This window comes from Nannocystis sp., assembly GCF_016714285.1.
In the GTDB taxonomy this organism is placed as follows: Bacteria; Myxococcota_A; Polyangia; order Nannocystales; family Nannocystaceae; genus Nannocystis.
The window spans coordinates 113276-169513 of the sequence record NZ_JADJNN010000020.1 but is presented as its reverse complement, the minus strand read 5'-3'; the positions used below and the strand labels follow the sequence as shown (position 1 = coordinate 169513).

Annotated in this window: 50 protein-coding genes and 5 pseudogenes (1 of these 55 running past the window's edge); 20 read left to right on the top strand and 35 right to left on the bottom strand. The window is 71.3% G+C overall.

Annotated elements, in window-relative coordinates; genetic code table 11:
• Positions 1-79 precede the first annotated feature (79 nt).
• Both IPJ59_RS27825 and IPJ59_RS27820 read left to right on the top strand, forming a co-directional pair.
• On the top strand, positions 80-214 hold the full coding sequence (locus tag IPJ59_RS27825) for a hypothetical protein (protein ID WP_293274046.1): 135 nt from the start codon (positions 80-82) through the stop codon (positions 212-214).
• Positions 215-893: 679 nt separating this feature from the next.
• Complete coding sequence (locus IPJ59_RS27820) at positions 894-1022, top strand: hypothetical protein (RefSeq protein ID WP_293274045.1); 129 nt, start codon at positions 894-896, stop codon at positions 1020-1022.
• An 879-nt stretch (positions 1023-1901) separates the two neighbouring features.
• Here the strand turns inward: IPJ59_RS27820 and IPJ59_RS38210 are convergent.
• A pseudogene (locus IPJ59_RS38210) lies at positions 1902-3048 on the bottom strand (thiolase family protein); the annotation flags it as partial.
• Positions 3049-3080: 32 nt separating this feature from the next.
• The gene (locus IPJ59_RS27805; RefSeq protein ID WP_293274042.1) at positions 3081-4304 is read right to left on the bottom strand and encodes an enoyl-CoA hydratase/isomerase family protein; all 1224 of its coding nucleotides are present in this window, start codon (positions 4302-4304) and stop codon (positions 3081-3083) included.
• 403 nt (positions 4305-4707) lie between these two features.
• On the opposite strand from IPJ59_RS27805, the gene IPJ59_RS27800 reads away from it, so the two are divergent.
• Positions 4708-4932 carry a hypothetical protein gene (locus IPJ59_RS27800; RefSeq protein WP_293274041.1) on the top strand — a complete coding sequence of 75 codons (225 nt, stop codon included), beginning with the start codon at positions 4708-4710 and terminating at the stop codon, positions 4930-4932.
• A gap of 173 nt (positions 4933-5105) precedes the next feature.
• Here the strand turns inward: IPJ59_RS27800 and IPJ59_RS38205 are convergent.
• A pseudogene (locus tag IPJ59_RS38205) lies at positions 5106-5228 on the bottom strand (3-hydroxyacyl-CoA dehydrogenase NAD-binding domain-containing protein); the annotation flags it as partial.
• Between the two features lie 491 nt (positions 5229-5719).
• On the opposite strand from IPJ59_RS38205, the gene IPJ59_RS27795 reads away from it, so the two are divergent.
• The 7 genes and pseudogenes from IPJ59_RS27795 to IPJ59_RS27765 all read left to right on the top strand — a co-directional run bounded on the left by IPJ59_RS27795 (position 5720) and on the right by IPJ59_RS27765 (position 10624).
• Complete coding sequence (locus tag IPJ59_RS27795) at positions 5720-6697, top strand: tetratricopeptide repeat protein (RefSeq protein WP_293274040.1); 978 nt, start codon at positions 5720-5722, stop codon at positions 6695-6697.
• A gap of 274 nt (positions 6698-6971) precedes the next feature.
• The gene (locus IPJ59_RS27790) at positions 6972-7754 is read left to right on the top strand and encodes a lytic transglycosylase domain-containing protein (protein ID WP_366524704.1); all 783 of its coding nucleotides are present in this window, start codon (positions 6972-6974) and stop codon (positions 7752-7754) included.
• A 142-nt stretch (positions 7755-7896) separates the two neighbouring features.
• Positions 7897-8406: a hypothetical protein gene (locus tag IPJ59_RS27785; RefSeq protein ID WP_293274038.1), complete on the top strand. Its 510-nt coding sequence runs from the start codon at positions 7897-7899 to the stop codon at positions 8404-8406.
• A gap of 64 nt (positions 8407-8470) precedes the next feature.
• Positions 8471-8857 (top strand): annotated as a pseudogene (locus IPJ59_RS38200) (class I tRNA ligase family protein); the annotation flags it as partial.
• Positions 8858-8942: 85 nt separating this feature from the next.
• The gene (locus IPJ59_RS27775; RefSeq protein ID WP_366524703.1) at positions 8943-10019 is read left to right on the top strand and encodes a class I tRNA ligase family protein; all 1077 of its coding nucleotides are present in this window, start codon (positions 8943-8945) and stop codon (positions 10017-10019) included.
• Positions 10016-10228, top strand: a complete 213-nt coding sequence (locus IPJ59_RS27770; RefSeq protein ID WP_293274036.1) for a hypothetical protein — start codon at positions 10016-10018, stop codon at positions 10226-10228. Before IPJ59_RS27775 ends, IPJ59_RS27770 begins: the two co-directional genes overlap by 4 nt.
• A gap of 111 nt (positions 10229-10339) precedes the next feature.
• Positions 10340-10624, top strand: a complete 285-nt coding sequence (locus IPJ59_RS27765; protein ID WP_293274035.1) for a hypothetical protein — start codon at positions 10340-10342, stop codon at positions 10622-10624.
• 88 nt (positions 10625-10712) lie between these two features.
• Here the strand turns inward: IPJ59_RS27765 and IPJ59_RS27760 are convergent, their stop codons facing one another.
• Positions 10713-10889, bottom strand: coding sequence for a helix-turn-helix domain-containing protein (locus IPJ59_RS27760; protein WP_293274034.1), 177 nt, complete (start codon positions 10887-10889; stop codon positions 10713-10715).
• A 938-nt stretch (positions 10890-11827) separates the two neighbouring features.
• Here IPJ59_RS27760 and IPJ59_RS27755 point away from each other — a divergent pair.
• Positions 11828-12172 carry an ABC transporter substrate-binding protein gene (locus IPJ59_RS27755; RefSeq protein ID WP_293274033.1) on the top strand — a complete coding sequence of 115 codons (345 nt, stop codon included), beginning with the start codon at positions 11828-11830 and terminating at the stop codon, positions 12170-12172.
• 364 nt (positions 12173-12536) lie between these two features.
• On the opposite strand, the pseudogene IPJ59_RS38195 reads toward IPJ59_RS27755, so the two are convergent.
• The 5 genes and pseudogenes from IPJ59_RS38195 to IPJ59_RS38185 form a co-directional block, all read right to left on the bottom strand.
• Positions 12537-12617, bottom strand: a pseudogene (locus tag IPJ59_RS38195) (hypothetical protein); the annotation flags it as partial.
• A gap of 126 nt (positions 12618-12743) precedes the next feature.
• Positions 12744-13988, bottom strand: coding sequence for a hypothetical protein (locus IPJ59_RS27750; RefSeq protein WP_293274032.1), 1245 nt, complete (start codon positions 13986-13988; stop codon positions 12744-12746).
• 53 nt (positions 13989-14041) lie between these two features.
• The gene (locus tag IPJ59_RS27745) at positions 14042-15172 is read right to left on the bottom strand and encodes a hypothetical protein (RefSeq protein ID WP_463673376.1); all 1131 of its coding nucleotides are present in this window, start codon (positions 15170-15172) and stop codon (positions 14042-14044) included.
• A 385-nt stretch (positions 15173-15557) separates the two neighbouring features.
• Positions 15558-15878 (bottom strand): annotated as a pseudogene (locus IPJ59_RS38190) (ATP-binding protein); the annotation flags it as partial.
• A gap of 248 nt (positions 15879-16126) precedes the next feature.
• Complete coding sequence (locus IPJ59_RS38185) at positions 16127-17032, bottom strand: hypothetical protein (RefSeq protein WP_366524702.1); 906 nt, start codon at positions 17030-17032, stop codon at positions 16127-16129.
• A 190-nt stretch (positions 17033-17222) separates the two neighbouring features.
• Here IPJ59_RS38185 and IPJ59_RS27735 point away from each other — a divergent pair, with 190 nt between their 5' ends.
• Together IPJ59_RS27735 and IPJ59_RS27730 are read left to right on the top strand one after the other, a co-directional pair.
• Positions 17223-18509 (top strand): PQQ-binding-like beta-propeller repeat protein, encoded by a 1287-nt coding sequence (locus IPJ59_RS27735; protein WP_293274030.1) that lies wholly within the window; start codon positions 17223-17225, stop codon positions 18507-18509.
• 54 nt (positions 18510-18563) lie between these two features.
• A complete protein-coding gene (locus IPJ59_RS27730) occupies positions 18564-20564 on the top strand; it encodes a ribonuclease R family protein (RefSeq protein ID WP_293274029.1) in 2001 nt (666 codons plus the stop codon).
• A 13-nt stretch (positions 20565-20577) separates the two neighbouring features.
• Here the strand turns inward: IPJ59_RS27730 and IPJ59_RS27725 are convergent, their stop codons facing one another.
• The 4 genes from IPJ59_RS27725 to IPJ59_RS27710 form a co-directional block, all read right to left on the bottom strand.
• Positions 20578-21660, bottom strand: a complete 1083-nt coding sequence (locus IPJ59_RS27725; RefSeq protein WP_293258720.1) for an MXAN_2562 family outer membrane beta-barrel protein — start codon at positions 21658-21660, stop codon at positions 20578-20580.
• Positions 21657-23339 (bottom strand): hypothetical protein, encoded by a 1683-nt coding sequence (locus tag IPJ59_RS27720; protein ID WP_293274028.1) that lies wholly within the window; start codon positions 23337-23339, stop codon positions 21657-21659. The genes IPJ59_RS27725 and IPJ59_RS27720 overlap by 4 nt, the downstream gene beginning before the upstream one ends.
• Before the next feature lie 105 nt (positions 23340-23444).
• Positions 23445-24698: a DUF790 family protein gene (locus IPJ59_RS27715; RefSeq protein ID WP_293258716.1), complete on the bottom strand. Its 1254-nt coding sequence runs from the start codon at positions 24696-24698 to the stop codon at positions 23445-23447.
• A gap of 57 nt (positions 24699-24755) precedes the next feature.
• The gene (locus IPJ59_RS27710) at positions 24756-26213 is read right to left on the bottom strand and encodes a DEAD/DEAH box helicase (RefSeq protein ID WP_293274027.1); all 1458 of its coding nucleotides are present in this window, start codon (positions 26211-26213) and stop codon (positions 24756-24758) included.
• 170 nt (positions 26214-26383) lie between these two features.
• Here IPJ59_RS27710 and IPJ59_RS27705 point away from each other — a divergent pair, with 170 nt between their 5' ends.
• Entirely contained in the window at positions 26384-28108 is a 1725-nt protein-coding gene (locus tag IPJ59_RS27705) for a vWA domain-containing protein (RefSeq protein WP_293258712.1), read from the top strand.
• A gap of 35 nt (positions 28109-28143) precedes the next feature.
• On the opposite strand, the gene IPJ59_RS27700 is transcribed toward IPJ59_RS27705, so the two are convergent.
• The 7 genes from IPJ59_RS27700 to IPJ59_RS27670 all read right to left on the bottom strand — a co-directional run bounded on the left by IPJ59_RS27700 (position 28144) and on the right by IPJ59_RS27670 (position 36590).
• Positions 28144-29100, bottom strand: a complete 957-nt coding sequence (locus tag IPJ59_RS27700) for a hypothetical protein (RefSeq protein ID WP_293258710.1) — start codon at positions 29098-29100, stop codon at positions 28144-28146.
• A gap of 30 nt (positions 29101-29130) precedes the next feature.
• Positions 29131-29781, bottom strand: a complete 651-nt coding sequence (locus IPJ59_RS27695; RefSeq protein WP_293274026.1) for an O-methyltransferase — start codon at positions 29779-29781, stop codon at positions 29131-29133.
• The gene (locus IPJ59_RS27690; RefSeq protein WP_293274025.1) at positions 29769-30962 is read right to left on the bottom strand and encodes a pyridoxal phosphate-dependent aminotransferase; all 1194 of its coding nucleotides are present in this window, start codon (positions 30960-30962) and stop codon (positions 29769-29771) included. Before IPJ59_RS27690 ends, IPJ59_RS27695 begins: the two co-directional genes overlap by 13 nt.
• Positions 30963-30980: 18 nt before the next feature.
• Positions 30981-33107, bottom strand: a complete 2127-nt coding sequence (locus IPJ59_RS27685) for a sensor histidine kinase (protein ID WP_293274024.1) — start codon at positions 33105-33107, stop codon at positions 30981-30983.
• Positions 33104-34714, bottom strand: coding sequence for a sensor histidine kinase (locus tag IPJ59_RS27680; protein ID WP_293274023.1), 1611 nt, complete (start codon positions 34712-34714; stop codon positions 33104-33106). The genes IPJ59_RS27685 and IPJ59_RS27680 overlap by 4 nt, the downstream gene beginning before the upstream one ends.
• A gap of 86 nt (positions 34715-34800) precedes the next feature.
• The gene (locus IPJ59_RS27675) at positions 34801-35775 is read right to left on the bottom strand and encodes an electron transfer flavoprotein subunit alpha/FixB family protein (protein WP_293274022.1); all 975 of its coding nucleotides are present in this window, start codon (positions 35773-35775) and stop codon (positions 34801-34803) included.
• Positions 35772-36590 carry an electron transfer flavoprotein subunit beta/FixA family protein gene (locus IPJ59_RS27670; protein WP_293274021.1) on the bottom strand — a complete coding sequence of 273 codons (819 nt, stop codon included), beginning with the start codon at positions 36588-36590 and terminating at the stop codon, positions 35772-35774. The genes IPJ59_RS27675 and IPJ59_RS27670 overlap by 4 nt, the downstream gene beginning before the upstream one ends.
• Positions 36591-36848: 258 nt before the next feature.
• On the opposite strand from IPJ59_RS27670, the gene IPJ59_RS27665 reads away from it, so the two are divergent.
• Positions 36849-37838: a DsbA family protein gene (locus tag IPJ59_RS27665; protein WP_293274020.1), complete on the top strand. Its 990-nt coding sequence runs from the start codon at positions 36849-36851 to the stop codon at positions 37836-37838.
• Here IPJ59_RS27665 and IPJ59_RS27660 read toward each other — a convergent pair.
• Positions 37804-38160 (bottom strand): hypothetical protein, encoded by a 357-nt coding sequence (locus IPJ59_RS27660; RefSeq protein ID WP_293274019.1) that lies wholly within the window; start codon positions 38158-38160, stop codon positions 37804-37806. The two genes, IPJ59_RS27665 and IPJ59_RS27660, sit on opposite strands and share 35 nt — an antisense overlap.
• Positions 38161-38315: 155 nt before the next feature.
• Here IPJ59_RS27660 and IPJ59_RS27655 point away from each other — a divergent pair, with 155 nt between their 5' ends.
• A complete protein-coding gene (locus IPJ59_RS27655; RefSeq protein ID WP_293274018.1) occupies positions 38316-39266 on the top strand; it encodes a homoserine kinase in 951 nt (316 codons plus the stop codon).
• A 10-nt stretch (positions 39267-39276) separates the two neighbouring features.
• On the opposite strand, the gene IPJ59_RS27650 is transcribed toward IPJ59_RS27655, so the two are convergent.
• Genes IPJ59_RS27650 through IPJ59_RS27640 form a run of 3 tightly spaced genes read right to left on the bottom strand, consistent with a single transcriptional unit; the run spans position 39277 to position 42045 of the window.
• On the bottom strand, positions 39277-39576 hold the full coding sequence (locus IPJ59_RS27650; RefSeq protein WP_293258691.1) for a hypothetical protein: 300 nt from the start codon (positions 39574-39576) through the stop codon (positions 39277-39279).
• A gap of 34 nt (positions 39577-39610) precedes the next feature.
• Complete coding sequence (locus IPJ59_RS27645; protein WP_293274017.1) at positions 39611-40231, bottom strand: hypothetical protein; 621 nt, start codon at positions 40229-40231, stop codon at positions 39611-39613.
• A 14-nt stretch (positions 40232-40245) separates the two neighbouring features.
• On the bottom strand, positions 40246-42045 hold the full coding sequence (locus tag IPJ59_RS27640; RefSeq protein WP_293274016.1) for a CFI-box-CTERM domain-containing protein: 1800 nt from the start codon (positions 42043-42045) through the stop codon (positions 40246-40248).
• Positions 42046-42155: 110 nt separating this feature from the next.
• Here IPJ59_RS27640 and IPJ59_RS27635 point away from each other — a divergent pair, with 110 nt between their 5' ends.
• Positions 42156-43664 (top strand): hypothetical protein, encoded by a 1509-nt coding sequence (locus IPJ59_RS27635; RefSeq protein ID WP_293274015.1) that lies wholly within the window; start codon positions 42156-42158, stop codon positions 43662-43664.
• 52 nt (positions 43665-43716) lie between these two features.
• Here IPJ59_RS27635 and IPJ59_RS27630 read toward each other — a convergent pair whose 3' ends face one another.
• From IPJ59_RS27630 to IPJ59_RS27590, 9 genes are all read right to left on the bottom strand, one after another.
• The gene (locus IPJ59_RS27630) at positions 43717-44307 is read right to left on the bottom strand and encodes a GTP-binding protein (protein ID WP_293258682.1); all 591 of its coding nucleotides are present in this window, start codon (positions 44305-44307) and stop codon (positions 43717-43719) included.
• 76 nt (positions 44308-44383) lie between these two features.
• On the bottom strand, positions 44384-45019 hold the full coding sequence (locus IPJ59_RS27625) for a TetR/AcrR family transcriptional regulator (protein ID WP_293274014.1): 636 nt from the start codon (positions 45017-45019) through the stop codon (positions 44384-44386).
• 99 nt (positions 45020-45118) lie between these two features.
• Positions 45119-45952 carry a hypothetical protein gene (locus IPJ59_RS27620; RefSeq protein ID WP_293274013.1) on the bottom strand — a complete coding sequence of 278 codons (834 nt, stop codon included), beginning with the start codon at positions 45950-45952 and terminating at the stop codon, positions 45119-45121.
• A 106-nt stretch (positions 45953-46058) separates the two neighbouring features.
• The gene (locus IPJ59_RS27615) at positions 46059-46925 is read right to left on the bottom strand and encodes a hypothetical protein (RefSeq protein ID WP_293274012.1); all 867 of its coding nucleotides are present in this window, start codon (positions 46923-46925) and stop codon (positions 46059-46061) included.
• A 14-nt stretch (positions 46926-46939) separates the two neighbouring features.
• Positions 46940-47728, bottom strand: coding sequence for a GNAT family N-acetyltransferase (locus tag IPJ59_RS27610; RefSeq protein ID WP_293274058.1), 789 nt, complete (start codon positions 47726-47728; stop codon positions 46940-46942).
• A gap of 169 nt (positions 47729-47897) precedes the next feature.
• Positions 47898-48908, bottom strand: coding sequence for a tryptophan--tRNA ligase (gene trpS, locus IPJ59_RS27605; RefSeq protein ID WP_293274011.1), 1011 nt, complete (start codon positions 48906-48908; stop codon positions 47898-47900).
• 4 nt (positions 48909-48912) lie between these two features.
• Positions 48913-49968, bottom strand: a complete 1056-nt coding sequence (locus IPJ59_RS27600) for a D-alanine--D-alanine ligase family protein (protein ID WP_293258670.1) — start codon at positions 49966-49968, stop codon at positions 48913-48915.
• Positions 49969-50011: 43 nt separating this feature from the next.
• A complete protein-coding gene (gene dacB / locus IPJ59_RS27595) occupies positions 50012-51703 on the bottom strand; it encodes a D-alanyl-D-alanine carboxypeptidase/D-alanyl-D-alanine endopeptidase (protein ID WP_293274010.1) in 1692 nt (563 codons plus the stop codon).
• Positions 51704-51965: 262 nt separating this feature from the next.
• Positions 51966-52187, bottom strand: a complete 222-nt coding sequence (locus tag IPJ59_RS27590; protein WP_293258666.1) for a hypothetical protein — start codon at positions 52185-52187, stop codon at positions 51966-51968.
• Between the two features lie 116 nt (positions 52188-52303).
• Between IPJ59_RS27590 and serS the strand changes: the two genes are divergently transcribed.
• Genes serS through IPJ59_RS27575 form a run of 3 tightly spaced genes read left to right on the top strand, consistent with a single transcriptional unit; the run spans position 52304 to position 55509 of the window.
• A complete protein-coding gene (gene serS, locus IPJ59_RS27585) occupies positions 52304-53665 on the top strand; it encodes a serine--tRNA ligase (protein WP_293274009.1) in 1362 nt (453 codons plus the stop codon).
• Positions 53666-53701: 36 nt separating this feature from the next.
• A complete protein-coding gene (locus IPJ59_RS27580; RefSeq protein WP_293274008.1) occupies positions 53702-54358 on the top strand; it encodes a glycerophosphodiester phosphodiesterase in 657 nt (218 codons plus the stop codon).
• A gap of 44 nt (positions 54359-54402) precedes the next feature.
• The gene (locus tag IPJ59_RS27575) at positions 54403-55509 is read left to right on the top strand and encodes a hypothetical protein (protein WP_293258660.1); all 1107 of its coding nucleotides are present in this window, start codon (positions 54403-54405) and stop codon (positions 55507-55509) included.
• Here IPJ59_RS27575 and IPJ59_RS27570 read toward each other — a convergent pair whose 3' ends face one another.
• On the bottom strand, positions 55510-56151 hold the full coding sequence (locus IPJ59_RS27570) for a hypothetical protein (RefSeq protein WP_293274007.1): 642 nt from the start codon (positions 56149-56151) through the stop codon (positions 55510-55512).
• Positions 56152-56176: 25 nt separating this feature from the next.
• A protein-coding gene (locus IPJ59_RS27565; RefSeq protein WP_293274006.1) for an OmpP1/FadL family transporter crosses the window boundary here: on the bottom strand, positions 56177-56238 show its end. It continues 1486 nt past the right edge of the window; only the last 62 of its 1548 coding nucleotides appear in the window; its start codon lies off the right edge, out of view — the gene reads right to left on this strand; the stop codon is at positions 56177-56179.

The window sequence follows — 56238 nt, the reverse complement described above, 5'->3', positions numbered from 1 at the left end:
GCGACGGTGCAATTACGGGTATGAAGTAATGTGAACCGTTTCTGGACGGGTCGCAGACGGGTGTACGGACGGCGACGGGGTGTACGCCGGCAGCTTCTCGCGCGACGCGGACATCGTGGTCCACGAGCTGACCCACGCGGTGACGCAGTACGAGGCGAACCTTGTCTATCAAAACCAGTCGGGGGCGCTCAACGAGGCGTACTGGACACCATGAGTTGGCGCGGCGACGCTTACGGCGCCGGCGGGCGGGCGGCGACCTGGAACCTGGCGGAGACGATCTGACCCCGGGACGCCGGGCGACGCGCTGCGCCATATGAACAACCTGACCGCGACGGGCAGTCCTATGATTATTACCCGGAGCGTTACACTGGGGGTGACGATAACGGCGGGGTACCTCAACTCGGGGATCGCCAACCCAACTGCGGCGTTTCCATCTGCTGACGGCGGGTGGCAGACATCCGCGCGGCAACACTCAACACCGAGGTGCCGGCGCCTGGGATCGATGTCGGCGGCGATCTTCTATCGCGCGCTGACGGAGTATCCGGGCAGCAACGCGACCTTCCAGGACGCTCGTAAGCGACCGCGAAGGCGGCGGCGGAGCTGTGGCCAGCGCGGCTGGGGAGACGGCGACGGCATGCGGCCTCGACGGCGGTGGTGTGCCGAAGCGGCGCGCCCAATGGCGGCGGCGGCGGCGGCGGCGGCGGCGGCGGCGGCGGCGGCGGTGGCGTGTACGGGCACGCCGCGCGGGCAGCCTGGGCGGTAACGGGGCGACGAAGTGGGCAGCCGGAACAGCTACTACTGGTCGGGGGGGCGAAGGCAACAATGGGTGCCTGACCGGCCGGTCCCGGCGGACTTGACCCCGAGCTGTTCTAGTGGGTTGGTAGTGGCTGCAGGTGGCGAAGTCGGACGGGCCGACGAACCAGGAGGCCGTGAGCTACAGCGGGAGCGCGGGTTATTACACCTGGCGGGTGTCGTCGGCCGGCGGGTCGGGCGCGTACACGATGACGCTGCAGCTGCAGTGAGGCGGATCTTCGGCCCCGGCCCAGCCGGGACACGGTCGGCCAGCCAGATGCAGGTGTGATGGCCCCGGTAGGGGAGTCCAAGTGAGGACATGCTCCTGGGGCCAGACCGCGTGTTGGGCCGCCTGGCGCGCCGAAGGCGGATCGCGGGCGCTAAAAAAGCGGGCACGGTTCCTCTTCCGTGCCCGCTCTGCAGTCACGGTTCCTCTTACCGTGTCCGCCTTGCGCCTCAACAACGATTGGAACCTTCGGTCGGGACCCTCCTGTTGTTGTTGCCCCCACTGAGGGGGAACGATGAAACCGTGGCAAACCCGCGCAGCGCTTGCGTGAGGTGTCAGCGGTTCGGGCTCGGGGGGAGCCGTCACGATGCTGACGATGCGATATCAGTGTATGCGGCGATTGGCGATGGATGTCAAACCAAATTGTCGCGCGGCGTTTGTGCCAGCGAACGTATGTAGACGAACCCGGTGGTTTGGGGGCGGCGAGGCGCTGGGTATCGCCGCGCGGGGCGAAGGAGGCGGTTTGGTGGTCGATCGCGCGGCGCCGGGGCGCGCGGCGCGGGTGAACGCAGGGCATGTCCGCGTGCCGGCGCTCGTCGCAATGTGCTGGCGAAGCGGCGCGAGGATCGTGAATTCGCGGAAATTCAGGCGCCTGGAGGCGAACTGACCGCTGTCTCTTCATGCTTTGGGACATGTCTTGAAGGTCAGCTCGGTGCGCGATGACTGTCACTTTCGCTGTCGATGCCGCGCAAGAGCACCGGGCGGCTTGGCCGTCCGGCGGGGCACGGTGAAAGCGCGGGCGGCGGGGCCCTTTCGGTCCTGCGCCCGCGCGATTGCCACGTCCGAACGGACAGGTGCCTGATCTCGAGGAAAGATCGAGCTGCTCGAAGAGCCCGGCGGCGCCCATGCCGCCGCCCACGCACATGCTGACCACACCCCAGCGCCCGCCCGTGCGCTCGAGCTCGTGCAGCAGCTTGGCCGTGAGGTTGGTGCCGGTGGCGCCGAGGGGGTGGCCGAGCGCGATCGCCCCGCCGTTCGGGTTGACGCGCTCGGGCGGGAGCGCCAGCTCGCGCACGCAGTAGCAGGCCTGGGCGGCGAAGGCCTCGTTGAGCTCGAAGACGTCGATGTCGCCGATGCGCAGCCCGGCGCCGGCGAGCAGCTTGCGAATCGCCGGCACGGGGCCGATGCCCATCAGCTCGGGCGCGACGCCGACGGCGACGAAGCGGCGAAAAATCGCGAGCGGTCGCAGGCCCAGCTTGTCGGCCGCGCGGCGCTCGATCAGCACTGCGGCGCCCGCGCCATCGCTAAGCGGTGAGGCGTTCCCAGCGGTGACGGACCCCTCGTTGGCGAAGGCGGGCTTGAGCTTGGCCAGCGCCTCCAGGGTGGTGTCGCCGCGCACGGTCTCATCGTGGCGCAGGGTCACCGGTGCCTCGGTCGGTGGTGACGGTGGTCGTCCGGCCAGCTGCGCGTCGAAGCGGCCGGCGGTCATGCGGCGGCCGGCGGGTCGCTGCGTGGCCTGGTGTAGGCGAAACTGGTCTGCTCGCGGCTGACGCCGAAGCGGCGGGCGACGTTCTCCGCGGTGATCCCCATGCTGGTGTAGGCCTCGGGATAGCGCTCGAAGAGCTCCGGATGGGTCGAGGGCTTATTGCCCCCCATCGGCACCATGCTCATCGACTCGACCCCACCGGCGATGATCGCGTCGTTGCCGCCGAGCGCGATGCTGCCGGCGCCGATCGCCAGCGCTTGCAGCCCGGAGGAGCAGAAGCGGTTGATCGTCAGCGCCGGAACCTCCGCCGGCAGCCCGGCGAGGAAGCCGGCGATGCGCGCGACGTTCATGCCCTGCTCGCCCTCCGGCATCGCGCAACCGAGGATCACGTCACCGATGCGGCGGGGATCGAGGCCCGGGCAGCGCCGAAAGGCCTCGGCGATCGCCAGGCCGGCCAACGTGTCGGGGCGCGTGTCGCGCAGCGCGCCCTTGTGGGCGCGACCGCAGGGCGTGCGGGCGATGAAACGATGGCTACTTCGCGCATCGGCTGTCTCCTCCGTCGGCGCTGCAGGGCCGTCAGTTGCGTAGCGGCTTGCCGCCGAGCGTGCTGATGCGCGTTGCGGCGTTCGGGTCCGGCGACCAGGATACGGAAAGCCTCGCGCCTGAGCTCGAGGGATCCGTTGGGCTGGTCGACCGGGCAGCGCAGCGGAGGTGTCGCCGCCGAGAGCACGTCGGCGATCCTTGCCCGCGATCTTCTGGTCGTGCGCCGTGACGCGCTGGCCCCGCCGCAGGATATCGTCGACGGACCAGCGGAAGTTCGCCGCGGCCGGTGGAGATGAGCGAGATGGCGGCGTTGCGGTCGGGCGGGACGTAACCGGCCTCGGCGAGGCCGACGGCGCGGCGCTTGGCCTCGGCGACGACGCGGGCGCGGTGGAACACGACGGTGTCGCCCGGGTGAGGGAAGCCGAGGGTGCGGTTCGGCGCCTGTCGAGACCTTGCCGGCGGCGGCGCTCGAAGGCGCGGCGGATGAAGGGGTAGGGGTCGCCCCTCAGGCCTCGGGGCGGCCGCACGAGCCGCGGGTAATCTCTTGAGGCCGCCGCCGGCCGGGAGCAGGCCGACGCCGATCTCGACAAGGCCCATGTAGATCCTGTTGGCGACGATGGCGTCGCCGTGGAGGGTGACCTCGACGCCGCCGCCGAGGGTGAGGCCGTGGGGGGCGACGACGACCGGGAGCTCGCCGTGGCGCAGGTCCATGAGGGCGGTTTGCAGGGCCGCGACGGCGCGCTCGAGGGCGACGAAGTTCCTGGCCTCGGCGGCGGCGAGGACGGTGCGCAGGTCGGCGCCGGCGCAGAAGTTGTCGCCCTGGTTGCCGATGACGAGGCCACGCCGCCGCCGATGCGGGCGAGGGTCGGGCGGGCCTCGGCGAGCATGGTCACGGCGCCGCCGTCGAGGACGTCGATCTTGCCGCGGAACCCCGAGGCAGGCGATGCCGTCGCCGATGTCGATGAGGCTGGCGGTCTTGTTGCTGTGGAGCTCGCCGCGGGCGTCCTTGGCGGCGGCGAGGCTGATCATGCCCGCGGGGGTGGGGATGGCCCGTGCACCCGCGCCGGGGACAAAGATCGTGGGGGCGCTGGGGCGGCCGGCGTACCAGCGGGCGGCGTCGCCCTGGGCGGCGACCAGCTCGCGCAGGGCCGGGGCGGGCTCGAGGCCCATGGCGCTGAGCTGCGCGGCGCACCAGGCGACGCCGGCGGCGTCCATGAGGGCGAAGGGGCCCTGCTGCCAGCCGTAGCCCCAGCACATGGCGTCGTCGATCTCTTTGGGGTGTGCCGTGCAGATGACGCCGACGCGGGCGGCGCTGTAGTTGAAGAGCGGGAGGTAGACTCTTGCGTAGTAACAGATCCGCCGGCGCGGCTGGGGGCGTAGGGCCGGTGGGTACGCGCTTGCCGAGGTCGCGGGATCGTGGCGACCTCAGCGAGCTCGGGGAACGGCGCGTGCTGGTTGTCGCGGTACTCCTGAGGGTGGGGACGAGGGTCTGGATGGCCTGCCGGCCTTGCGGACAGTAAGCGACTTGGTCCTTGTCGCCGAGCAGCGGCGCCCGATCATGCCGGTGGACCACCGGCGGGACGACCGGCGAGGCCGTGGAGCCCGTCGAAGTCTGGCGAGGCCGGTCGCCGCTGAGGACGGCGGCGAGGTTGTGGATGACGTGGCCGACGACGTCGATGCCGACGAGGTCGCCGGGGCGGGAAAGCTGGCGGTGCGCGGGCGGCCCATGAGCGGCCCGTTCAGGAGGCCGACCTCCTCGACGTGGAAGTCGCCGGCGGCGGTGGTGGTGAAGGTCAGCAGCATTTCGGCGGTGCCGACCCGATTGCCGCTGACAGCGGGGGGAGTCGTGGCACAGGACGACGCCTGTCGAGCACGCGGTCGCTGAAGGTGGCGAGCTCGTCGACGATCGCCGGGTCGCCGTGGCGCGAGGGCACGACCTCGGAGCAGGCTGTAGCGCGGCGGGTTGAAGAAGTGGAGGCCGACGAGTAAGTGCGCGGGCGGCCCGGCAGGCCTCGGCGATGGGCGCCGATGCCGAGGCCAGAGGTGTTGGAGGTGAGATCACGTGCGGCCGGCGGCGGCGGCGACCCGGGTGAAGAGGGCCTGCTTGATGTCGAGGCGCTCGACCACGGCCTCGATCACGAGGTCACTGGCTGCGCAGGCGCGCTCGAGGTCGTCCTCGAGGTTGCCGGGGTGAGCGGGCCGCGGTCTCGGTTTGGGTAGGCGGCGGGTTTGGCCTTGAGCATTGCTGCAGGGGCGCCGAGGGCGCCAGGGTTAGCTGAGAGCCGCGCGGCCGACGCGGCATCCGCGGCACCATGTCGGAGGAGGAAGGTGCGGATGCCCGCATTGGCGAGGTGGGCGGCGATCTGCGCCCCCACGTGCCAGCGCCGAGCACCGTGGCCGTGATGGACGGGCGGACGACGGCGACACTCACGGGGCGGCAGGGTAGACCATCCGTGGGCGATCGGTTGGTGAGAAAATCGGAGCGGTGCGGCGTACGTGGTAGCGTTGACGGTGATGTCAGGCGACTCGCGACGGCCGCGATGGGGCGGGTGGCTGCTGGCCGCCGGGCTCCTGGCGTGTCGAACCGCGGTCAGGAAAACGAGGCGTGCGCAGCAGGCACCCGGCGATCGGCGCGGTGGACACCGGGGCCCGAGGCGCGACCCGAGGCGCCGGTGGCGGCCGCTCCAGCGACGGTGGAGCCGGAGCGCGACGCGGCGGTGTTGCTGGGTTCGGGGCAGTTCGATGCGGCCTTGGTGGCGCTCTCGGGGCAGGTGCCGGCGGTGTCCGGGTCGCCCGAATGGTTCACGCAGGGGATGCTGCGGGGAGCGTGTGCGGAGCGACCGGCCGGGCGCGCTGCGCTGGCGAGCGCGGCCCTGGCTCCGCTCGTCGAGAGTCGGGTGGCGCCGCCCGGGTTGGCGCGCGAGCTGCTCCTCGACGAGTATGCGCGTAGTTTGTTGGCGCAGGCGCGTGCGGAGGGTTTGCCGCGCCCCGAGGCTGACGGGCTGCGGCGCAAGGCGGCGGAGCAGTGGCGCAAGGCGATGAAGCACGAGCCCGTGCGCAACCTCGCGGTGCTGCGGGTCGCCCATGCGGAGGCGCTGGCGGCCGTGGAGGGCGAGGGGGGCGGTCGGAGGTCGGCGGCGACGCAGGCCGTGAAGGCGCTGGCGGAGGTGTTGAAGGCGTATCCGGAGCATCCCCGGGCGGGTGAGCTGGAGCTGCTGCGGGCGCAGGCGCTGCTGCGGGCGGGCAAGTCGGGCGAGGGGCTGGCGGCGCTGCGACGGACGGCCATCGATCGCTGCGGGACCGCTGTCGCGGACCGGGCCGAGGCGCTGCTGGTCGGGGCTGGCAAGCCGCCGCGCTGGTCGGCGCACGAGCAGCTCGATCGCGCGATGCGCGCGCGGCACCTGCGGCGCTTCGCGGCCTCGCGGGCGTTGCTCGATGGTCTGCTGGTCGATCCGAAGACGCCGGCGGGGCTTCGCCGGTGGTGCTGCGCTCGCGGGCGTTCACGGCGACGCGGCAGCGGGACTTCGCGCAGGCGGCGGCGGACCTCGAGCAACTGTATCGTGCCAGTCCGTCGGCGGACCTGCGCGACGATCTGCCGCGGGCCCCTCGATCGTGCGGGCGATGCGATGATGCGATCACGCTGTGGCTGACGCAGGCCGGACGCCGCGGCGGCGCGGCAAGGCGGCGCTGGCCGGGGCGATCGAGCAGGCCTATCGCGGGGCCGCTACGCGCAGGCGCAGGCGCTGCTCGAGCGCCTACCCGCGAAGGATCGGCTGCGTGGCGATCGGCCGTGGCTGGCGGCGTGGTTGAAGCTTCGGCTCGGGGAGCGCGAGGCGGCGATCGCTGCCTTCGCGGCGCTGGAGAAGAAGCTGCGCGGCGAGCAGGTGACGGTGGCGCGATACTTTCGCGGGCGCCTGCTGGTGAGTGCGGCGGAGGATCGGGCCGAGGGCGTGGCCCTGCTGCGCGCGGTCGCGGCGGCGGGGCCGATGGACTATTACGGGCTGCAGGCGCGGCAGCGGCTGCTTGACCTCGGTGAGGACCCGGGTCCGTTACCTGTCCTTTCACCCATGTCCTCCGAGACAGCTGCGGCGCCCGGCGCAGCGCAGGCGCGGGCGACCTTCGCGGGGCTGGCGGCGCGTCACGGGGCGGCGATCCCGGCGCTGGCACCCGCGGGCGTATCGCAGCACGGTCGAGCGCGAGGCGGCGCTTCGCGAGATCGACCCGACGCAGCTATGGTCGCTGATGTACACGGAGTCGCGGTTTCGCCGCCACGCGGTGTCGTCGGTGGGCGCCCGCGGGGCGATCCAGATCATGCCGAACACCGGGGAGCTGCTGGCGGCGCGCCTGGGCGAGACGCTGGCCGACACGGACGCGCTGTTCGAGATCGACACCAACGTGCACCTGGCTGCCTATTACCTGGACGAGCTGCTGACCAAATTCCACGGCCAGGCGGCGATGGCGTACACCAGTTACAACGGCGGGCCCTTCAACGTCGAGCGGTGGATCAAGGCCAAGTCTGATCGCTCGGGCGGTGGGCAAGCGCTCGAGCTCGATGTGTTCGTGGCCGAGATCCCGCTGCGCGAGACGGCGAACTACACGCGTCGTGTGCTCGAGGTGCAGGCGGCGTACGAGCTGATGTACCGCGGCGCGCTGCCACGCTGGACCAACGTGGTGGAGACGCAGGTCGAGGCCAACATCGACTTTTGACGCGCCCGTCGGCGCGGGGATGCGCGTCGCGGGGCGTGAAACGCGAGGGCTTGTGGCGGGGAGGCGGTGGGTCTACGGTGGCGTGACGCTGGGGCTTGACGGCCCTGGCGCGCCCTGACGGGCTCCGGGAGGACTCATGGCGATGAACGAACGGCTCAATCAATTGGGACAGGCGGCGCGGCGCTTGAACGAGGGATCCGACCAACTCAACGGCCTGATATCGGCGATCGACAAGGCGCTCTCGCGTCTGATGATCGGCATGGATTATGTGCACCCGCGGCCGCTGTCGGAGACGATGAGCATCGGCCGCGACGGGAAGCGGGTGATCGAGCTGGCGTTCCTCGGCTACCTGCGGATCCAGAGCGAATATCACCTGTGCATCAAGACGGTGAAGATCCTCGAGTCGAAGGTTGCGCTGGCGTCCGAGACGGCGGGCACGGTGACGCCGCTGCTGTCGGCGCCGCGGACCTTGCGGCACTCGGCGGTGGACGTGCTGCCCGAGCTGATCCAGGTGCTGTCGCATCAGGTCGGCGATCTGGTGGCGCAGATGGAGCGGCGCTGCTCGACCGCGAAGGCGCTGCTCGAGCAGCTCGAGGGGCTCGAGGCGCAGATCGCCGCGAGCCGTGAGGCGCTCGGGCAGACCGGCGGCTAGGCGCGGGCGCGCCGCGTGTGGGCGCTGTTTACCGGGTGGGCTCTTGAGTGTTATACGCGCGGCGATGTCTGGCCGCGTCCTCGTCACTGCCGCGCTCCCTTACGCCAACGGGTCGATCCACCTCGGCACCTGCTCGAGGCGATCCAGACGGGACGTCTACGTGCGGGCGCGCAGGCTCGCCGGCGACGACGTGATCTTCATGTGGGCGGCGGACACCCACGGCACGCCGATCGAGCTGCGGGCGCGCCGCGAGGGCATCACGCCCGAGGCGCTGATCGAGCGGGCGCACGCGGAGCACGCGGCGGTGTTTCGCGACTTTGGCATCGGCTCGGATATCTACTACACGACGCACTCGCCGGAGACGCAGCGGCACGCCGAGGCCATCTTCGCGGCGATGAAGGCGGCCGGGTACATCCATACGCGGGTGACGACGCAGCTGTATTGCCCGCACGACCAGATGTTCCTGCCGGACCGCTTCGTGCGGCGGGCAGTGCCCGAAGTGCGGGGCCCTCGATCAGTACGGCGACAGCTGCGAGGTGTGCGGGTCGACCTACGCGCCGACCGAGCTCAAGGACCCGCATTGCTCGATCTGCGGGACCGCGCCGGTGCTGCGCGACTCGGAGCACCTGTTTGTCGCGCTCGGGCAGCACGAGGCGGCGCTGCGGGCGTGGCTCAATGGCGGGGCCAAGCTGCAGCAGACGGTGCGCAACTACGTGATGCGCTGGGTCGAGGACGGGCTGCGTGACTGGGACATCTCGCGAGATCCGCCCTACTTCGGGTTCGCCATTCCCGGGTATGACGGCAAGAAGTTCTTCTACGTGTGGTTCGATGCGCCCGTGGGTTACATCGGCGCGACCGAGAAGTGGTGCAGTGAGCACGGCCGCGACGTGAACGAGGACTGGCGCGGTGACGCCGAGATCGTGCACGTGATCGGCAAGGACATCGTGTATTTTCATACGCTGTTCTGGCCGGCGATGCTGCACACGGCCGGCTACACGGCGCCGTCGCGGGTGCAGGTGCACGGGTGGTTGACGGTCAACGGCGAGAAGATGTCGAAGAGCCGCGGGACCTTCATCCTCGGTCGCACCTACCTCGAGCATCTGCCGGCGGACTATCTGCGCTACTACTTCGCGGCCAAGCTGGGGACGGAGCAGGACGACATCGACCTCAGCATGGAGGACTTCGCCAACCGGGTGAACGCGGAGTTGGTGAACAAGGCGGCCAACCTGGCGAGTCGCTGCGTGAAGTTCGTGCAGCAGCGGCTGGGAGCCCGGTTGGCGGCGCCGCCGGCCGACGCGGCGCCGCTGCTCGCGCGGGCGCGGGCGCGGCTGGCCGAGGTGCCCGGGCTCTATCGAGAGTTCGAGTCGGCGAAGGCGCTGCGCCTGGCGATCGAGATCGCAGAGGATTTTAATGTGTATGTCACCGAGGCGGCGCCGTGGAAGCTGGCGAGCAGCGACCCGGAGCGGGCGCGGGCGGTGTGCAGCGCGGCGATCGAGGCGAGCAAGATCGTGGCAGCCATTTTGAAGCCGGTGCTGCCGAGCTGGGCCGAGAAGACCGAGCGTATGCTGGGGTCGATCTGCGGGTCGGGGTCGTGCAGACCTGCACGAAGGTGAAGCGCTCGGACAAGCTGCTGCAGCTGAGCGTCGACCTCGGGCCGCTCGGCGTGCGCAATATCTACAGTGGGATCGCCCTGAGCTACACACCGGAGCAGCTGATCGGCAAGCGGGTGGTGGTGTTCGCCAATCTCAAGCCGCGCAAGATGGCCGGCGGTATGAGCGAGGGGATGATCCTGGCGGCGGGTGGACCCGGCCGCGCACGCTGAGGTGGCGCTGGGTCTCGCCGAGGAGCACGCGCAGCGAGCCGATCAGCTCCGCGCTCGAGGCGCTCGCCGAGCGGGCCGGGGTCGGGCTCGGCCTGCTTGACGTTGAAGTGGATGAGGTCGGTCAGCGCGGCGCAGGCGCGTGACTGGGCCTCCACGGAAGCGGTCGCGGCGGGTGTGCAGGTCGGCGTGGCAGCCGTCCGCCAAGAGCTGCAGGAACTCGCGCAGGTGGGTCTCGGCGTCGCGCAGCAGCGGGGCGTCCTTGACCGTGCGGCGGAGCTCGCCGAGCTCGGCGAGGACATCGGTGGCGATGTGGAAGCTGTCGAGCCTGCGCGGACCGAGGAGGCCACGCCGGCGCGGGAGGGCGTGCGAGAAATTCACGGTGACGTGCTGGCGTGACGGCCTGCGCGGGGACTCGTCATCATTCATGTCATCGTCGAGTTCCGGCCGCGAGGGTCAGGCGTCGGCCGTGTCGTCGATGTCGCGGTCATCGTCGCTGCTCGTTGCCGACACCGGCGGCCTTGCGGGCGATGAGGTCGTCTTGATTGATGAGCCAGCGCGAGCCGATGCGGCGGGCGGGCAGGCGGCCCGTCTGGGCCATATGGCGGACAGTTCGCTCGCTCTGCCGAGCAGCTCCGGCGGCGTCTTTGATGGAGATCTCCACTGGAGGCTTCCTCGTCAGGTGGGCGGTGATCGGCCGGGACGGCCGCCGCGAACGTAGCGGAAGTCGGATCGAGCGGCGCATTTCCGGCTAATTTGTTGCCGGATCCGGCACCGGCCTTGCCGAAGTCGGATCGTCCGGATCCGAAGATCTGGTGATTTGTTCAGGTCACGGGCCTGCAGCGCGTGTGCGAGGGTCGGGCGGTGGAGAAGCCCGGAGCAGCAGTGGGAGACGGGTCGCTCGTCGCGCTACGGCTGGCGGAAGTGCCGGCCGGGAGGCGGGGAGCCGGCGGTTCAGGGCTTGAGCCGCGGCCGCGGGCTGGTGGTGGGTCATTGCGGGCCTGCTTCTCGCTGACGGCAGGTGGTCGATGTGGGGCCGTGGATGACGACCTGATCTTCGCGGCGAAGGCGTGGCTGGCGGCGCGCGGCGGGCGGGTGCTGACCTGCGGGACGGCCGGGCGAACGATCGCGGGTGGTGCCTTTGGTGTGGGAGAGCTGTCGGATCCGCCGCCGAGACCGGCGTTTCGGGTCGTGACCCTGTGTCCTCGAATGCGGAGATCGTCGGGGCGCTCGGGGCCTTTTGATCGGGTGGTGGCGTGCGAGGACCTCGTCGGACTGGCCGCCGGAGGTCGAGCAGCCGGAGCGCCTCGGGCCTGACCTCGGGCCTGACCTCGATCGTGTGGCTGCGATCGCGCCGGCGCTGGCGATCAGCTCGCTGAGCGTGCCGGGGATGGAGCGGGTGGTCACCGGGCTGCGGGTGCGCGGGGTGCCGCAGCGGGTGCTTGCGCCGCGCTCGCTGGCCGACGTGATGGCCGAGCTGCGGCAGGTCGGCGACGATCTGGGGCTGGCGGGGGCGGCGGCGCGGGTATGTGAGGAGATGGCGGGCGAGCGCGGGCCCTGCTTGCGTGAGGCCAGTACGACGGCGGCGGGGTACCTCGAGTGGTGGCTGCGGCCGATGTTCAGCCCGGGGCTGCGTGCTACAGCAACGAGCTCATCGCCCTGGCGGGTGGGATCAATGTGTTTGGCGAGCGGCCGGGGGCGAGCGTGGAGGTCACGCCGGAGGAGCTCCTGCGCGCGGACCCGGAGCTGTGCTTCGTGTCGTGGTGCGGGGTCGCGGAGGCGAAGCTGGACCCGGACAACCTCATCTCTGCGGGCCGGGCTCGAGGCATTGGCGGCGGCGCGGGCGGGCGGGTGTATCGCCTCGACGAGCGCTTCTCGGGGCGACCGGGGCCGCGGATGCTGACGGCGGCGCGCGTCATGGCGCGGGCGATCGCCGGGCTCGCCTGAACTTGCGCCGAATTTTTGTGTCGCCGATCGCGGTGTGCCAAGGCTTGGGCATGCAGGTCGTGTCGCTCGAGCCCCAGGTCGTCCGTCTCGTCGAAGAGCTCGCCCAGTACCGCGGCTATCGCACGCTGTGGCTCGATCGGCGCGGATATCTGTGCCACGCGGAGCCAGAGGACGACTACGAGGATATCGGCTTTGCGTATGCGGGCACCGTGTTCACGCCCGATCGGATGAGCTCGGAAGCTGCTGGCGACCTTTGCGGCGCGCCGGGCGGCCCGCGTCGGGGCCTGGCCGGTCGCGGCGGCGCTGCGCATGAGCCCGGTCGCCGCGCTCGCGCCGGCCTGAGGCTGGAGCGACGGCGGCGCTGTCACGAGCGACGGCGGGGCAGGAGCAGCGGGACCAAGGCGGTGAGCAGCCAGGGGGCGGGGGCGGGCTGCTGCGCGCAGCCGCAGCCGGACTCGCCCTGCTGCGCGCCGGTGTCGCCATTGCTGGCGCTGCCGCTGGTGCTGTCACTGTCGGGTGGATCGCCGCCGCCGGTGGTGGGTGTCTCGGGTCGCTGCTGGTGGCGCTGGTGTCAGTGCCGGTGCTGGTGCCGGTGCCGGTGCCGGTGGACTCGGGTGGTTCCGGGCAGGCCGGGCCGGGGTCCTGCGGGTCGTCGACGTGGGTGCGATTGACGATGGTGGCGCGGTCGCGGGTCTGGCCGACCCACATCTCGATCGACCGTTCGACGATCGCGTCCATGGCCGCGAGCTCCTGGTCGCACAGGCCCTCGTCGGCGCGCTTGATCAGGATGAAGGAGAGGTCGAACTCGCTGGGGCGTCGGGGTAGGCGGGCAGGCGCTGGCCCCGCGCCGATGACGTCCTGATCGTGATGTCGCGGCGGGTGCCCTGGACGCGGTACTGGTCGGCCTTGAAGGAGAAGCCGTCGACCGGGGCGCATTCCATGTCGGGGAGGGCGGAGTCGATGCAGTCGTGCGGGTCCTCGATGACGAACCAGGGCTCGACCTCGTCGGGGGCATGAGGCCCATGAGGTAGAGGTCGAGGTCGCTGAACTGAAAGCTCTTGAGCTGGGCGGCGGTGAAGCTGCCATCGCCGTTGTCGGCCCAGCGGTGGCCCTCGACGGGGGAGCCGTCTGGTGTGCATGTAGAAGTTCCAGTGGCCTTGGCGCGGCCGAGCATGAGGTCGCTGGGGCCATCGCCGAGGTCGGCGAGGACAAAGGAGAGCCAGGCGTGGCCGAGCTCCTGGCCGAACACGAGCGAGATCCAGGTGTCGTTGAGGCCCTGGTCGCCGGGCAGGAGGAAGTTGTGCCAGTCGTTCATGTGCAACATGCCCTGGAACTGGCTGTTCGGGGTGTCGTCGAAGAACTCGTCCGGGATGATCGGGTCGATGGCGGCGGCCTGCTTGTAGCCGATGCCGGCGACGTCGTTGGCGAGCGACTGGTAGAAGGCGCCGACGCCCTTGACCAGCTTGAAGGTGGTGTAGACGACGATGAACTGGCTGTCGTCGGCGTGGACCTTCAGGAAGCCCGCCTCGAGCGGGTAGTAGGCTTCGTAGAAGGGCTCGCGGTTGAACCAGTTGGCGTGTTCGATGGTGCCGTCGACGTCGTTGAAGATCGTGAAGTCGGCGCTGCTCGACGAACTCGATCGGGGCGGCGCGGGCGGTGCCTGCGGTGACGAGGATCGCGAGGGTGAGCACTGCGGGGGCGAGGCGAGGCACGGCGATCGCAGGATACGGCGAGAGCGCGCGCGTGGGGTCCGCGGTGGGGTGAAGTCGCGGTATCGCGCGGGGCCCGGGTGAGCGGTGGGAGTTAAAAGCAGCACGAGCCGCCGGGTCTGGTGGACACGGCGGCTCGTGGTGGGACAGCGGCTGGGCTTTAGGGCTTGATGGCGCTGTTGAGGACGGACTGGATGCGCTTGACCATGCCGGCGGGGTCGGCGACGACGCCCTCGGCGAGGGCGGCCTGGTCGTAGAGGAGCTCGAGCCAGGTGCCGACGCGGTCGTCGGCGGGGCTCTCCTTGGCGAGCTTGCTGACGGCCTGGACGAACGGGTGGTCGGGGTTTAGCTCGAGGATCCGCTGGCGGGTCGGGACGTTCTGGCGGGCGGCCTTGAGGATGCGCTCCATGTTGCGCGACAGGCCGCCCTCGTCGTCGACGAGGCAGGAGGCGCTCTCACGCAGGCGCTTGCTGGCGCGGACGTCCTTGACCTTCTCGCCGAGCAGGGCGCGGCCGACCGCGAGGGCGGGGCCGATGTCGGTCTTGCTGTCGTCCGGCTTGTCCTCGGGCTTCTCGGGGATGTCGAGGTCGCCCTGGGTGACCGAGCGCAGCGGCTTGTCCTTGTATTTGGGGAGGTCCTGGACGACCCACTCGTCGATCGGGTCGGTGAGGAAGAGGACCTGGTAGCCGCGGGCGAGGCAGGCCTCCAGGTGCGGGCTGCGGGCGACGGCCTCCTGCGACTCGCCGGTGATGTAGTAGATCGCGTCCTGGCCCTCGGGCATGCCGGCGACGTAGTCGGCGAGCGAGACGAGCTTGCCGTCGCTGTTGGTGCTGCGGAAGCGCAGCAGGCCCATGAGCTCGTCCTGGTGGCCGCCGTCGGTGTGCAGGCCCTCCTTGAGGACGGCGCCGAAGTTGTCCCAGACCTTGGTGTAGTCGTCGGGGCGCTCGCTGGCGATGTCGGCGAGCTGCTTGAGCACCTTGCGGGTGAGCTGGCGGCGGATCGCGTTGAGGGTGTTGTGCTCCTGCAGCATCTCGCGCGAGACGTTGAGCGGGAGGTCCTCGGAGTCGACGATGCCGCGGACGAAGCGGAGGTAGGCGGGGAGCAGCTTGTCGCAGTTGTCGATGATGAGGACGCGGCGGGCGAACAGCTGCAGCGACTTGCGGTCCTCCATGAACAGGTCGGCCGGCGGCTTGCCGGGGATGTACAGGAGCGCGACGAATTGGATCGGCGCGTCGGCGCTGATGTGGAGGTGGCCGAGGGGCTCGTCGCCGGGCAGGACGAAGCCGCCCATGACGTGCTTGTAGAACTCCTTGTAATCCGGCCTCTGTGAGCTCCTTGGCGGGGCGCATCCAGAAGGCGGTGGCCTCGTTGACCTGCTTCTCCTCGTCCTCCTTGCCCTCCTTGTCGGTGATCTGCACGCGGATCGGGTGCATCACGTAGTTGCTGTAGCGGCGGATGACGGTCTCGAGGCGGTAGCGCTCGAGGAATTCGCGGGCCTCGGGCTTGAGATGCAGCTCGATGCGGGTGCCGCGGAGCTCGCGTTGGCTGGGGCCGAGGGTGAAGGTGCCGTCGCCCGTGGAGCTCCAGTGCACGGCCTCGTGCTCGGGGACGGCGCTGAGGGTGTACACGTCGATGCGGTCGGCGACCATGAAGGCGCTGTAGAAGCCGACGCCGAACTGGCCGATGAGGTTGAGGTCGGGCTTTTGGCCGCTCTCCTGCTGGGCCCGGGCGCGCTCGAGGAAGTTGAGGGTGCCGGAGTGGGCGATGGTGCCGAGGTTAAGGGCGACCTCGTCGCGGGTCATGCCGATGCCGTTATCCTCGATGACGAGGACGCCGCTCTGCTCATCGGCGTGGACCTGGATGGCTGGTTTGGCGTCGCGGTCGCGGAGGCTGCTGTCGACCAGGCCCTGGAAGCGGGCCTTGTCGAGCGCGTCGGAGGCGTTCGAGAGCAGCTCGCGGAGGAAGATCTCCCGGTTGGTGTAGAGGGAGTTGGTCACCAGCCGGAGGAGCGCGCTGACCTCGGCCTTGAACTCGTGCTTCTCTGCCTTGTCGTTCACGTGGGCACCTTCTGGGCGTGTCGGGGCAATACGTCGGGGGCGGCGCGTCCCGAGGGGGCGGCCGGGCGGGAAGATAAAGCCCTCGAGGGATGCGTCAAGGGCCCACGTGCTCGTGGCCGACGCATCAACGCGAAACAGCCGGGCGATGCGCCCGACTGTCACTTGAGGGGACCGACAGCGGCCGGAGGCTATACGAGGATGCTCGACAGCTTGGGCGTCGGCAGGTGGACCAGGCGACGGTGCCACAGCTGGGCGCCGATGAACTCGTCTTCGCGGGTGATATGGTCCGTCAGGCGGGCCGTGACCTTGAAGCCGAGCTCACCGTAGATCTGGTTGCTGAGGGTCCAGTCGGCGGCGCACAGGGCGAACACGCTGGCGGTGTCGACCTTGATGAGCTCGTCGAGCAGGGTCTTCACGCAGAACTCGAGGACGGGGATCTCGATGTCCTTGAGGGGTGGGGTGATCATGTCGATCTTGGCGTGACCGAAGGAGCTATCGGTCTCGGCGCCGACCCAGTAGTCGCGCTTGTTGAGCTTGGCGAACACGGCGATGTCGGGGTTGAAGACGCCGCGGCGGAACGGGGCGTAGAGGCCGCTGCCGCCGAACTCGCGGGTCATCTCCTGCAATCGCGGGATGTCGCTGACGACCTCGAAGGTGAGGCCGCGGGGCTTGGAGGTGTGCTTGAGGTCCTTCTCCTTGGGCTCTTTGCCGGTGGGGAGGGGCGGCACGGTGAGCTTGGGGGCGCCGCCCTGGATGGGCTCGCCCTCGTCGGTGTAGACCCGGCTCATGATGTAGGCGTCGGCGGTGCGGAAATAGCCCGGAATGGCGCCCTCGCGGGAGAAGCCGACGCTGCGCCAGGACTTGCTGTCCTGCTTCTCGACCACGGTAAAGACCTTGCGAAGGCCCTCGGCTCGCGCGATCCTGTCGAAGAAGTCGCGCTTTTGCTGGTAGTTCCCGACCCGATAGTCGAAGACCCGCAGGTTGTGGTGCCTCCGATTGAGGAGGAAGCAGAAGTCGATGTCACCCTTGCGGTAGTAGATCTCTTCGACTGGATCATCGCCGCCGAGGAGTCGAGCGGCTGGTTGACTGGACATGTGCACTCCTGAGGCTACGGCTTTTACCCCTACCACCTACAATTATTGATGTCAAAGCCTGGATAGGGATAATAGGCAAATAAATTGCAAGCCCTTTTTCGCGGCTGAGTTGCGTGCGGATGCGCCGGCCGTGGCCGTGAAGGAATGGAGCCATTTGTCCAGGAAACAGGCAGGAGAGCGAGAATTGGCGGTGTTTTCGGCGGTCTTCGGTGCGGCCCTGTTGCTGGGTTGTCCGGAGACGGAGGCGCCGGGGGAGGTGTCGGGTTGCCGCCGCGACACCGACTGCAAGGGTGACCGGATCTGCGAGGCGGGGGCCTGTGTGGCGCCGCGGCCGGCCGTCGCGTCGACCACGCCGGCGTCCGCGACGGTGGTGGGGACCAGCCTGTGGAGCCGCGGAGGTCCGGGACGTCCGTACCAGGCCCTTGGGACCGGTCCCGAAGGCCAGCCGCGGATCGTGTGGGACCTGGACCTCGGGGCGGTCGTGTTCGCCTCGCCCACGCTGGTCACGGTGGGCGGGGAACTGCTGGCGCTGGTCGGGACGCACGCGGGCCGCTTCGTCGGGGTGGTGGTCGAGGGCACGCGGGCGGGTCAGGTCGTGCTGGACATGAACCTCGGGGGGATGGTCTGGGCGACGGCTGCGGCGGCGGATGGACGGGCCTATGTCGGCGGGGACGACGATACGCTCTACGCGATCGACCTCGCGACGAAGCAGGTCGCGTGGGGGTTGAAGGTCGGCAACTGCGGCGAGTCGCGGGCGCCGGGGCCGGAGGGCGCCCGCTGCGACGCCGACGGCGGGCCGACGATCGCGGCCGACGGTGACCTGTACCTCGGGGCAGACGGGGTCTACCGGGTCGGGCGCGACGGGAAGATCCGCTGGCACTACCCGGCCGATCCGGAGCTGAAGGCCAAGCACGTGTTCGGGGCGCCGCTGGTGGCCGGTGACGGCAACGTGTACGTCGGCGGGCAGGACGGGCTCATCCTGTCCCTTCGGTCAGGCGACGGGACGCTGCGGTGGACCTACAACGTGCGGGCCGACGTCGATGGTGGGCCGGCGATGGGCGAGGACGGCAATCTCTACATCGGCGCGGACGACGGCCGACTGTATGCGCTGCGCAGCGACGGGAGCCTGCGCTGGAGCTTCGTGGCGCAGAAGGACATCCGCAGCGCGGCGGCGGTGGCGGCGAGCGGGGCCGTGTACGTCGGATCGTTCGACGGCAATCTCTACGCGCTGGCGAGCAACGGCGACGTGAAGTGGGTGCTGCCGACGGGCGGGCGCATCGCCGCGTCGCCGGTGCTGGACGCGGCTGGGACGATCTACGTCGGCAGCCAGGACGATCACCTGTACGCGGTGTCGCCGAAGGGGCGCGTGCTGTGGAGCCTCGAGCTGCCGGGTGACATCGACTCGTCGGTGGGGATCACTGATGGCGGCGTGCTGGTGGTCGGCTGCGACGACGGGCACCTGCGAGCGCTCAAGTGATTGCGTGCGTTTGCCCGTTTGCGCGGGCGCGCGAGCGTGGGCAAGGTGGGCCCCGTGAAGCGAGAGAACAAGACGCGCAGCGGGGGCGATGGCCCGACCGTTGCCAAGTTACTGGTGAACCCTGCGGGCTTCGCGTTCGCGGAGCCGCTCGACGGCAGTGAGAGTGTTTACATCCCGCGCGGGCGCCTCGGCGTCGCGCTCGACGGCGACGAGGTGACGGTCCGTTCGTGGCCGTCGGACAAGGGCTTCGAGGGGGAGATCGTGGAGCTGGTGCGGCGCGGCCGGACCCGGCTCACGGGGGTTCCGCGGCTGTACGGGCGCACCTGGGTGCTCGAGCCGGACGACCCGCGGGTGCTGTGGCGGCCCGAGCTGGTCGCGCCGGGGTCTGGGCCGCCGGAGGGGATGGTGGTCGTCGCGACGATCACGCATTACCCGAGCGAGCCACGTGACGCGCTGCTGGTGAAGATCGAGAAGGTGCTCGGCCCGCCCGACACGCTGGCGACCGAGCAGATGAAGATCTTGCTCGAGCGAGGGATCAACCCGGAGTTCCCGGACGCGGTGTTGGCCGAGGCGCAGGGGGTGCCGCAGGCGGTGCAGCCCGCGGATCTGGCGGGGCGCGATGACCTGCGCGGGCTGCCGTTCATGACGATCGACCCGGTCGACGCCCGCGACTTCGACGACGCGGTGTGCGTCGAGCTGCTCGGCGAGGATCTGCGCCCCGCGGACATGCGGGTGCACGTGGCGGTCGCCGACGTGTCGCACTACGTCCGCGAGGGCACGGCGATCGACGACGAGGCGGCGCTGCGCTGCTTCTCGGCGTACCTGCCGGACCGGGCGATCCCGATGCTGCCGCACGCGCTCAGCTCGCACATGTGTTCGCTGGTGCCGGACGAGGATCGACTGGCGATGGTGATCAGCATGCGCATTGACCCCGAAGGCGAGACCCGCGAGGTCAAGCTGCGGGCGGCGGTGATCCACAGCCAGCGGCGGCTGAGCTACGAGCAGGTCGCGGCGGAGCTCGAGGGCGCGGGCAAGCTGACGCCGGTGGAGATCGATCGCATCCGGCTGCTGCGCCGCGCCGCGGACCGGCTGCGGGCGATGCGGCTGCGTCGTGGGGCGGTCGAGCTGAACCTGCCGGAGACGAAGATCGTGCTCGACCAGGACGACCCGAGCCGGATCCGCGACATCGTGCCGTCGCGGGCGTCGGCGTCGGTGGCGCAGGCCTACAACCTGATCGAGGAGCTGATGCTGGCGGCCAACGAGGCCAACGGGGCGATCGCGGTGGCGCACAAGCTGCCGATGGTGTTTCGCGTGCACGACCTGCCGGACGCCGACAAGTTGCAGCTGCTAGCGAGCGCGGCCGAGACGCTGGGGCTGAAGGTCGACCCGGAGAAGCTGCGGACCCCGCTCGGCGTGCAGAAGTTCCTGAGCCTGGCGGAGTCGCACGCGCGCGGGCAGGCGCTGCACATGTTCATGCTGCGGGCCATGGCGCAGGCGGCGTACAGCACCGACAATTGCGGGCACTTCGCGCTGGCGAGCGCGGCGTATGTGCACTTCACGTCGCCGATCCGCCGCTACCCGGATCTGGTGGCGCACCGGGTGCTCAAGGCCTATCTCAAGCGCAGCGGCGGGCAGGCGGGGCCCGAGCCGGTGCCGGCGATGCCGGAGCTGGAGGCGAGCCAGGCCCAGGCGGCGCGCAGCAGCCTGCGCGAGCGGGCGACGGCCGACGCGGAGCGCGACAGCAAGGCGCTGTTCGCCGCGGCGTACATGCGCGACCGTCTCGGCGATCGCTTCGAGGCGACGATCACGGGCTTCGGATCGGCGGGGATCTACATCCTGCTCGACCGGCCCTTCGTCGACGGGATGATCCGCCAGGGGGCGCTGGAGCGCGAGCGGGGCGAGCTCTATGAGCTCGAGGACAACGGCGTGCGGCTGGTCGGCAAGCGCTCGGGGCACGCGTTGACGATCGGCGACAAGCTGATGGTCGAGGCGATCGACGCCAGCTTGCAGCGGCGCAAGGTCGACTTCGCGTTCGTCAGCCGCCTGAGCGGCTGACGCTCGCGGCGGCTCAGAACTCGACGGCGAGGCCGACCAGCCAGGTCGAGTCGCCGAGGTTGATGCTGTTCTTGCGGCCGAAGTTGTTGACCCGCGAGAACTGCCACTCGCCGAACAGGTAGGTGTGGTTGATGCCGGTGGCGCGGTCGAGGTTGCGGGCCGTGCCGCGCTCGAGGAAGTCGAGGCGGAGCATGCCGCCGAGGTTGGACTGGAAGCCCCAGGCGCCGCCGCGGGCCTTGTCGGTGACGTTGCCGGCCTCGTCCTTGATGGTGGAGATGTTGCCGCTGCCGTCCTTGGACCACCAGAACGAGTAGTTGAGGCCGAACTTGGCGTAGGGGACGAGGGGGACGCGGAAGCGGTCGGCGAGGAGCTCGAAGCGGTAGACGACCTGGACGGCGATGGGCATCACGGCGAAGCGGGTCTTGTCGGCGGCGCTGCGGACGGACATGGTCTCGTCGGCCGGTGGCTTGGCGAGCAGGGCCTGGGCCTTGTCGCGGAACAGGCTCCACTGGAAGCCGACGCCGAGGGGGCCGGCGAGGTTGACGATCTGGTACTCGAAGGCGACGCCGCCGTAGAACGCCTTCTTGGGCTGGCCGGTGGCCTCGCCGCGATCGTTGGTGACGCCGTAGACGCTGGCGTAGGGGCCGAGGCCGGCGCCGCTGTAGTTGCGGTCGATGTCGGGGAGGAAGGGGCCGAACTTGACCTCGATGGCGAAGCGCTGCGGGCTCTCGTAGCTCTTGGGCTTCTTCTTGGTGGCGAGGGTCTCGGCGAGCTCGGGGTTGCTCTGCTGGACGATGGCGTCGTCGCTGGGGACGGGCTGCTTGATCTCGTAGGTCGGGGCGGTGATCGGGCGCCAGACCTCGCCCTCGCGCTTCTCGCCGCGGCGCGAGCCGGGCGGCGAGGTTGTCGGGAGCTCGCCGTCGACGTAGCCCTCGCGCTCGGGCACCGCGGGGGCTTCCTTGACGGCGTTGGGGTCGCTGACGGGCGAAGTGTCCGTGGGGACAGGTGCCGTCGGCGTCTCCTCCGGGCTGTCCGTGGGGGCAGCTTCAGGGGGGGCGGCGAGGATGAAGAGGAGCGAGGCGAGGCCGGAGGTCACGCGCGCATCCTTGTGCTGCGGCGGAGCAGGCCGCCGAGGCCGAGGCCGAGGCCGAGGAGGGCGCCGAGGCCGAGCAGCGGGTCGCCGCGCTCGCTGAGGTTGCAGAAGCCGGAGCTGCCGCAGACATCGCCCTGGGCGTGGCACTGCTCCCACAGGTCGCGGGTGTCGACCGGGGTGGCGCGGATGACCTCGTCGGAGGCGAGGGGGTTGCCCGACTTGTCGTACGCGACGAGCAGGAAGTTGTACTCCTTGTCGTTCTCCAGGCCCTCGATGCGCACGCTCTTGGTGTTGTACGCGAGGTGGCTGCTGCAGACGTAGGACCAGTCGAGGCTTAGCATGCCCTTGCTGACGTTGAGCGTGCAGTCGGTGTTGCACAGGCCCTTGGCGCCGTTGTTCATGCCCTTGTCGCAGATCTCGTCGGGGCCCTGGAAGCCGTCGCCGCAGACGTCGAGCTGGCAGTTGACGTGGCAGGTCTTGTTGTCGCCGTTGAGGTTACCCTCGTCGCACTGCTCGCCCTCATCGGCCTGCAACATGTTGTCGCCGCAGTTCGGGGGTACTGCAGCCTCAGTGTCGCCAGCGGTGGTGCCAGCAGCGCCGCTGGTCGTGGTGATGCTGGTATCACTGGTGGTGCCGCCGGTGTCGCCAGTGGTTCCGGTGTCGCCAGTGGTTCCGGTGGTGGCGTCGGTCCCGGTGGTGGCGTCGGTCCCGGCGGTGGCGTCAGTGGTGCCGGAGTCGTCGGTGGTGGCGGTGGGGTCGAGCGGGCTATCGGAGTTGACGGTCGAGAAGGGCCCGTTCGGGCACAGGTTGTCCTTCGTGTAGTAGATCGTGCCGTTCGGGATCCGGTCGAGGGCGGGGGCGTCCATGCCCTTGCCAGGTGGGGGCTTGCCGGTCGCTACTTCCTCGCAGAGGACGCGGAAGCCGTTGATGTCGCCAGGCTGGACGTCCCAGGACACCACGACCGCGGAATCGCCGGAGGACGCGACGATGTTGCTGGGCGCGGTGAGCGGGGGTTGGAAGTCGAAGGTGATCCCGGAGCTCATGCCGGCCGGGAGGTTGCTGTTCTGGGTGCCGCTGATGAAGAACTCGTCGGCCTGGCAGCCACTCATGGCGTTCGTCTGGGCGCACATCCACACGCCGGATGAACCCTGGACGCCGCCGCAGGTGCCGGCGGCGATGGCGGTCTTCGGATCGCGGGTCTCGGAGTTTAGCGAGGTGCCGTTGGCCAGCCACACCGGATGAAAGGTGACGTTGAGGCCCTGCACGTAGTCCGGGGAGGTGCTGGACTTGAGCATCACGCAGCGGCGAAACTGGCCGGCGACCGGGTTCGACTCGGCGGGACCGCAGTTGGTACCGACGAAGGTCTGGACGATTTTGGTGTTGTCGTAGGCGACGCCCTGGGTCGACTTGAGGCGGATCTGGGTCTCGATCTGGTGGCCGCACTCGCAGCGGGCCTGGTTGACGAACTGGACGAAGTCCGTCGAGGCCATGGCGCGCAGGCGCTTGCCGTTCTCGTCGGTGATGTAGTAGCGGATGTCGAAGGCGTCGGCGCCAGGCACCGAGGCCATGCCCGGGTCCGCGGGCGCCTGCGCCGAGGCGATCGTCGGCGCGAGCGAGGTCCCGAGCCAGAGCGAGGCTCCGACGAGGGCGAGGATCTTGGGCGGGGTGGGGCGGCTCGGCACGGGCGCAGGTCCGTGCAACCACAATGCCACAGACACGCGAGGCCAGCCCACGCTCGCCAGGGCCGGGATGCGAGCGCCGGGTCACGTGCGGCGGCTGACAAAATGTCAGCTGGAGGCGGTGCTAGATGCCTTTTTGGGGCGCTTGGGGGTTTCGACCGCGAATGCGGCCGCGGCGCGGTCGAGCAGGGGCTGGAGTCGGCGGCGGGCGGGGAACTTGTTGAAGGTGAAGACCTGCGGGTGGCCGAGGACGCGCGCGCCGAGCTCGTCGTCGCGGGTGAGGCTGAGGTCGACGCCGAGGACGAGGCCGGGGTCGGGGCGGGCGTCGAGCTCGTCGAGGCGGCGGACGAGGGCGTGGCGGTGCCAGCGGTGGAACAGCTCGACGGCGAGGGTGGCCGGGGTGTCGCGGTCGCGGAGGCCGAAGTCGGGGACGCACATGCCGAGGGCGCCGGTGTGGCGCAGCTCGGGGAGGTGGTCGATCGACCAGCGATCGTCGGCGAGGGCGGCGAGGCCGACCTCGATCTCGGGCGGGATGTGGCCGAGCGCGCTGCGGTCGAGCGCGCGCAGGGGATCTTTGTGGTCGAGGAAGAGGGTGCCCTTGGCGCCGCGTGGGATGTCGACGTCGGCCTCGACGGTGAACTGGCTGAGCAGCGGGACGGCGGCGAGGAAGGTGGCGAGCTGGAGGCCGTATTTCTTCTGCATGTCGAGGATGGCGCCGGGGCCCTCGACCTGCAGCACCCACTCGTCGCCGTCGCGGGTGACCTCGGCGACGAGGCGGCTGAACTTGAGCCAGCGCAGCAGCTTGCGCAGCTCGAGCTGGCTCTGGGTGCCGGTGCGCACGCGCAGGCGCTGGGCGTAGAGGACGAGGCCCTGGGCCTGGGCGAGGTTGTAGCGCTCAAGCAGGGCCTGGGGGGTGGGCAGGGCGCTGCGGAGGAGGCGGCGGTGCTCGCCCAGGTCCTCGTAGAGGCGAGCGCGGCAGTCGTCGAGCGGGGCGGGCAGGCCGGCGGCGACGCGCTCGAGGTAGAGGGCGAGGGGGGCGTCGTCGGGGAGGCCGCGGAGGACGGCGGCAGAGATGTGAAAGGCGCTGCGACGCAGGCCGGCGGCGGCGTCTCCGGGCTCCTCGAAGCTGCACTTGTCCTGCAGGAGCTTGACGAGGCCGCGGGCGAACTTGGGTTTCTTGGCCTCGCCGACGAGCACGCCCTGGGCCTCGTCGAGGGCGCCGCGGGTCTCGCCGACGCCGTGCTCGAGGATCTGCACGAGGCCGGCGGCGAGGGCGAGGTGGTCCTCGTGCTTCACGTCGACGAAGGTGGGGCGGAGCTTGCCCTTGACGGTGCGATAGGCGAGGAGGTCACGCGTCAGCATGCGGCGTCCTCGGGTGGGGCCCACTCTGGGAGGTCGGCGGCGAGGCCAGCAGCGAGGTCAGCAGCGACGTCTGGGGGGAGTTCGGTGGGGTCGGGCGCTGCGTCGGTGGTGGGATCTGGGGAGGTGGTGGTGGATCGCTGGCTCGCCGCGCTGGTAGGCGCGGTGCTGGCGGCGACGCTCGCTGATGCGGCCCTCGGCGGCCACGGCGGTGCAGATCTCGTAGAGGGTGGCGCGCTTGCCCTCGCGCTTGCGGAGGATGCGACCGAGGCGCTGCACGTGCTCGCGGACGCTGCCGTTGCCGGAGAGGATGACGCCGACGTTGGCGTCGGGGACGTCGACGCCCTCGTTGAGCACCTTGCTGGTGAGCAGGACCGGGAGCTCGCCGGTGGCGAAGGCCTTGAGCAGCTCGGCGCGCTCGGGGGGCTTGGTCTGGTGGGTGATGACGGGGAGCAGGAGCAGGCGCGAGAGGCGGTATACGGTGTCGTTGTCCTCGGTGAAGATGAGGATGCGGTCGCGGCGGTGGCGGGCCAGGATGCGCCACAGGGTCTCGATCTTCGACTGGGCGGTGAAGGCGATGCGCTTCTGTTCGCGGTAGGCGGCGAAGGCGAGGCGGCCCTCCTCGCTGCGATAACAGTGGGCGATGAACTGGGCCCAGCCGCTCGGGTGATTGAGGGGGATGCCGCTGCGGCGCAGGGCGTCGACGTAGAGGGCGCGGCACTCGTCGTAGCGCTGCTGTTCGTCGTCGTCGAGGCTGACCTCGAGGGTGTGGATCTCGTAGGGGGCGAGGTAGCTGCCCTCGAGCTCGTCGATGCCGGCGCGGTAGCGGACGGCGCCGAGCAGCTCCATGGCGACGCTCTCGCCGCGGTCTGTGCGGTCGAGGGTGGCGGTGAGGCCGAGGCGGTAGGGGGCGAGCGAGCCGGCGGCGATGAAGCGGTAGGCGGGGGCGGGGAGGTGGTGGCACTCGTCGCAGATGAGCAGGCCGAAGCGGTTGCCGTGGAACTCGGTCTGGGCGGCGGCGGAGTCGTAGGTGGTGACGGTGAGCTCGCGGCGCTCGTGGGCGCCGCCGCCGAGCATGCCGATCTCGCGGGCGAACCACTGTTGCAGGACCTGCTGCCACTGCAGCATGAGGTCGATCGTGGGGACGACGATCAGCGCGGGGCGGCCGGTGTGCTGGATCGCCATGACGGCGAGCAGGGTCTTGCCGGCGCCGGTGGGCAGCTCGACGATGCCGGTGCAGCCGCCGGCGACCCAGGCGTCGAGGGCGGCCTGCTGGTGGGGGAAGGGGCTGAGCGGGGCGACGAGCGGGAGGTCGACGCGCTCGTACTGGCGGGCGAGGTCGTTGTAGGGGATGCCGCGGCTGTGCAGGCGGGCGACGATCTCGCGGTAGCGGTGGGCGGGGGCGCGGTGGTTGCCGGTGCGGTGGTCGGGGATGAGGAGCTGGGCCAAGCGCTCGTCCTCGGGCAGGGCGCCGGGGACGACCAGGGTGCCGTGATCGAAGTGGAGCTCGAGGGCCATGAGCAGTTCGCGGGTTCGCGGGTTCGCAGGTTCGTGGCTCGTAGCTCGCGGTCCGCGGTCCGGTGCGTGGGCGGCGGAGACTAGCACCGATACGGCGCGGTTGTGCACCGGGCGCGGGCCGGAGCGAGCCGCGCTGGCCTTGCTGTGGGCTTCGCTGATACGGTGGCTTGATGGCGGCACAGAGCTTCTCGTGGCGGTTGTGGGCGTGTCTTGGGCTGGTGTGCGGGTGCGGGCCGGGGGCAAAGGTGGACCCGACGGAGGGGACGACGGGGACGGAGACGGGGACGCCGGACACGGAGGACCTGCCGACCGGCGATGGGACGACGCTGATGATGGAGGGGCCGAACTCGGTGGTGATCGCGGAGAACCGGGCGGTGGACCTGCTGTTCGTGATCGACAACTCGGGGTCGATGGGAGTGGCGCAGGCGCGGCTGTCGCAGGCGATCGGGGCGCTGGTCGGGGTGCTCGAGGCGCCGGACACACGGGCCGACTACCGCATCGGCGTGACGACGACGGACAGCGGCAACCCGCGCTGCCCGGCCGCGACCTACAAGCCGGAGGCCGGCAACCTGGTGCTTTCGAGCTGCGTCGACCGGATCGATCAGGCGGAGTTCACCTTCAACAGCGAGGACTTTTCGGCGGCGTGCACCGATCAGTGCAGCAAGCGTGACTCGGACCTGAGCGTGCTGGCGACGGCGACGGAGGTGGATCAGAAGCAGCAGCCGCGCAAGTGGGTCGAGCGGATCGCGGGGCAGTTGAATGTCAGCGGGGCGGACGCGGTGGAGGCGCTGCAGTGTTATCTGCCGCAGGGGGTGGCGGGCTGCGGGTTTGAGTCGCACCTGGAGAGCATGTATCTCGCGCTGGCGGCGGCGATGGCGAAGGACAGCAAGAACAACTACGGGTTTGTCCGCCAGGCGGCGCAGCTGGCTGTGGTGTTCGTGAGCGATGAGACGGACTGCTCGTACAATCAGGGCACCAAGGAGATCTTCACGACCAACAAGGTGTTCTGGGACGACCCGGTCAATGACACGGCGCCGACCAGCGGGCTGTGCTGGCGGGCGGGAGTGGCTTGCAGCGGGGGTCCGGGGGTGTACTCGGAGTGTCACGCGGAGAACTACGACGCGGCGGGGTCGCCGGGGGCGTCCGACGCGGATGCGGTGCTGCAGCCGGTGAGCAAGTACATCGATTTCTTGAAGGCGATCGAGCAGCAGAAGCAGGCGATCGACGAGGGCCAGCGGGTGAAGGTGTCGCTGCTGACCGGGGTGCCGCCCGGCTATGACATGTTCGCGGCGGAGATCGGGTACGAGGATTCGCTGGACCCGGAATACCAGAGGAACTTCGGGATCGGTCCGGGCTGCCTGCTGGGCGATCCGAACCTGCCGGGGTGGGGCGCGGTGCCGCCGGTGCGCGAGCGGGAGCTCGCGGAGGCCTTCGTCGACCAACCGGGCGAGCAGCGGCGCTTGTACTCGCTGTGCGACGCGGACTACAGCGCGGCGCTTACGGAGATCGGGACGGAGATCGCGGAGGCGATGGCGCCGGCCTGCATGCCGAACTGCGTGCGCGACACGGATCCGGAGACGGCGGTGCTCGACCCGAGCTGCACGCTGTACGAGGAGCACCTGCTCGAGAACACCAAGGTGGAGATCGTGCCGTGCGTGGAGATGAATGGGGCCTGGGTGCCGCCGAACGGGGCGACGCTGTGCTTCGCGTACCTGGTGGACCCGAACGGCGCGAGCACGCCGAGCGGGCTCGATGACATGTCGCCGCACTGCGTCTTGGAGGGGTTCAACCTCGAATTCTCGATCGTGCGCACCGCGGCCGCGCCGGCGAATACGCTGATCTCGGCGAGCTGCGAGCTGTCGGCGAACAAGAAGTTGGACTGCCCGAAGCTGTGATGGCCGTGATCGCCTGATCAGGGGGATCAGGGGGATCAGGGGACCAGGGGGCCGAGGGCGAGGGCGAGGGCGTCGAGGATCATGAACACGAGCATGCCGGCGGCGAGGGCCTCGAGGGCGGCGCGGCCGGGGCTGTAGGCGGGGCCGGGGGGCTCGTCCATGGGGTAGAGCAGGGGCAGGCTGACGAGGAAGTAGCAGGCGTAGAAGAGGGAGCCGTAGCGGAGCATCCGCGGCTTGTCGGCGTACCAGAACAGGTCGGAGATGAGGTCGCTGGCCATGAACAGGGTCTCGCCGAAGGAGACGGCGTAGGCGAGGGCGAGGGCGGCGAGGCCGAGCAGCAGGCGGCGCGGCCAGCGGGCTGTCTCCGGGGACAGGTGGGCCGGCGACGCGGGTGTCTCTTGGGACAGGTGGGCCGTCGGCGCGGGTGTCCCTTGGGACAGGTTTCCGAGGCCGAGGGCGCGGTGGAGGCGGCGCAGGACCACGAGCATGCCGGCGTGGTAGCTGACGAAGTAGGCCTGGGTGAGCGGGTACATGAAGATCGGCACGCTGCCGTCGCCCTTGCCGACGAGGGCGGCGTCGAGGGTGTAGCGGGTGGGGAAGGCGTAGCGCATGCCGAGGACGTCGAAGAAGTAGTGGGTGAGGAAGTAGGTGCCGATCCAGACGAAGAGGAAGATCCAGAGGTTGAACTTGAACCAGTAGCTGCGGTGCCAGGGGGTCGCGGCGAGGGCGGGGACGCGGCGGTGGCACCACGCGGGGATCACCACGAGCGGGGCGCTGACGGCGACGGAGAAGGCGAGGAAGCCGAGGTCGCCCCAGCGCAGGAGGGCGCCGCTGGCCATGACGAGGGCGACGGCGGCGATCCACACGGGCGTGTAGAGCAGGAAGAAGCGCTCGGCCCAGGCCTTGCCGGGGTCGTCGGAGAGCCAGAGGCGGGCTGGGCTTTGGGACATGTCCGGGGCTTGCGGTCCGTCGCGGGCTGGGCTTTGGGACATGTCCGATGGGACAGCGATGGGACAGCGAGCTCAGTCGCGGAGCTTGCGGGCGAGCATGATGCCGTCGCGGACGGACAGGAGGACGTGCTCGACGCGGGGGTCGGCGGCGACGCGGGCGTTGAAGCGGACGATCGCGTGGTCGCTGGCCTCGCTGGGGTGCAGCACCTTGCCGCTCCACAGGGTGTTGTCGGCGATCACGAGGCCGCCGACGGGGAGCAGGGGGAGGACGGCGTCCCAGTAGTGGACGTAGTTCTGCTTGTCGGCGTCGATGAAGACGAGGTCGAGGCGGCGGCCGGCGGCGGCGAGCTCGGCGATGGTCTCGAGGCCGGGGCCCATGCGCAGGGTGATGCGGTCGGCGAGGCCGGACTCGGCGAAGTAGCGGCGGGCGACGGCGGTGGCGACGGGGTCGATGTCGCAGGTGAGGAGCTCGCCGCCGGGGGGCAGGGCGCTGGCCATGGCGAGGGCGGAGTAGCCGGAGAAGGTGCCGAGCTCGAGGATCGTGCGCGGGCGGACGAGGCCGACGATGAGGCGCAGGAGGGCGCCCTCGACCTGGCCGACCTGCATCTGCGGGGAGTCGAGGGAGGCCAGGGTCTCGGCGCGCAGGCGGGCGAGGAGGTCGCTCTCGCGGGTGGTGTGGGCGGCGACGTAGGCCTCGAGATCGGGGCCGATCAGGGACAGCATGGGCCGCAGGCTAACACCTCGGCGACGGTGGCACGCAGGCGATCGCAGGCGAGGTCGAGGGTGGCCTCGGGGGTGAGCAGGGAGACGGCGAGGTGGGGCGGGGCGTGGAGGTCGTAGAGCTGGGCGGGCTGGGTGAGGATGCCGGCGCGGGTGAGGAGCAGGAGGGCCCAGGCGGCGTCGTCGAGGTCGTGCACGGCGGGCATGCGGAGGAGGGCGGTCCAGCCGGCGTCGAGGTCGAGGACGGTGACGGCGGTGGCGCGACAGGCGAGCTGCAGGCGCTCGAGGTTGCGGCGGGTGCGGGCTGAGATCTGCGCCTGCATGGCCGGGGCAGCGGCGAGGAGGCGGGGCAGGGCGAGCTGCACGGGGGTGGCGGCGCTGAGGTAGGTGTCGGCGATGATCTCGAGGCGGGCGATGGCCTCGCGGACGAGCGGGTCGGGGCCGCTGGCGAGCCACCAGGCGAGCTTGAGCTGGGGCAGGGCGGCGACCTTGGAGAGGCCGGAGATGGTGAACGCGAGGCAGGCGGGTGGGGTGAGGGCGGGGCTTTGGCGCGGGCCCTCGCGCAGGGGGTAGTCGTGGAAGACCTCGTCGCAGAGGAGGGCGATGTCGCGGGGGGCGAGGAGCGTGTCGAGGAGGGGGAGCTCGTGCGGGTGGAGGTAATTGCCAGTGGGGTTGTTGGGGGCGACGACGACGAGGGCGCGGGCGCGGGGGGTGGCGGCGAGGATCTCTCGCAGGCCGACCTGGTCGATCGACCAGGTGCCGTCATACAGCAGGGGATAGGGGACGAGCTCGACGTGGGCGAGCTCGGCGATCACGCGCAGGAGCGGGTAGCCGGGCTGGGGGACCAGGACTGCGTCGCCGGGGTCGCAGAGGAGGGCGAGCAGGTGGCTGTAGGCCTCGCTGCTGCTGGCGCACAGGCCGATGTGGGCGGGGTCGGGGCGGCGACCGCGGGCGGCGTAGTAGTCGGCGACGGCGCTGCGGGCGGAGTCGAGGCCGAGCGAGGCGGGGTCGTAGGTGGCGCTGCGCTCGTCGCAGAGCTCGCGGTAGAGCGCGGGCGGGTGGGTGAAGCCGACGACGGTGGGGTTGGAGATCGTGAGGTCGAGGAGCGTGCGGCGGTCGGTGTCGGCGAGGGCGCGACCCAGGCGCGAGGGTTCGGTGCTCCAGGCGGTGTGGCGGGAGAACATCAGGCGGCGGACGATACGCTAGGGATCGGCCGGGGCGGGGCTGGTGCGGCTGGAGTCGTGGCTGATGCCGTCTCTCGCGCGCTCGACGACGGCGACCTTGTGGCGGCTCTCGGCGGCGGGGAGGTGGACCTTGAAGAGCATGGCGCCGCCGACTTCTTTGACGTCGAGGCGGCAGCCCTCGATGCGCAGGAGGGCGTCGGCGATCGGGAGCTCGAGGCCGAGGCCGCGGTGGCCGGGGAGGCGGTGGAAGCCGCGGCGGGCCAGGTCGAGCTGCTGCGAGGTGGAGGGCTTGACGGGGGTGGTGATGTGGAGCTGGAGGCCGAGCGGGGAGTCGCGGTCGCCGGCGCGGAGCTTGATGGCGATGGTGCCGGCGGGGAGGCGCTTGCCGGCGAAGAGGAGCAGGTTCTCGAGGGCCTGGACCATGTGGCGCGGGTCGACGAAGGCGGTGGGGAGGCCGGGGGCGGTCTCGATGCTGTAGTGGATCTGGTCGCTGGCGCGGGTGCGGGCCTTTTGCACGGCGCGGGAGATGAGGGGGGCGAGCGGGACGGGCTCGGCCTGCAGCTCGATGCGGCGGGCCTCGATGCGGGCCATGTCGAGGATCGCGTCGATCTGGTGCAGGAGGTCCTTGCCGGCGTTGGCGATGGTCTCGACCATCTCGCGCTGATCGAGGTCGAGCTCGCCGTCGACGCCGCGCAGGAGCAGGGTGCTAAAGCCGAGGATCGAGTTCAGCGGGGAGCGCAGGTCGTGGCTCATGTTGGCGAGGAACTGGCTGCGCAGGCGGTCGGTCTCCTCGGCCTTCTCGAGCGCGACGAAGCGGGCGATGGTCGCCTCGTGCATGCGCGCGACCAGCTGGTCGATCGCCCGCGCGAGCGCGGCCCACTCGGGGGTGCTCGGGGCGATGACCGGGCCGGCGCCGGCGTCGGCGGCGATGCTGGCCCGCAGGCGCCGGAGGTCGCGCTCACGCTCGCGGACCAGCAGCATCACGGCGGCGCCGCCGGCGAGCAGGCACAGGCCGGCGGACAGGCCGAACAGGGCGAGGGGGGGCGGCGGCGGGCGGGGCACGGCGACGGCCGCCGTGACGCCGCCGTCGTGGAGCGTGAAGACCTCGGGGCCGCTGGGGACCGCCTGTCCCGAAGGACCTGTCCCCGCGGGCAGGTCGGCGCCGTAGCTGGCGCCGCTGGCGGTGATGACGGCGGCGCCGGGGATCTCGGCGATGAGGCGGCCGAGGTCGTCCTCGCGGCCTGGGCCGGCGGCGTCCAGCAGGCTGCGGGCGGCTCGCTGGGCGGTGCGCTGGGCGTCGCTGCGGGCCTGGGCCTGGACCCACAGCTCGGTCATGACCAGCGGGGCGGCGGCGGCGGCGACGAGGGTGAGGGCGGCGGCCTGGTAGAGGCCGCGGGACATCGGCGGTGGGTCGCGCAGGGCGAGGGCGGCCTGGGGCGCGGCGAGCAGGTCGGCGCGCAGGGCCTGGCGCACGCCGGCGGCGCTGAGGACGGTGAGGGGGCCGGCGAGCGCGAGCCAGAGCGCGAGGTGACCGACGGTGGTGGGCCAGGTCCACAGCAGCTGGTGGCCGGCGATGAGGGCGTCGCTGACGGCGACGGCAGCGAGGCCGCCGAGGACCAGGCCGGCGCAGGCGCGGGGCAGGCCGAGGAGGGCGACGAGGGCGTGCTCGACCTCGTCGCGGGCGAGGATGCGGCCGTGTTCGTGGCGATCGCGGGCCTCGAGGATCGGTGCGACGGGGACGGCGAGGAAGCCGAGGGCGCGGGCGAGGCGGAGCAGCGGCGGGCGGCGGCGGCGGGCGAGGTCCTCGGGGGCGAGCCAGCGGGCGGCGGGGAGGATGAGGTAGACGGCCGCGAGCACGCCGGCGAGGACCAGCAGGTGGGGGACGACGAGCGCGAAGATCGGCCAGGGGCCGGGGCCGACGCGGCCGTCCCAGGTGATCAGCGCGGAGGCGACGGCGAGGGCGGCGGAGCCGACGAAGGCGGCGGCGAGGACGGCCATGACGTCGCGCTCGGCGGCGAGGCGGGTCGGGACGCCGCGGGTCGGGACGCCGGGCGACATGTCGGCGTCGGCGGGGAGCTCGTCGGTGAGGCCGTCCCAGTCTGAACTTTCGGACAGGTTGTCGGCGCTGTCGGGTTCGTCGCTCACGGGGTGAGCTCCTGGGGCAGGCGGGGCACGCGGAAGCGCTGGGAGGCGCGCACGAACTCGGCGGTCATGTCGATCGAGGTGGGCTTGCGCGGCGGGTCGAGCGGGAGGGAGAGGGTGAAGGTCGAGCCGCGGTGCAGCGCCGAGGTGACGCCGAGGGCGCCGCCGTGGTGGATGGCGATGCTGCGGGCGATGGCGAGGCCGAGGCCGGTGCCCTGCTTGCGGCGGGCGAGGCTGCCGACCTGGTGGTACTCCTCGAAGATGGCGTCGATGTCCTCGGGGCCGATGCCGATGCCGGTGTCGGCGACGCGGACGAGCAGGCGGCCGGCGAGGGGGTCGTGGAGGGCGGAGATGGTGATGCTGCCGCGCTCGCTGAACTTGGTGGCGTTGGAGAGCAGGTTGTTGAGGATCTGGGACACGCGGCGGCGGTCGCAGACGACGCGGGGGAGGCCGTGGGGGACCTCGCAGCGCAGCTCGAGGCCGGCCTCCTGGACCAGGGGGCGGTGGATGCGGGCGACCTCGTCGACGATCTCGGCGATGTCCTCGGGGGCGAAGTAGAGGCGGAGCTCGCCGGACTCGATCATCGAGATGTCGAGGATGTCGTTGATGAGGCCGAGCAGCTGCATGCCGCTGGTGCGGATGAGCCGGACGTCCTCGCGCTGCTCGGCGGCGAGGGTGGTCGGCATCATGCCCTCGAGCAGGAGCTGGGAGAAGCCGCAGATCGAGTTCAGCGGGGTGCGCAGCTCGTGGCTGACGGCGGCGAGGAACTCGGCCTTGGCGACGGCGGCCTCGCGGGTCTGGGCGAGGGTGTCGCGGTAGCGCTGGTGCTCGGCGGCGAGGTCGCGACGGAGGTTCTCGAGCTCGGCCATCAGCTCGCCCATGCGGTCGAGGCGGGTGACGACGAGCGGGCGGGCGGCGGCGTGCTCGTCGATGCGGTCGAGGCGGCGGGCGACGGAGAGGACCTCGCCGCTGCCGGCTGTGCCGACGCTGAGGCCGGCGATCGCGGCGAGCACGACGACGGTGAGGAGGCCGAGCAGGAGGCCGAGCGCGTGGACGCTGGGGGGCGGCGGTTCGGCGACGCCGCGGCCGAGCGCGTAGCCGAGGGCGACGATCGCGAGGGCGGCGGCGCAGGCGGTGAAGATGCCGGTCCAGCGGGTCACGCTGGCGTCGGGTTCAGCGTCCGAGGGGGCGAGGCGGCCGAGCAGGACGGCGGTCGGCGGGGCGGCGAGCAGGCTCGCGGCCCACACGGCGGCGAGCACCGGGCCGACCTGCGGCATGAGGGCGGGGATGCTGATCGCGGCGAGGCGGTTGCCCCACATCAGCGGCACGATGACCAGGGCGGCGAGCGGCGGTCCGACGATCAGGGCGCGCACGGCGAGCTCGCTGGCCTGGCCGATCGGACCTGTCCTTGCGGACAGGGTGAGGAGGACGAGGTGGATGAGGCCGACGAGGCCGGCGAGCGCCGCGGCCGTCGGGCCGAGGCGGAGCGCGGCGGGGCCGGTCATCCAGGTGAGCAGCGCCTGCGAGGCGACGAGCACGGCGGCACACGCGAGGAGGGCGACGCCCTGCGCCCACGCGCGCTCCCGGCGCGATGCCGCGGCGTTTGCCATGCGGCGTCAGGGTACCATCGCCCGCGAGGTGGCGAGGGCCGCGGATCGGACCCGGGCGAGCGAGCGCGGGACCGCGACGGCTCGCCTCAGCTCGCGCTCTTCTTGGCCTTGATGAGGTCGATGAGGCGGGGGATGGCGTCCTCCCACTTGGCGACGAGGCCGTAGTCGGCGACCTGGAAGATCGGCGCCTCCTCGTCCTTGTTGATGGCGACGATGACCTTGGAGCCCTTCATGCCGGCGAGGTGCTGGATCGCTCCGGACACGGCGACGGCGATGTAGAGCTCGGGGGCGACGATCTTGCCGGTCTGGCCGACCTGCAGGTCGGCGGGGACCATGCCGGCGTCGGTCGCGGCGCGGCTGGCCCCGAGGGCGCCGCCGAGGAGGTCGGTGAGCTCCTCGAGGATCTTGAAGTTGGCGCCCTCGCGCATGCCTCGGCCGCCGGACACGACGACCTCGGCTTCGGTGAGCGCGGGGCGGCTGCTCTCGGTCTTCTGCACGCCCTTGACCTGGACGCCGAGGTTGTTGACCTGCGGGGCGGCGAGGGCCTGGACGCTGACGGCCGCGCCACCCTGGGCGGGCTCGAACTCGGTGCCGCGGGCGGTGAAGAACACGACCGGGGCGGCGACCTTGACGTCGAGCAGGGCGCGGCCGGACGAGACCGGGCGGGTGAAGGTGTCGGCGCTCTTGACCGCGACGACGTCGGAGACGAGCGGGGCGTCGAGCAGGGCGGCGGCGCGTGGCAGGGCGTCGCGCAGGGTCGACGAGGCGCTGCCGCCGATGACGGTCGCGCCGGTGAGCTTGATCGCGTGGACGATCGCGTCGGCCCAGGCTTCGGCCGTGAAGGGCTCGAGCGTGGGGGCGGCGAGGGTGTGCACTGCTGCTGCGCCGTAGCCTGCGGCGGCGATCGCCGTTGCGGCGCTGCTCGGGTCGGCGCCGAGGACCAGCAGCGCGAGCTGCTTGCCGCTCGCGGCGGCGATCTGGGCGGCGCAGGTGATGCCGGGGAGGCAGTGCGAGCGCAGCTTGCCGCCCGCGGTCTCGAGGATGACGAGTACCGTGCTCATAGAACCTTGGCCTCCTTCGTGAGCTTGTCGAACAGCTCCTCGACGGTCTTCACTTTCTGTCCGGCCTTGCGCTTGGGCGGGGCGGCGACGCCGACGCTCTGCTCGGTGGCGGTGGCGGCGACGCCGAGGTCGGCGGGCTTGAGCACGGCCACGGGCTTGCGCTTGGCCATGGTGATGCCCTTGAGCGAGGCGAGCCGCGGGCCCTCGTTGTAGGCGTGGGTCGCGGGGGTGGAGCCGTTGCGCACGCTCTTCGGGAGGACGATGCGGAGGTCGACGGAGACGACGGCGGGCAGCGGGACGCGCTTGGTCTCGACGCCGTCGTCGACCTCGCGGGTGACGTTGAGGGCGCGGCCGGTCTGGTCCCAATCGATGGTGGCGGCGAAGCAGGCCTGCGGGAGGCCGAGGATGCCGGCGACGCGCTGCGCGACCTGGCTGCCCTCGTTGTCCTGCGACAGCTTGCCGGCGATGAGCAGGTCGCAGGCTTCCTTCTTGAAGACGGCGGCGATCAGCTTGGAGACGGCGACGGTGTCGAGCTTGTCGGGGTCGGCGTCGACGATGACGCCGCGGTCGGCGCCCATCGCCAGGAACTGCGTCACGTGCTGACGACTCGCCTCCGGGCAGATGCTGAGGACGATGACCTCGGCGAGCCGCTGGGTGCCGCCGACGACCTCGGCGAGGCGCAGGGCGGTCTCAACGGCGTACTCGTCGAACGCGTTCGGGACCCACTTGGAGGCCGAGTAGTCGAGCCCGCCAGCGGCGAACTTGAGGCTCTCGTCCGGATCGGGGATCCGCTTGACAGTAACCAGGATCTTCAAAAGGGACTCCTCCTGACGCCGGGGTGTATCGCCCGTGGGCCGGCGGGCTGTCAATGCGTGTGTGCTGCGCGGGGCGGCGGACGGGCGTCCGTGGCGATGTGGGGTGTGTCCGTGGTCGGGGCGCGTGACGGCCGTGTCCGTGGCGGGGGCCTGCGGAGATCGCGGGGCGGCGGCGGCCGGTCTTGCGGCCCGCCGGGGCGTGCGATAGCGTTGCCCGCCTGTGGCTGCTCATCCGCGGGCCCCCTCAGGACACTCGTGATGAATTCCTCCAAGTGCACGCTCGCACCCCTGCTGCTCATTCTCTCGGCGTGTAGCCCGGCCTGTACGGCCCCGGCGGCGGGCCCGGAGACCACGGCAGGGCCGCCGCCGCTGGCGACGGGCAAGGATCCGGTCGCGGCTACAGGCGCCAGTGGTGGCGCCAGTGGTGGCGGCAGTGGCGGCAGTGGCGGCAGTGGCGGCAGTGGGCCGGTGGTGGGGCCGACCGAGATCATGGACGCGAAGGGGGTCGACCTGTCGCGCCTGAGCGAGCCGCAGAAGACCAGCTTCTTCCAGCTGATCAACACGGAGCCGAGCGCCTGCGCCAAAGCTCACAGCCTGGCGGTCTCGCTGCGTGATGACGCCTCGTGCCGCGACTCGCTGAGCGTGTCGCAGTTCATCGCCGACGCGCTGGTCCAGGGCGCCTCGGTGAGCGACATCAAGGCGAGCCTCGAGCTGGTGGTCGACTCGCTGCGGCCGCGGGAGATCAACATCCAGGGCTGCCCGGTCTACGGCAACGAGCGGGCGCCGGTGACGGTGGTGGTGTTCGCCGACTTCGAGTGCCCGCACTGCCGCCAGGAGGCGCCGGTGCTGCGCCAGGCGATCGACCAGTTTCGCGGCAAGGCCAAGCTGGTCTACAAGCACTTCCCGCTGTCGGGCCACGTGCGCGGCAAGGCGGCCTCGATCGCCACGGTCGCGGCGATGGAGCAGGGCAAGTTCTGGGAGATGCACGACATCGTGTTCGAGAACCAGACGACGCTGGAGGACGCGGACATCCGCCGCTACGCGCAGAAGATCGGGCTCGACATGGCGAAGTTCGACGCGTCGTACAAGGCCAAGAAGGGCCAGGACCGGGTCGAGCAGGACCGGGTCGAGGGCGAGAAGCTCGACATCCAGGGCACGCCGGCGGTGTTCGTGAACGGGCGCTACATGAACTCGGCGCTGTTCGGCGGGACCATCACCGGGTGGATCGAGGACGCGCTGCGGCGCTGAGGCTGGGCCCCGCGAGCTCTGCGTCGGTGACGCCGCACTCGTCGACGAGGCAGGCGAGCACGTCGTCGATCACGGCGGTGTCCTGGCAGTGACCCATCGAGTCGCCGTTGCAGCGGCGGACGCTTCGCTCGAGGCAGGCGACCTCGCAGCTGGGGGCGAGCTCGTCGGGGTGGCCGATCGGGTCGGCGTCGAGGTTGAGGCCGGCGTCGAGGTCGGCGTCGAGGTCGGCGAGCCGGGCGGTGTCGGCGTTGTCGGCGAGCTCGGGATCACAGGCGGGGAGGGGCGCGAGGATGGCGAGGGCGAGGAGGATGCGTAGCGTCATGATGTGGGGCCTTTCGTGGGCGCCGTGGGGGCCTGTTCCCGGGACGAGGGGTCGGCCCGGGTGGCGCACGAGCTTGTGGGCTTTCTGGTCGGCGAGAAATCGCGGCGTGACGCTTGCGAGCGGCGGCGGGGGGGGTCCAAAGTGCGAGGACTGCCATGGCCCGCCCACGCCCCTGGATCGAAGCCTTCGCGCCCGCCACTGTCTCGAACCTCGGCCCGGGCTTCGACTGTCTGGGTCTGGCCTTGCGTGGGCCGGGGGATCGTGTGCGGGCGCGCCTGTCCGAACGGTCAGGTGTGAAGATCGTCAGCGTCGAGGGGGACGGCGGGAAGCTGCCGCGCGAGGCGGAGCGCAACACTGCCGGCGTGGCCGTGGCGGCGCTGCTGCGCCGCTACGCGCCGGAGGCGGGGATCGAGTTGGAGCTGCACAAGGGGCTGCCGCTCGGGAGCGGGCTCGGGTCGTCGGGGGCGAGCGCCTGCGCGGCGCTGGTGGCCGCCGACGCGGCGCTCGGGCTCGGGCTGGCGCCGACGCAGATGGTCGACCTGGCCCGCGAGGGCGAGCTGGTGGCCTGCGGCGCGGCGCATCCGGACAACGTGGCGCCGGCGCTGCTCGGGGGCATCGTGTTGGTGACCTGCGTGGAGCCGCTGCGGGTGATCAACCTGCCGGTGCCGAAGGACCTGTGGATCGCCGTGTACACGCCGGGCTGTCAGGTGAACACGGCCGACGCGCGGCGGGTGCTGCCGGCGATGGTGCCGCTGGCGGCGACGGTGCAGCAGGCGGCGCGGCTCGGGCTGCTGGTCCACGCGCTGCACGAGGGCGACCTGGCGCTGCTCGGCGAGGCGATCGTCGACGACATCGTCGAGCCGGTGCGGGCCCAGCTGATCCCCGGCTTTCTCGACGCCAAGGCGGCGGCCCAGGAGGCGGGGGCGCTGGCGTGCAGCATCAGCGGCTCGGGTCCGACGACCTTCGCGCTGGCGGCCTCGGCCAGCCGCGCCGAGGCGCTGCTGCTGATCCTCGAGGAGTGCTTCTCGCTGATCGGCGTGCCGGGCAAGGGCCACGTCGATCAGGTCGGGCCGGGGGCGCGGGTGCTGTCGACGCCGCTGCACTGAGGCGGCGGGCTCACGCGCTGGTGCTGGTGTCGGTGTCGCCGGTGCTGGTGCTGTCGGTGTCGCCGTCGGGGCTGTAGGCCGGGCAGACCTCGGGGTCGGGCGCGACCGCGACGCAGCCGTGGCCTTGGGCCTCGCAGGGCGAACAGAACGGGCGCGCGGGGCTCTGCGCGGCGCACCAGGCGTCGCTCTCGATCGCCTTGTGCACGCAGTGGTCCTCGTTGGAGATGTGGCAGGCGAGGCCGAGGGCGAGGCCGAGGAGGGCGAGGCAACCGACGGAGCGGCCGCGGGCCCGCGCGTGCGCAGCGATCACGCGCGGGAGCATCGCACGCCGCGGGCGGTCGGCGCTACAGCGCGGGGCGAGGGTCGCGGCGCAGCGCCGTGGCGGCGCGCCGGGCCTGACGGCTGGCGCGGACGGCCGCGAGGGTGGTGAGCAGGCCGGTGGTGAGTACGCCGATGCCGATCGTGAGGGCGGCGGTGCCGGCGGGGCGGTAGGTGATCGCCATGGTCGGGTCGTCGGGGTCGACGACGATCGGGCGCGCCGCCAGGACGGCGCCGGCGATCACGGTGGCGACCCCGAGCACGCCGCTCAGCGAGCCGAGCACGAGCAGCCGCTTGCACGGCCGCGAGCCGTGACAGGGGCCCGCGGGCGCGTCGTGCGTGGCGGTCGGTGTGGGGGCGGGCGCGGGGCCCTCGACAGTCGGGGCCGGAGGTGGATCGAGCGCAGGGGGCGGCGCCTCGGGGCCGCTCATCGCGGCGGGGTGGTCGGCGGCGAGCGAGCGTGGGTCCGGTCCGGGGGCGCTGGGCCCAGGGTTGGTCGTGGCGGGCTGCGGGGTCACGGCGCCTGTCCTGTGGGACATGTCCTGCGAGACAGCGGCGCCGGCCGGGGGGGCGACGGCGAGGAGGCCAGTGAGGAGGCCAGTGAGGCGGCCAGTGAGGCGGCCAGTAAGGAGGGCGGGCTCAGCCATGCGCCGGGTGCCGCTCAGCCCGGGCCGCGGGCGGGCGCCGGGAGGCTGGCGGTGGTCTTGCGGGCGAGGTCGGCGACCGGCTGGAGGACGACGCGGACCATGCCGCGCAGGACCGGCTGGTGGTGGACGACGCGGGCGAGCGGGGGGCTGTAGGTGTAGTAGAAGCGGACCAGGTCGCGGCCGATCGGTGAGGACTTGAGGTAGGCGTCACGGAACCAGCGCAGGGCCTGGACCTGGGCGACCCAGGGGGCGCCGTAGGCGGCGGTGGCGATGAAGCAGAAGCCCTCGACCTGCTGGAACTTCTGGGCCTCGGTGGTGATGGCGGCGGTCGCTAGGGCGCTGGTGTTGCCGCACTTGTCCTCGTAGGTGAGGCCGATCTGGTAGGTGTAGTTGCCCCACAGCTGCTCGACGTCGAGGGTGGAGGGCGTGCCGGGGCCGTCGTCCGAGACGACGGTGAAGGGCGGGAGGTGGGCGGCGTCGAGGCGCTCGGGGGTGAGGGGCTGCTCGCCGGTGAGGAGGTGGACGCTGAGCTTGGCGACCGCGAACTCGGGGTCGGCCTGGGCGGGGACGGTGTAGTGGACGCGGACCTTGTCGAAGCTCAGGCCCTCGAGCTTGAGGTCGGTGATCGCGGGCAGGCTGTGGATGTCGCAGTGACCCCAGCCGCCGTCGTCGCCAGTGTCAGCGCCGGTGTCGACGCCGCTGTCGCTGCTGCCGGTGTCGCTGCCGGTGTCGCTGCCGGTGTCGCTGTCGGTGGGGTCGACGGGCTCGCCGTCGCCGTAGGCGTAGACGCCGAAGCGGAAGGTCTCGCCGTTGAGGCTGTACTGCAGGAGGCGGTCGGCGCCGCTGCCTCCCTTGCTGCTGATGGTCTTGTCGGGCGGATGGAGCGTGCCGGTGGCGCCGTTCCAGTCGCCGTAGCCGGCGTACTTGGAGCTGCCCGTGAAGCCCTTGGTGCGCGGGTCGAACGAGAGCTTGTAGGTGACGGAGGGCTGGCCGAGGTACTCGACGCCGTAGTTGTCGAGGCGGGGGTCGACGTAGTGGTCCTTCTCGCGGTCGTAGTCGTAGCTGGGGTTCTCGTCGTGCTCGAGGCTGACCTCGATCCAGGCGGTGAGCGGGCCGTTCGCGGCGAGCTCGGCGGGGACCATGGCGGTGACGTACTCGGGCTTGTTGCCGTCCGGGGTGGCCTCAGTGACGGCGTCGAGGTCGTTGAGGGCGGCGTAGGTCATCGCCTCGGGCGAGTCGGAGTTCTTCTCGAACTCGAGCAGGTCGTTGCGCGGCGGGTAGTAGCTGGTGGCCTTGCCGTCGAAGGCGCCCTTGTCGGTCTGGAACACCGCGGGCGAGGGGCAGGTCATGGTGTCGACGGAGATGGTCTTGTTCTCGGCCTCGGTGAGCGGGCGACAGTAGTAGTTCTCGGCGGAGCTGGTGTTCTCGTGCCAGCCGAGCGACTCGGTGTCGGCCGGGTCCTTGTCGAAGAAGATGAGCTTCGGGTAGGTCTTGCCGCGGCGGTGGGCCCAGATCGGGAGGACCGAGGGGCGCGGGCCGTAGGGGGCGCGCCAGCTCGAGACGAAGTTCCACACGCCGGGGCGGTTGCCGATGCCGAGCTTGCCGGTGGCCTGGGTGACGAGGATGTCCTGGACCCACTTGCCGTCCTTGTCCTCGAGCCAGATCGCCATCTGGACCCTGGGGACCGGCTTGTAGTGGAGCTCGATCAGGAGGTCGCCGCCGGCAGCCCGGGCGTCGCCGCCGTAGAGGCCCGCGCTGATGGTGCCGAGGACGAGGGCGCCAGCGAGGCGCTGTAGGCTCAAGGAGCGCGACATTTCGCCAGTATACACGTCCCCTCGCCGCGACCAGGGGTGCGCGGGGCCGGGGTCGGCGGGTGCTTTGGATCACCCCAGGAGGGTGGCGGCGGCCGTAGGATGGCGAAGGCGTGACCTCGCAGCGCAGCTGGCCTCCGCAGTCGATCGCCCGGAAAGCGGTGGTCGGGGCGGGCCTCGGTCTGTGCGCGGCGGCCCTGACCTGCGGGCCGAAGCAGGCGCCGCTGACGGCCACGCCGGCGCTCGGGTCGACGGCGCTGCGCCGCGAGCAAGGACCTCCGCCGCCGCAGGCGGGGCTCGGTTTTCCGGGGCTGGCAGTGCCGTGGACCCCGCCGAGCCTCACCGCCGGAGATCCCGCGGCCCTCGGGGCGGCGCTGGCCGAGGCGGGCGCGGTCACGCTGTTGCTCGGACCGCGCCTCGCGGGCGACGCGTGGGCGCAGCGTGGGGCGGGCCTGGTCGCCGCGCTCAGCCCTCACACCCGCGTGCTCGGGCACCGTCAGGCGGCGCTCGTCGAGCTGCAGGGGCCAGGCGCGGAGGACCGCGGCGAGCTGCGGACGCCGGGGCGCAGCATCGGCCCCGAGGGTCGGCCGCGCTACGGCTTGCCGGCGGGGGCGTCGACCTGGCTCAAGGGACAGGAGAGCGCGGTGTTCGGGCTCGACGACGCGGTGGTCGAGCTCGAGGCGTGGCAGGCGCTGCCGGCGGTCAGCGTGGGCAGCTGTGAGCCGGTGATGCAGGCGCTGGCGGCGGGTCAGGAGCTGGCGCTGGCGCAGCTCGGGCCGTTCCTCGACCACGCGGACGCGCTGCTGTGGTCGGCGTACCGCGAGCAGCTGCGGGCCTTCGTGCCGGGCTTCGTGGCCGAGCTGGCGGAGTATGGGCAGGTCCGGTCGCGCGCCGACTCTACGGACGACGAGAGCTTCGCGCGGCACGCGTGCGGTGTGGCGTACCGCGAGCAGCTGCGGCGGTACGAGAAGTGCGGGCAGGCGATCGCGGCGTGCCCGGAGGCGCCGCGGCTGGTGCTGGTCGGCGGGGCGAGGATCGCCGCGCCGGAGTCGGGCGTGGCCGCGGGCGAGCACTGCCCGGCGCTGGTCGGGCGCGACTACCAGGCGGAGATCCGTCGCCTCGGGCAGGCGGCGGCGGAGGCCGCGAGCGAGGCGCTGGACCGCGAGTGGACGGTGCTCGCCGACCGCCTCGGCGCGCTCACCGAGGTGCACGCGGCGCTCGAGGACATCTGTACGCCGCGACGTCGTCGCTTCGCGGCGGCGGACCTCGAGCAGGCCCGGGCGCGACTGGTGCGCATCGGCACGGCGCTGGCGAGCGACGAGCGCGACGCGGGCGCGGGTCGCTGGCAGCTGCGCGACGCGGCGCTGGTGGTCCCGGGGTTGGGGCCGAGCCGCGAGCTGGCGCGCTTCGAGGCGGGCGCCGGCTCGCACAACGCGGAGATCGTGGCCGACGCGCGGGCGCTGCGGGAGTTCGTGCTGAGCCGCAGCCTGTGCCGCTCGGGTCACGCGGCGACGCCGATTGCGGCGGTGGTCGGCGCGCCCGGGGTCGGGCTGCGCTTCCTCGGCTACTTCTACGAGGAGGAGCTGTTCTGCGGCGAGCTCCCGCCGTTGATGCAGCCGTGATGGTGCCTTGGCTCGTGCGGCGAGCTCCCGCCGCTGATGCAGCGGTAACGGCTCACCCGAGCTCGCGCTGGGTGCTGCGCAGGGCCAGCTTGATCGCGGCGCGGCTGGTGGTCTGCACCCCGAAGCCGCGGGCGGCGATCGCCTCGAACTCGGGCCAGTGGCGCGGGTTCAGGGTGCGCTGGAGCTGGGGCAGCGGCACGGCCTCCGGGTGGTCGCGCTTGTTGTACTGCATCACGCAGGGCACGGCGTCGGGGTGGCCGAAGTGCTCGCGCAGGTCGCTCTCGAGGTGCTCGAGGGAGATGACGTTGGCCTCGAGGCGGGGCTCCTGCGAGTCGGCGACGAAGATGATCGCGTCGGCGCCGCGGACGATGAGGCGGCGGGTGGCGGCGTAGAAGATCTGGCCAGGCACGCTGTAGACGTGGAAGCGGAGGGCGAAGCCGTGGATCTGGCCGACCGTCAGCGGGGCAAAGTCGAACATGAGGGTGCGCTCCTCGTCGGTGGCGAGCTCGATGAGTCGACCGCGGCGATCCTCGGCGGTGCCGCCGTGAAGGTGGCGCACGTTGGTGGTCTTGCCGCTGAGACCGGGGCCGTAATAGACGAGCTTGAGCGTGATCTCCCGCGCCGCGTAGTTCACGAAGGACATGGCGAAACCTCCTGGCCGCGCGTGCGCGGGCCGCTGTCACGATCACTGGACTGTCACTGTCCCGAGCGGTGGCTATCTAGCGCTCGAGCACGGAGAGGGCGACGTTCAACATCTGGCGCAGCACCGGACGCGAGCTGCCGGCCCGGCCCATGATGCCGAGGCCGTAGATCGCGTTGACGAGGTGGCGGGCGATCGCTCGCAGGTCGCGGCCCGCGTCGATCTGGCCGGCCTCCATGGCGCCGGCGAGGACCGCGTGGATGGCGGTCTCGATGCGCCCGAAGTAGGTCTTCACGACGGCCTGGATCTCGAGGTCGGCGCGACCGACCTCGATCGCGGTGCTCGCCATCAGGCACGACCCGCGATCGCTGTCGAGCACGACCTCGTGCAGGAAGTACTCGGCGAAGCCGCGGATCGCGGCGACGGTGTTGCGACCCTCGAGCAGCTGGACCAGGCCCTCCATGGCGAGGGCCTCGTAGCGCGCGAGCACCTTCAGGAACAGCGAGCGCTTGTCGCCGAAGGTGTCGTAGAGGCTCTGGCGCGAGATGTCCATGCCCTCGAGCAGGTCGCGCAGGGAGGTGCCCTCGTAGCCGCGGCGCCAGAAGATGTCGAGCGCGCGGTCGAGGGCCTCGTCTGGATCGAACTCCTTGGTGCGAGCCATGATGAACCTTGGCCGCCGGTAGCAGGCGGGTTGAACGTAGATGTTTTGGACCATGCAGTCAAGATAGGCTTACCGGACCGAGTGGTCAAGATAAATTTGGACTGAATGGTCAAGCAGATCGGCGTGCGCGGGGCCGACCACGGTGGTCCTGCGCTAGAGGCCGAGGGTTCGGGCGAGGCGGCGCTGCAGCGGGCGGCCGGGGGCGAGCAGGCCCTGCCACAGGACGGTGAGGCTGAGCGGGACGGCGATGGTGATGGCGATGAGGTGGTCGCCGGTGACGGTGAACAGCTGGTGGGTGACGAGGGCGGTGAAGCCGGCGGCGCCGAGGGCCACGCCGAAGATGAGGCCGAGGTGGAGGCCGGCCCAGTCGACGATCGATCGCGCGGCCTGGGGGTTGTTGCTGCGGCGGGCGTCTTCGCGGTGCCAGCGGCCGATCAGGTAGAGCAGGGGGGGCAGCAGGTAGACGCCGTCGAGGTAGAGGGTGCGGGCGACGCTGCTGGTGAGGAAGTGGACGCCGGCCCTGGGCTGCAAGCCGGCGCCAGGGGTCCAGGCGACGCCGCCGAACATGTCGCGGTCGTAGAGGAAGCGGTCGTAGCCGCGGCCGTCCCAGCCGTAAAGGAGGACGAAGAACATCGCGAAGTAGCCGAGCAGCCAGCTGATGTGAGCGGCGTAGCTGCGGCCGTGGGCGAGCAGGCGGGCGCCGACGAGGAAGCCGACGATGCCCTGGGTGACGTTGGTGAGGCCGAAGCCGAGGGTGAGCCAGGGAGGGATCGCGGCGAAGTTGTCGGCGACCTGCATGGTCTCCCACGACGGGTGGCGCAGGAGCAGCAGCAGGCCGGTGGGGGCCCACACGAGCGCGAGGAGCAGCAGGGTGCGGGTGAAGTGGGGGGTGTCGAGCGGCGCGCTGGCGCTGGCGAGCGGACGACCGGCGGCGGCGGCACAGCTGCCGCCGATCGCGTAGGCCCAGAAGACGTCGACTTCAACCATGGGGCGGCTCCGTGTTTGTCTGGTAGCGTGGGCCACGAAAATGGCCCCGCAGGCGGGCTGCGGGGCCGTTTGGAGGCGTCGGGCGGGGGCGGGCTGCCAGACGCGGCTAGACGCAGACGGTGCCCGAGAAGCCCATCATCGAGGCCTCGGCGGGCTTGCAGGTCTGGCCCATGTCGCAGTCCATATCGTCGGTGCACTCGCCGCAGATGAACACGTCGAGGAGGCCGAAGAGGGAGGCGGAGGTGCAGTGGCTGGACATGCACACCATGGCGCCGTCGGGGCCCTTGGGGCACAGGTTGTTGTTCATGACGCTGCCGGGGTCGACGCAGGACTTCTGGCCGCTGAACTGCATGAGGTCGAAGGCGGGGGTGCAAAGCTGCATGTTCATGCAGTCGGCCGACTCGCCGCAGTCGCTGCAGATGTTGGGGATGAGGCCCGGGATCGGGACGTCGAGGACGGCCTCGCAGGTGAAGCCGTCGGCGCAGGCGGCGTCGCTCATGCAGGTGGAGCCGCCGTCGCCCATGGTGCAGGTGGCGTTGCCGCCGGCGATGTCGAGGGTGCAGGCGGTGCCGGTGCCGGCGTCGACGCAGTCCTGGTCCTCGTTGCAGTCGGCGCACAGCGAGATCATGCCGCCGGCGATGCTGAAGCAGTTCATCGACTCGCACTCGTCGTCGGAGGCGCACATCGCCCCGTTGGGCAGCTTGGCCGGCTCACCGGTGGTGTTGGTGGTGATAAAGGCCATCGTGTCGGCGGTGGTCGGCACGTCGCCGCTGGTGGTGCTGCCCTCGACGCCGGTGGTGCTCCCGACGGTGGTGGTCGGCACGCCGCTGCTGGAGGCGTTGGTGTCGTCGGTGCCGCCGGTGCTGGTCGCCGAGTCGGAGCTGCTGGCGCTGTCGTCTCCGCGACAGGCTCCGAGGGAGAGGGCGGAGGCGACGGAGAGCAGTGCGAATAGACCACGATCAAGCTTGAGCATCACGGACAGACTCCTCAGTTCGGGCGGCATGATGCGGCGGGTGGCGCGTGCTTGTCCACTGCGGCGATGAAACGGAGCTGCATCTCCCAGGCGGTCTGCACGACGCGCCAGTGAGGCGTGCGCAGGATAGCAGCGGTGACGCAACTCACGGTATCGCAGCCGTAGAGGAGGATCGGCGTGGTTGCGGCGAAGCGCTGGCGCAATGCCTCGAGGGCGACGATCGTCGCGGCGCTGGTGTCGTCGTGGTCGGCGTCGATGCAGAGGCGCTGCACGAGGATCGCCCGGCCCTCGCGGGAGAGGTGGGCTGCGCCGCGCTCGAGCTGGACGGTGGCCGCCTCCGCGGTGGGGGTGCGTGACCACGTGCCGGGTCGCCAGCTGGCGACGACGCGACCGGGCAGGGGCCAGGCGGCGGGCGGGTGTGCGGCGAGGTCGAGGTCGCGGCGGCCCAGGCCGGATGTTTGCAGCGTGTGGTTGGCGGCGAGCGGGTGGAAGCCGAGGCGCTCGTAGAAGCCGCGGAGCGGCGGCTCGGCGAGGGCGTGCAGGGCGGCGGCGCGGCGGCGGGCGGCGGCGATGGAGCAGGCGACGAGCGCGGGGCCGAGGCCGCGGCCGCGGTGCTGCGGGAGGACGCCGAGGCCGGCGCAGTGGGCCGTGGGTTCAGGCGGGCCGGGTTCGGCGCCGACGAGCAAGTAGCCGACGAGCTCGTCACCTGGCCCAAAGGCCAGGGAGGAGCAGGCCGGGTCGACGCTCTCGCGGGCGAGCTTGCGGCGAAACCAGCCGGGTAGGCGGTCGCCGGCGCCGAAGATGCGGAGGACCAGGGGCTCGAGATCGGCGAGCTCGAGGTTGACGTCGGCGGCCAGCAGGACGCGGTTGTCGCGACGGTGGCGGGTCGCCTGGTCATTCGGACAGGTGGTCAGCGGAGGCGATCAGGTGGTTGGCGCGGTGGCTGGGTCGCCTGGTCATTGGGACAGGTGGTCAGCGCAGGCCGCAGGCGCGGCGGCAGCGGGCGAGGGTGGCGCTGGCGACGGCGCGGGCCTTCGTGGCGCCGCGGGCCAGCACCGCCTCGATCTCGGCGCGGCCGGCGGGGGTGAGCAGCTGCTCGCGGCGGGCGCGGGCGGGGGCGAAGTGCTGCTCGATCTTCTCGGCGAGCAGGAGCTTGGCGTGGCCGTAGCCGAAGGGGGCGCCGTCGCGGCGGCCGTCGCGATAGTAGGTCTCGATCGCGGCCAGCTCGGCGTCGTCGCAGAACAGGCGCAGGAGGGCGACGACGTTGCAGGTGGCGAAGGGGAGCGGCTCGCCGAGCGGGGTCGAGTCGGTGACGATCTGGCCGACGCGCTTGCGCAGCGGTTTGCCCGACTCGAACAGCAGCAGGCTGTTGTCGTAGCTCTTGCTCATCTTGCGGCCGTCGAGGCCGGGCACGACGGCGGCCTTGGCCGGGAGCGGCTCGGGCCGGTAGAGGACCGGCGGGTCGCGGCCGTAGGCCTCGTTGAAGTGGGTGGCCATGTCCTGGGCCATCTCGACGTGCTGCAGCTGGTCCTTGCCGACGGGCACGAGGGTGCCGTCGTGGGCGAGGATGTCGGCGGCCATGAGCACGGGGTAGAAGAACAGGCCGACGCTGGGGGTGATGTTGTTGGCGAGCTTGTCCTTGTAGCTGTGGGCGCGCTCGAGCAGGCCCATGCCGGTGACGGTGGCGAGCAGCCAGGCGAGCTCGGTGACCTCGGGGACGTCGGACTGGCGGAACAGGGTGGCGCGCGCGGGGTCGAGGCCGAGGGCGAGGTAGGTGAGGGCCGAGTCGAAGACGTGGGCGCGCAGGACCGCGGGGTCGCGCACGGTGGTGAGGGCGTGGTAGTCGGCGATGAAGTAGAAGGCGTCGCCGGGGTGGGTGTCCTGCAGGGCGATGTGCTGGCGGATGGCGCCGAAGTAATTGCCGAGGTGAATGGTGCCGGAGGGCTGGATGCCGGAGACGACGCGCGGGGTGGGGGAGGTCATGACATTAGCGGGTGACGCTGAGGCGCTGGCGCTCGGCGTGGTGGGTGAGGGCGAGCTCGCAGAGCTTTGTGAGCACTTCGGTGTAGCCGATGCCCATGTGGCCGAGGAGCTTGGGGTACATGCTGATCGAGGTGAAGCCGGGCATGGTGTTGATCTCGTTGAGGTAGGGCTCCATGCTGGGGCGGTCGATGAGGAAGTCGACGCGGGCGAGGCCCTTGCAGCCGGCGATGCGATAGGCGCGTAATGCCATCGCTTGCATGCGGGCGGCGAGCTCTGGCGGGAGATTGGCCGGGATCTGTAGGGTGGCGGTGTCCTTCAGGTACTTGTTGTCGTAGTCGTACCATTCGCCGGGGGGCAGGCCGATCTCGCCGAGGCCGCTCACGATCGTGGCGTCGTCGCCGTTGCCGAGGATCGAGAGTTCGACCTCGCGGGCGTCGACGGCCTTCTCGATCAAGATCTTGCTGTCGTAGCGGGCGGCGAGCTGGAGGGCGTGGATCAGCTCGTCGTGGTCGCCGGCCTTGCTGACGCCGACGGAGCTGCCCTGGTTGGCGGGCTTGACGAAGCAGGGGAAGCCGAGCTCGGCGTGGGCGCGGTCGACGATGCGCTGGCGCTCGTGCAGGGTCTCGAGGGCGTCGGCGTGCAGCTCGATCCACGGGACCACGGCGACCGGCGGATCTTGGTGGTGCAGCACGTGCTTGATCAGGGCCTTGTCCATGCACAGGGCCGAGGCGAGCACGCCGCTGCCGACGTAGGGGAGGCCGAGCACCTCGAGCAGGCCCTGGAAGCTGCCGTCCTCGCCGTGGGGGCCGTGCAGGACCGGGAACACGAGGTCGGGGGCGAGGGCGCGGAGGTCGTGGACGGGCTCGCCGTCGCTGATGATGCCGGCGAGCGGGGTGTCGCTGCTGCCCGTGCGCCAGCCGCCGTCGCGGCGGATGCCGAGCAGGACCGGGGTGAAGCGCGCGTGGTCGAGGGCGGCGAGCACCTCGGTCGCGCTGCGGAGCGAGATCTCGTGCTCCGAGCTGCGGCCGCCGAAGACGAGGAGGAGGCGTTTGGCTGGCATGGCTGGCACGAAGCTACCAACGCGGCCGGCGCCTGGCGACTTCCTATGGCAGGCGATCGAGGTGCGCGAGCAATGCGAGGACGACGCGGTCCTGGACGCGGCGGTGGTGGGTCGCGGGGCCGTCGCCGTTGATGAGGACGCTGAAGCCGAGGGCGGCGCGGCCGTCGGCGCTGGCGGCCACGCCGGAGAGGGCGCTGACGCCGGAGATCGTGCCGGTCTTGCCGCGCACGCGGCCGTCGCTGGCGGTGAGGCGGCGGCGCAGCGTGCCCTCGCCGCCGGCGCTGGCGAGGGTCGGCATGAGGGCGGCGGCGGGTGAGCCCTCCTCGCGGGTGCGGGCGAGCAGGGCGACGAGGGCTCGCGGGCTGACGCGGCCGTGGCGGCTGAGGCCGGCGCCGTTCTCGAACTCGAGGTCCGCGGGATCGAGGCCGAGCGCGGACCACAGGGCGAGCACGGCGATGCGGCCGGTGTGCCACGAGCCGGGGGCGCCGGACATGCGCCAGCCGACGGTGCGAAGGACCTGCTCGCTGGTGAAGTTGTTGGAGAACTTGAGCGAGCTGGCGAGGACCTGGACGAGCGGGGCGGAGTGGTGGACCGCGAGGTCGCGAGCGTGGGTTGGGGCGCGGCCGCGGGTGACGGGGAGCGGCGCGTCGTTGGTGTTGTCGGCGAGTTGGCGCAGGAGCTCGGCGAAGGCGTGGCCGGTGAACAGGGCGGGGTCGGCGACGCGGCGGCGGACGGTGACGGGGGCGTGGCCGGCGGGGAGGGCTCCGTCGAGCTCGAAGACGGTGAGGTCGTCGGCGTCGCGGCTGACGACGCGGAGCTCGCGGCCGCGGCCGGTGCGGATCTCGCCTTGCAGGCGCAGGTGGGCGCTGGCGGGGGTGAGGTCGACGCTGGCGGGTTGGCCGGGGGTGGTCGGGCGGATCGTGGCGACGGCGGTGTTGAAGGCGAGGGACAGGGCGCCGCTCGGGGCGGTGTAGCTGGCGCCGTCGCCCTGGGCGCTGTAGCCGGGGCCGTAGCGCTCGGGGCTGAAGGCGCTGTCGTCGACGAGGATCTTGCGGATGCCGAGGTGGGCTCCGGCGGCGACGATCTCGCTGGCGAGGGCGTGGAGGTCGGCGAGCTGGAGGCTCGGGTCGCCCTCGCCGACGAGGATCAGGGCGTCGTCGACGCGGAGCACGCGGGTGGCGAAGCGGTAGTCGGGGCCGAGCAGCTCGACCGCCGCGATCGCGGTGACGAGCTTCTGGTTGGAGGCGGGGTTGTAGTGCTCGTCGCCGCGGTGGTCGAACAGGGCGCGGCCGCTGTCGAGGTCGCGGACGTGCACGCCGATGCGGGCGCCGCCGGCCCGGCGCACGACGGCGGCGAGCTGCTGGCGCAGGGCGAGGAGGCGGGCGCCCTGGGCCTCGGCGGCGGGGAGCGGGCGCGGGTGGGCGCGCAGGGTGGCCAGGCGGGCGGCGATCGTGGTCGGCCAGTCGGGCTCGTGGCGGGTGTCCGCGGGGACAGGTTGCGTGGGGCTGTCCGTGGGGACAGCTGCGGCGAGGCTGTTAAACCTGTCCGTGGGGACAGATTGCGCGGGGCTGTCCGTGGGGGCAGGTCGGGGGAGGACCGCGGCGAGCGAGCTGGGCGCGTCGGACGGGCCGGCGACGGCGAGGCCGGCGTGGGCGGCGATCAGCGCGAGGAAGAAGCTGGCGATCTGGGGGAGCGGGCGAGCCACGGTGCGGGCCTCGAGGGAGAGGGGCAGCACGACCGATCTACCCGCGAGGGGCCGGCGGACAAAAAAACTGGCGGCGTGTGCCGGCTCGAGGGCCGATGCTGGGCCGGGCTGGCGGCGTGTGCTGGTCGCGGCGACCTGGCGTGAGGGACAGGTGCCGGGAGGGGCGCGGGTGTTCAGGGGCCGGGCGCACGAAGGGCCGGCGGACCGAGGTGGGCGGCTCGGGAGAGCCGCGGCGCCTGGTCGGCCGGCCGCAGGAGGATGAGGATCCTCGGACCTCGGACTCGAGGGCTTCTCAGGCCTTGTCGGCCTTGTCCGCTTTCTCGGTGCGCGGGGCCTTCTCCTTCTCCTTCTTGACCTTGCTCTTCTTGCCCGCGGGCTCGGCGGCCTGGAGGGGGTTCTTGGACTGGCGCTGGGCCCGGACCTCGAGCGCCCGCCGCTTGAGGCGGAGGTGGAGCTTGGTCTGGCGCTTGCGCTGGTTCATCTTCGGCGTGCGGCGGTTGTCTCCGTATCCCATGGTCGAAACTCGTGCTCTTGAAGGAGTGGACGGGTCCTGCAGGCAGGTAGTCCCGGGGGGGCGGAGCATGGACGAGGCCGCTCCGGGGGTCAAGCGTCTGTTACCATCCGCGCGCCATGCTCGACATCAAGCTGCTACGCGACGACAGCCAGGCGATCGCCCAGAACCTCGCCGACCGGCACGCCCGGGTGTACGCGGATCTCGGGCCCGGGGACGGGCCGGACTGGGCGGCGCGGACGGTGGAGCGGCTGGTGGCGCTGGACCGGCGCTACCTCGATCTGCTGCAGCGGCAGGACGAGTGCAGGCGGGCGGCCAACGAGACCAGCGCCGGGATGAAGGCGGTCGGGAAGCTCGAGAAGGCGGCGCAGGCGGCGGCGCGTGAGCTGCTGATCGAGGAGGGTCGGCGGCTGCGCGAGCTGGAGAAGCAGCTGGCGGTCGAGACCGAGGCGGCGCTGCAGGAGCGCGACGAGGTGTGGAGCCGGGTGCCGAACCTGACGCATCCGGACACGCCGCGCGGGGCGAGGGACGAGGATCACCGCGAGCTGCGGCGGGTCGGCGTGCCGCGTGACTTCGCGGCGGAGGGCTTCGTGCCGGGCGATCACCTGGCGGTGGCCGAGGCGCTCGACCTGGTGGACTTCGCCAGCGGGGCCAAGGTCGCGGGGCAGAAGTTCTACTACCTCAAGAACGAGGCGGTGCTGCTGGACCTTGCGTTGCAGCATTACGCGCTGGGGGTCGCGCGCAGGCACGGCTTCACCTTGCACGTGACGCCGGACCTGGCGCGCGAGGAGATCTTGCGCGGGCTCGGCTTCAACCCGCGGGGCGAGTCGACGCAGATCTACAGCATCGCCGACAGCGACCTGTGCCTGGTGGGCACCGCCGAGATCACCCTGGGCGGCATGCTGGCCGACACGATCCTCGAGGAGGACCAGCTGCCGCTGCTGCTCGCCGGGGTGTCGCACTGCTTTCGCACCGAGGCGGGCTCGGCGGGGCAGGAGTCGCGCGGGCTCTACCGCGTGCATCAATTCACGAAGGTCGAGCTGTTCGCGTTCGTGTCGGCGGAGGATGACGCGAGCGAGCTGATGCACGCGAAGCTGCTGGCGATCGAGGAGGAGATCTTTCAGGGGCTGGGGATCCCGTACCGCGTGATCGACATCGCCAGCGGCGACCTCGGCGGGCCGGCGTACCGCAAGTTCGACCTCGAGGCGTGGATGCCGGGGCGCGGCGCGTACGGCGAGATCACGAGCACGAGCAACTGCACCGATTATCAGGCGCGGCGGCTGAAGATCCGCTACCGGCCGCTGGCGCCGGATGGCAGCAAGCAGAAGCCGCGGCACGTGCATATGCTGAATGGCACGGCGGTGGCGTGCTCGCGGGCGCTGGTGGCGATCTTTGAGAACTACCAGCAGGCCGACGGGAGCGTGGTGGTGCCGGAGCGCTTGCAGCCGGTGGTGGGGATGGAGCGCATCCGCCGGCGCTGAGGCGGCAGGTGCTGAGAGAGAAAGGGAGGCCACGCCATGATGATCTTTGCCCACCGTGGAGCGAGCGACGCTCGCCTCGAGAACACACTCCCGGCGTTCCTGCACGCGCTCGAGCGGGGGGCCGACGGGGTCGAGCTCGACGTGCAGCTGAGCCGCGACGGCGAGGTGATCGTGTTCCACGACGCCGACCTGCTGCGGCTGGCGGGGCGGCACGAGCGGGTCGAGCACTTGACCTGGGAGGAGCTGTCGGCGGTGACGCTGCTGCGCGGCGGCAAGATCCCGCGGCTGCGTGATCTGCTGGGGGTATGGCCGACGGATCGCTGGCTCAACGTGGAGCTCAAGGCCGGCGGGGCGCAGATCGGGCGCGAGGCGGTGCGGGTGCTGTCGGGGCGGCCGCGGGTGCTGCTCAGCAGCTTCGACCCGCGCATGCTGCTGGCCGCGCGGGGGGCGGGCAGCGCCTACGAGCACGCGCTGTTGCTGGCGGCCGAGAGCCCGCCCTTCTTGCATGTGAACGGGGCGCAGGCGTTCGGCTGCGCCTCGGTGCACCTCGATCACCGGCTGTGCACGGCCGCGACGGTGCGGCGATATCACGGGCAGGGCTTGCAGGTAGGGGTGTGGACGGTGAACAGCCCGCTGCGCAAGCGAGAGGTGGAGGGCTGGGGGGTCGAGCGGATCATGACTGATAGCCCGTGATGGGCCCTTGCGACGACGGGGCCACGATGGCGTTATGATGGCGCGTGCGCGACGGTTCCATCGGTGGCGACATCGCGGGGCCGGTGACTGACGCGCATTGCCAACGTGTGGCGACGAGCGACATAGCCGCCAGCAGTGGCTACATCGCGGGGCCGGTGTATGACGCGGTGATGTTCGTGGGGGCGCCGCTGCTGGCGCTCGGCGTGGGCGCGGCGATCTCGGGGACGGCGCTGGCGGACGAGCCGCTGCGGCTGTGGGGGCACGCGGAGACGGCGACGGGGATCTTCATCGGCAGCTTCATCATGGCGCACCTGGTGCTGGTGGTGGTGCGCAGCCACGGGAACCCGCGGATCTTCGCGCGGCATCGCTGGCGCTTCGTCGGCGTGCCGGTGCTGCTGTGGCTGTTGTTGTGGGCGTCGGACTGGGCGCTGGCGATCGCGGTGGTGGTGACGGTGTGGTGGGACGTGCTGCACTCGAGCCTGCAGACCTTCGGGCTCGGGAGGATCTACGACGCGCGCCGCGGCAACCCGCCGGCGCTGGGGCGGCGCCTCGACCTCGGGTTGAACGTGTTGTTGTATGTCGGGCCGCTGCTGGCCGGGGCGACCTTGCTGGCGCACCTGGCGGTGCTGGAGACTTTCGAGAAGGTCGGCGCGACGGTGTTTCGCGCGGTGCCAGTGTACGCGGAGGCGCAGCAGGGGCTGCTCGCGCGCGGGCTGCTGGTGCTCGGCGGGCTGTACTTGATCGTGTATGTGCTGGGGTATCTGCGGCTGGCGCGGCGGGGCTATCGGGTGTCGTGGCAGAAGCTGCTGCTGCTGGTGTTCACGGGGTTGTGCTCGCTGGTGTGCTGGGGCTTCGACAGCTTCGGCGAGGCGTTCTTTGTCATGAACTTCTTTCACGCGTGGCAGTACTTCGGGCTGGTGTGGTGGAGCGAGCGCGGCAACCTGCGGCGACGGCTCGGGCTCGAGCGGGCGCGGCTCGGCGGGGCGGCGGCGCTGCTACTGATGGTCGGGGCGGCGTTCGCCTACGGGCTGTGGGCCGAGTGCGTGGACGGGCGCGAGCAGCGTGCGGCGCTGGGGCTGACGCTGGTCGTGTCGCTGATGCACTTCTGGTACGACGGCTTCATCTGGTCGGTGCGCCGGGGCGAGGTGTGATCAGGCGGTGAGGCGGAGCTCGCGGCCGGTGAGGCGCGTGAGCAGGGCGCTGGCGAACAGGGTGAGCCCGGCGAGCTCGAGGGTCTCCTCGCACCAGTCGAGCAGGTAATAGGTGAGGTTGTCGTCGCCGTGCTGCTCGCTCCACCAGCCGAGCGGGAGCTCGAAGACGACGGCGCCGGTGACGTAGACGGCGCCGGCGAGGACGAAGCGGCGGGCTGTCTCTCGGGACAGGCGGCGCAGGAAGCCGAGGAAGGCGAGGCCGAGGGCGAGGACCAGGAGCGACGCGGGGATGACCCAGCCGAAGTGGAGTAGGCCGGTGGTGGTGAACAGGCCGCCGAGCAGCTCGTGCAGGCCGACGGCCTCGTCGATGGAGATGGCGAGGAAGCCGAGGGCGAGAGCCTGCCAGTGGCGGCGATCTTCGGCCTCGCTGGCGGAGATCGAGGCGAGCAGGGCGGCGCACAGCAGCGGCAGGGCGCTGGCGTACCAGGACGGCAGGTTGCCCTCGAAGCTGAGCGAGAGCAGGGAGCAGATGGGGTGCGGGCCGAGGCGAGCGCGCAGGAGCTCGGCGAGCAGGCCGATGGCGGAGAAGGCCGCGCTGGTGGCGATGAGGGCCCGGCGCAGCGAGGTGGCGGTCACCTGCATGGCCGGGCCCCGGATGCGCGACAGGTCAGAAGCGGACGTCGAGGTAGAGGTTGGCGAGCAGGATGTTCTGCTTGTAGATGCCCTCGG

Coding starts and splice junctions, on each gene's coding strand:
- IPJ59_RS27745 (WP_463673376.1), bottom strand. CDS start 15,172: ATGGGCGGCTTCGTCCTGCCCGGCGACGAGCCCCTCGGCCACCTCCAC.
- IPJ59_RS27805 (WP_293274042.1), bottom strand. CDS start 4,304: ATGTGCTGGGGCTACGGCTGGCAGCAGGGCCCCTTCGCCCTCATGGAC.
- IPJ59_RS27710 (WP_293274027.1), bottom strand. CDS start 26,213: ATGGCCCTCGAGCTCCACTTCGATCACGGCACCCTGGTCGTCCCCGGC.
- IPJ59_RS27700 (WP_293258710.1), bottom strand. CDS start 29,100: ATGTCCCAAAGCCCAGCCCGCGACGGACCGCAAGCCCCGGACATGTCC.
- IPJ59_RS27715 (WP_293258716.1), bottom strand. CDS start 24,698: ATGCTGACGCGTGACCTCCTCGCCTATCGCACCGTCAAGGGCAAGCTC.
- IPJ59_RS27615 (WP_293274012.1), bottom strand. CDS start 46,925: ATGCTCAAGCTTGATCGTGGTCTATTCGCACTGCTCTCCGTCGCCTCC.
- IPJ59_RS27785 (WP_293274038.1), top strand. CDS start 7,897: ATGAACGAACGGCTCAATCAATTGGGACAGGCGGCGCGGCGCTTGAAC.
- IPJ59_RS27655 (WP_293274018.1), top strand. CDS start 38,316: ATGGCCCGCCCACGCCCCTGGATCGAAGCCTTCGCGCCCGCCACTGTC.
- IPJ59_RS27625 (WP_293274014.1), bottom strand. CDS start 45,019: ATGGTCCAAAACATCTACGTTCAACCCGCCTGCTACCGGCGGCCAAGG.
- IPJ59_RS27590 (WP_293258666.1), bottom strand. CDS start 52,187: ATGGGATACGGAGACAACCGCCGCACGCCGAAGATGAACCAGCGCAAG.
- IPJ59_RS27640 (WP_293274016.1), bottom strand. CDS start 42,045: ATGTCGCGCTCCTTGAGCCTACAGCGCCTCGCTGGCGCCCTCGTCCTC.
- IPJ59_RS27675 (WP_293274022.1), bottom strand. CDS start 35,775: ATGAGCACGGTACTCGTCATCCTCGAGACCGCGGGCGGCAAGCTGCGC.
- trpS (WP_293274011.1), bottom strand. CDS start 48,908: ATGACCTCCCCCACCCCGCGCGTCGTCTCCGGCATCCAGCCCTCCGGC.
- IPJ59_RS27645 (WP_293274017.1), bottom strand. CDS start 40,231: ATGGCTGAGCCCGCCCTCCTTACTGGCCGCCTCACTGGCCGCCTCACT.
- IPJ59_RS27600 (WP_293258670.1), bottom strand. CDS start 49,968: ATGCCAGCCAAACGCCTCCTCCTCGTCTTCGGCGGCCGCAGCTCGGAG.
- IPJ59_RS27580 (WP_293274008.1), top strand. CDS start 53,702: ATGATGATCTTTGCCCACCGTGGAGCGAGCGACGCTCGCCTCGAGAAC.
- IPJ59_RS27765 (WP_293274035.1), top strand. CDS start 10,340: ATGAGGTCGGTCAGCGCGGCGCAGGCGCGTGACTGGGCCTCCACGGAA.
- IPJ59_RS27695 (WP_293274026.1), bottom strand. CDS start 29,781: ATGCTGTCCCTGATCGGCCCCGATCTCGAGGCCTACGTCGCCGCCCAC.
- IPJ59_RS27665 (WP_293274020.1), top strand. CDS start 36,849: ATGAATTCCTCCAAGTGCACGCTCGCACCCCTGCTGCTCATTCTCTCG.
- IPJ59_RS27690 (WP_293274025.1), bottom strand. CDS start 30,962: ATGTTCTCCCGCCACACCGCCTGGAGCACCGAACCCTCGCGCCTGGGT.
- serS (WP_293274009.1), top strand. CDS start 52,304: ATGCTCGACATCAAGCTGCTACGCGACGACAGCCAGGCGATCGCCCAG.
- IPJ59_RS27630 (WP_293258682.1), bottom strand. CDS start 44,307: ATGTCCTTCGTGAACTACGCGGCGCGGGAGATCACGCTCAAGCTCGTC.
- IPJ59_RS27680 (WP_293274023.1), bottom strand. CDS start 34,714: ATGGCAAACGCCGCGGCATCGCGCCGGGAGCGCGCGTGGGCGCAGGGC.
- IPJ59_RS27660 (WP_293274019.1), bottom strand. CDS start 38,160: ATGACGCTACGCATCCTCCTCGCCCTCGCCATCCTCGCGCCCCTCCCC.
- IPJ59_RS38185 (WP_366524702.1), bottom strand. CDS start 17,032: ATGTCCAGTCAACCAGCCGCTCGACTCCTCGGCGGCGATGATCCAGTC.
- IPJ59_RS27705 (WP_293258712.1), top strand. CDS start 26,384: ATGGCGGCACAGAGCTTCTCGTGGCGGTTGTGGGCGTGTCTTGGGCTG.
- IPJ59_RS27570 (WP_293274007.1), bottom strand. CDS start 56,151: ATGCAGGTGACCGCCACCTCGCTGCGCCGGGCCCTCATCGCCACCAGC.
- IPJ59_RS27620 (WP_293274013.1), bottom strand. CDS start 45,952: ATGGTTGAAGTCGACGTCTTCTGGGCCTACGCGATCGGCGGCAGCTGT.